This window comes from Sphingomonas sp. PP-F2F-A104-K0414 (genome assembly GCF_004340945.1).
Taxonomy (GTDB): domain Bacteria; phylum Pseudomonadota; class Alphaproteobacteria; order Sphingomonadales; family Sphingomonadaceae; genus Sphingomonas.
On record NZ_SLYD01000002.1, the window covers coordinates 575,147 to 632,039 of the forward strand.

A 56,893-nucleotide genomic window follows, 5' to 3' on the forward strand; every position below is an offset into this window, starting at 1 on the left:
CATGTCGTTCTTCGAGGTGCCCGAGGAAAAGGCGGTCGAAGTCGTCGCGGTCATCGGTGCCTCGCAGCAGGCGCTGGCGGCATGAGCGCGCTCCCGATGCGCGGCGCGTTCGACGATGCGCAGCCCTATACAGGCCAGCCGCTCACCTACCGTCCGCATCAACGCCCCGGCGGCGATGCGGACCAGCTCGTCAAACAACACCTCCCGCTGGTCCGCCGGATCGCGTGGCACGTCCATGGCAGCATGAGCAGCAGCGTCGAAGTCGAGGACCTGATCCAGGTCGGCCTAGTCGCACTGGTCGAGGCCGCCGCGAATTTCGACGAACGCGGCATGCCGTTCAAGACCTATCTGATCACCCGCCTACGCGGCAGCATGATCGACGAACTCCGCCGCCAGGCCACGAGCACGCGAGGCGCGATGCGCCGCCGCCGCCAGTACGCCGAGGCGATCTCGACGCTCACCGCCCGCACGGGCAAGGCTCCCGGAGAAGACATGATCGCAGAGCATATCGGCGTGACGATCGAGAAACTCCGCACCGACTACGTCACGGCCGACGCGATCCGCTTCGACTCGATCGACGAGATGTACGCCGACGACCTCCCGTGGTTCGCCGACGACACGCCGGACGCGTTCGAGCAGCTCGCCGACAGCGATATGCGAGAAGCCCTGATCAAGGCGATCACCGCGCTCCCCGAACGCGAAGCGCAAGTGATCCAGCTCTATTACGTCGAGGAACTCAACCTCGAAGAGATCGGTGAAGTGTTCGGCGTCGGCTCGGCGCGCGTCTGCCAGATCAAGGCATCGGCGCACGCAAAATTGAAGAAGGCCCTAGCTCGCGCGGTTTGAAGACCGGTGCGTTAGATTTCGGGCTGGGCGCGCATGTCATCGTCGCGGTGGGGATGGGAAACGCGCGTGCGCGGGATACCGTCGTGAAGCGTCGCGGTGGGAGCACCCAGAATCGTCAATCGCGCGCGTAGGCTCGCACGCAGGAAGATCGTCTCCGCCGCAAGAAAGCGCCGCGGCGTCGTGCCGAGGAATGTCCCAGAATCGCGCAGAAAGTGCGATGCATCGAAATAGCTGCTGTCGATCTTGGAATAATCGCCGAGCCCTTCGTCCCGGATCAAGCCGATGAACGATCGCAGGAACCGCGCACGGCGCAGCAACATCTTGGGTGGCATGCCAAAATACCGTGTCGCCACACGTCGCAGCTCGTGCGTCGGCACGCCTAAGCGATCGGCGACATCCTTCATCTCGATCACGCCATCGGTGATCGTCAGCGCGGTGAACGCGCGGATCAACGGCTCACGCGGATTCTGGACCGCGAACAGCGGCGCGAGCATGTCGTCGAGCAGCGGCTTGATCGACGCTTCGTCGTCAAGCACGTCGAGCCCCTCGCGCAGCCGCTCGACGAAGTCGGCCCCTAGTAGCGTGCTCGCCGGGACGATCCGATTGTGAAAATCGCTGGCATGCCGCTGCGTCATACGCGCCCAGCCGAGCGCACTGATACCAATCCCCACCGCGATTCCGCCATGCGTCACGGTGCGGAACGCACGACTGGTCGGTCCATAGAGACTGACGGGATCGAGCGGACCGAACCGATGATTGCCAAGCGATACGGTGATCGGGCCGGCATCGAGCACGATCGAGAGCATCGGCGGCGACGGCAGATACCAGTTGACCATCGCGTCGCGACTTTCGGCCGCATAGATCGCGTAGCCGGTGATGCATTCGGCAAGCGTCCGGTCGGGCGCGGCATAGCGGACGTGAAGCCCGGCCGGCATGTCCAACGCCGATGCGGACAGGCCCCGCGCCTGCGTTCCGCCGCCAAATTGTTCTGCCTTCATTCATCAGGCCTTAACATAGATTGTGGTGCCTTATCGTGCGCGGTTCGCACAGTGCAACGCGACTGGCAATTAAAACACGCGGATCAGGCACTTGCCGGTAAGATTTTGGATAAATCCGGCACTTCCCCACCTTCCATGAGATCATCAATGAAGGAGGATCACCATGACTTCAGCGCGGTAGATCCCCTCTATGCGGCAGGTGCGAAAGATTAGATACGCTATCGTTTCGATACTACCGCTTGCCCCTTCGCGATATCCCCGCCCCCACTGCTTGCATGTGCCGCCCTGACCTCGCCGTGCTGCCGCGGAAAAGGCTTTCCCGATGTAAAGCGCCGCGCTGCGCGACCAACCGGTTTAGAAGCCTGCGGCAGTGAGTTGCGATCGCAGGTTGAGCCGCTCGCGTTCGGAAATCGGCGGGAGTGCACGCGCGGACTTTCCCTTGCGCAGGCGTTCGCGGTCGGCCTCGCTCGGTTCGACGCGACGCACGCGCACGGCGGCGGGACCGGCGGACCGCACGCCCAGACCGGCCGCGGCACCGCGCGAAAGGTCGATGATCCGCGCACGGCCGACAAACGGACCGCGATCGTTGATCCGCACGATGATGCGTCGCCCGGTATCAAGCGCGGTCACCTCAACATAGGTCGGCAGCGGCAGCGTCGTATGCGCCGCCGTTATCCAATCCGCGCGAAAGCGTTCACCGCTTGCGGTCCGGTTGCCCGACTCCGTTCCGTACCAACTGGCATAGCCGAGCACGTCGTAGTGCGGGTCGACGACCGGCACATAGGTGGTGCCCTTGACGCGGTAAGCCGCGCCCAGCCGGACGGGGCTGTCGCTGACCGGTCGGAACGTACCGCCAGCGCATCCCGTCATCGCGAACGACAAGCCTGCAACGAACAGCGTGGATCTTGAAAGCTTCGGCATGTCGGATCCCGTCGGGTCGGCGCGTGTGGAACGGGGCGTGTGAACAGTACCGCGGCGGCGATGCGGTGCCCCGGCCATCAACGCCGCTGATAGAAGATATGCGAATCGACTGTCGCGACCTTGACGAGCGACGCGCGCCAATAGGGCACCATCCAGTCGGTATGATAGTGCGTTGCCCGACCGACGGGCGCGTAGACATACCCGCTCAGGGCGCGACGCGCAGCGCGTCTGGCCTGGTCCCAGCCGTCATGTTCGGGCCTGCGCACTTGCGAGCCATCGCAGGAGAACGAGAACTGGCACCCGGTCTTGCGGTTCGCGCCCTGGTACACGACGCCGCAGACGGTCTTGGGGAAGCCCGCCGCCCCGACGCGGTTGAGCACGACCTGGATCACGGCGCGCTGTCCGTCACGATCGTCACCGGCTTCGTACAGCGCCACGGTCGCGAGACATTCGGTCGCCTGTTCGCGTGCCGCAGGGCCACCTTTGAAACGAAACCGCGTCGCAGAACGACGCTTTTCCAGCGCAATCGGGACCAGCGCGTTGGACGCGCGGGCTTGCGCCATCGTCAAGCGCTGGGGGCGCCGCAGATCGATCGTCGCCGCGGGCCAGGGCAGGTCGGTCAACGTGCCGAAGATCGCCGCGGCCACCACCGCGACCCCGAGCAACAGCAGCCATTGTTCCGACGACGCGCCTTGCCGCAATCCCCGAGCCCGCAAGTGCGAGGATTGCGCGCGTCGCTTCGTCATCCCGTCCCTGTACCGGGGAAGAGAGTTCAGGCCAACGGGGAAGCCATGGAACGCCTGTCACCGCGCGAGACTCGGACGGGCTGCGCCCTTGCCGAGATTGTGTCCGATGATCTCGCGCGCAGCCGGCTAGGTCATCGGCGATGTCGCCATCCCACGCCGAGCCTAGCGTCTCGTCACCAGCATCGGTGTCACCGTTGCCGTTTGACGAGAATGGGCCGTTCACCGGCAATCGTCGCCCTGAAGCCGCCGAACCCCGACTGTTTGACGACGATCGCGGTGCCGGGCCGAGGCTGAAGCGTCAGGGGCTCGATCGTTTCCCAGACCGTGTTGTTAGCCAACTGCAACGAGTAGCGCGCATAACTTGAAGGCTTCACGCTTGCGATGGTCGTACGCACCTCGGTGACTTTCGTAAGCCGGTCCGCCTCACCGCCGCCCAGGGGGCTCTGCGCTGCATCGGCGAGCCCGAACCGCTGGCGTTTGCGCTCGATCACCTTGCCGCGGTCCAACGCCAAAAGGTTGCCGGATTTGCGCGCGCTGGCAATTTGTCCGGCCGCGCTATCGAAGCAGGCCAACCGCGCAGCGTCGGCGGCGATCACCTGGCAGTTTGCCAGCGTATCCAACGTCTTGGACGAATCCGACCCCGACTGCGCCCCAGATTGCGCCAGAGCCGGCCCTCCCGCGACGAGACCCATCGCCGCCAGTGCTGGAATAGAGAAGCGAATGACTTCAAAACGACGCATGTGACAACCCCTGCAAACGTGCATCGAGGGTTTATGTCCTCTCGATAGCCCTGGCGATATTATGTTGCGGTAATGTCACGCTAGCGACGCAAACGAAATTTCGAAAGGACCGAATCGATTATATCCGTTGCAGTGCGACACAATCGGCCGATAATTCACGTCATGACCGGAAATTCTCCGGAGCTAATGCACGGCCAAACGCCGGCACATTAAGGGGTTAATATGAAATCTGCTGCGCGCACTCACCTGCTTGCGACCACGCTGCTCATGGGAGCGGCCTCGCTCGCCACGCCGGCATTCGCGCAGGTCCAGGGTGACAATTCGGGCATCCGCGCCGGCGGCGCGACTGCAACCCAAGAGACGACCCCGGGCGCCAACGCGCAGGGCGAAGTCGGCATGACGACGTCGGAAGCTGCGCCGACCACCGAGAACAGCTCGGGCGACATCGTCGTCACCGGCTCGCTCATCAAGAACCCGGCGCTGATCGCTTCGTCGCCGGTCCAGGTGATCGGCCAGGAGGAAATCAAGCTCCGCCAGTCGAACACCGCGGAAGACATTCTGCGTACCCTGCCAGGCGCGGTTCCGAGCATCGGTTCGGCCGTGAACAACGGCAACGGGGGCGCATCGTTCGTCGATCTTCGCGGCCTCGGTTCGTTCCGTAACGTCGTCCTGATCGACGGCAACCGGATCGCGCCAGCGGGTCTTGTTGGCCGGGTCGATCTCAACAACATTCCGCTCGCGCTCGTCGAGCGCGTCGACACGCTGACCGGCGGTGCTGCCACCACCTACGGCGCCGACGCCGTGTCCGGTGTCGTTAACTTCATCACCCGGTCGGATTTCTCGGGTCTCGACGCATCGGTGTCGAACCAGATCACCGAGCGTGGCGATGGCGCGTATTTCCGCGGCGACATCACGATCGGCGCGAACTTCGACGACGGTCGCGGCAACGCGGTGTTCTCGGTCGGTTATCAGCAGTCCGACCCTGTTTATCAGGGTGATCGCAGCTATTCGATCAACAACATCGACTCGTTCAGCGGCGGGCTCAGCGGCTCGGGCACGACCGTTCCCTCGGTCTTCACGCTTGGTGGCCGTCGCCAGATCAACCCGACGACGGGTTCGCTGACGTCCACGGTGACCCCGTTCAACTTCAACCCGTACAACATCTTCCAGACGCCGTTCGAGCGTTTCAATATGTACGGCGCGGGTCATTACGACGTCTCGGACAACATCGAGGTTTACACCCGCGGCCTGTTCTCGAAGAACACCGTGCAGACGATCATCGCGCCGTCGGGCGTGTTCTCGTCGTCGGTCGTGATCCCGGTGTCCAATCCGTATCTGCCGGTCGGTGCACGTAACCAGTTCTGCGCCGCCACCGCAGCGTCGACGGCCGACTTCAATCCGTATCAGGCCGGCATCCAGTCGCTCAACGCAGCAAACTGCGCCGCAGCCGCTGGCGCAACGACGACGAGCGATCCCAACTATCGCGAATTCACGACGAACCTGTCGCGTCGTACGACCGAAGTCGGTCCGCGTATCTCGAACTTCCAGACGACCATCTTCGATTACCGCGCCGGCGTGAAGCTCGGCATCACCGACGGTATCAAGCTGGACGTTTCGGGCGGCTACGGCGAATCCGAGAACACGCAGACGCTCCAGGGCTACGTCCTGACGTCGCGCGTCCGGTCGGCGGTTTACGCTACCAACACCACGACCTGTCTGACGGGTGCGCCGAATGGCGCGGCGCTGGCAGCAGGCACGGGTTGCGTCCCGCTCAACGTATTCGGTGCCGACGGTTCGATCGCAGCGAACCAGATCCCGTACATCACGGGTGAGAGCACCACGACGGTTCGTACCTCGCTGGCACAGGCCCGTGCGGTTCTGAACGGCGACTTCGGCTTTGCATCGCCGTTCGCTACCGACTCGGTCGGGTTCGCTGCCGGTTCGGAGTATCGCAAGTATCGCGCTTCGCAGCGGTCGGACACGCTCGCCCAGACGGCGGGTGAGCTCGGTGGTGCCGGTGGCGCCGCACCGAACATCGACGGCGGCTACGAGGTGATCGAAGGCTTTGGCGAGCTTATCGCACCGCTGGTCCAGGATCGTCCGTTCTTCCAGAGCCTGACGCTCGAAGCCGGTGTGCGCTACTCGCACTACAAGGTGTTCTCGCCGCTCTCGCCGACCTTCAACACCACCACCTACAAGGGCGGCGGCAGCTGGGAGCCTTTCACCGGCCTGAAGATGCGCGGCACGTACCAGCGTGCGGTTCGTGCACCTAACATCAGCGAGCTGTTCTCGCCGGTGACAACGAACCTGACCAACCTCGCGACCGATCCTTGCGCTGGCGCCGCGCCGACGAGCAACGCTGACCTTCGCGCCGTCTGCCTTGCGCAGGGTGCACCGGCGAGCACCATCGGGCTCATCACCAACCCGACCGGTGGTCAGGCAAACGTGACGTCGGGCGGAAATCTCAACCTGCGCCCGGAAAAGTCGGACAGCTACACGGCAGGTCTCGTGATCCAGCCGACGCAGCTGATCCCCGGCTTCTCCGTCACGGTCGATTACTACAACATCAAGGTGAAGGGCGCAGTGTCGTCGTTCACCCCTGGCGACATCATCTCGTCGTGCTTCGCGGCCGTGTCGGCATCGAGCCCGACCAACCCTGCATGTCTCGCGATCGTTCGTAACCCGGTTACCGGCGGTCTCGACGGCGACGTTGCAACGACGCCAGGCCTGTTGTCGTCGATCTCGAACCTCGGCACGATCAAGACGGACGGTATTGATCTCGGGATCAATTATCGTCGCGACATCGGTTTTGCGAAGCTGGCGCTGTCGTTCCAGGGCAACTGGACGCATGACTCGAAGTTCCAGGCTGCTCCTGGTCTGATCAATCGCGAGTGCACCGGGTATTACTCGATCAACTGCGCATCGATCCAGCCAGAGTTCTACTGGAACACCCGTGCAACGCTGACCTTCGCTGACAATGTCGACGTTTCGGTTCTGTGGCGTCACATCGATGCCACGAAGCAGGAGCCCGATGACGTCGCAAACGGTAGCGGCCCGGCATATTCGGGTGCGTTCAACGGCGACACCGTCGATTTCGGTCGTATCGATGCGTATAACTACCTCGATCTCGCAACCCGGATCGGTGTGGCCGAGAACTTCGACTTCACCGTCACCGTCACGAACCTTCTCGACAAGCAGCCGCCGCTCGTCGGCTCGACCGTCGGGTCGACCAGCTACAACAGCGGCAACACCTATCCGTCGACGTACGACTCGCTGGGTCGTCGCTTCTCGATCGGTGCACGCCTGCACTTCTAGGATCCGCAAAGATCCGGTTTGGAGGGCGGCTCTTCGGAGCCGCCCTTTTTTTTGGGCGGACGCAAATTGGAGACAGGTTACTAAACATGGTCCGTGCGGGCACGGCCGTGCGACCACATTTGCCTACAGGAATATTGCCAAAGCACAGGCCGACGTTACCCCGGTGTCTCCCAGAGGCGACCGACGTCGTTTAGCAACCCGGCATGGCCAGCCGATCACACGCAGCCAAGCATGGCAGCGTCTAACGTGCGGTCTTGCGACCGCGCAAAAACCCAACGCGCGTTAGTTCGATGCTCCGCAGCGATACGCCGTGGAAGCGCCAATGCGGTCGATGCAGTCACGGCGAAGGGGTCTCGCGGCTCCGGCGCATTTACGGCGAGCCCATCTTCAGCGACCCGGTGTACTCCGCGCGATCATCCCAATAACGGCGCCGGCGGATCCAGCGCGACGCCGGCATTGCTGGCGACGGCCTGTGCCCAGGCCAGGACCTTGTCGATCTCGTCTGCATGGAGGGCCGCACCATCGCTGCGATCGCGATCGCGATCCGCGGCTTGATATGCCGTGCCGTCCTTGGCGTTGCGGCCGAAAGCCTTGCTGCGCGCCAACGAGTCGATCGTAGCGGCATCGGCCGACGCTCGGAACATCTCGCAGATCGACGCCAAGCACTCTCGTGGTGCAGCAAGGAGCGTTTCGCTCTGCAGCGATCGGACCCGCCCGGGAAATCGCACCGTCAGCCCTGCAAACAGATCGGCCTGCGCAATCCAGCCCACCGCAGCCACCTGAAGATCGGTCAGACGAAAATAGTCTTCCGCCGTAAAACCCAGATTGACGATCCCGTCGGCGCGTTGCTTGGCGAGCAGCTCACGAACCCATAGCCGTCCCCACATGCCTTTTCGCGCGATCGACGTGAGATAGCCGTGCAACGGCGCATAAAGCAGAATGGCGCGCGCATTGGGGCGCATCGCGAGCATGGCGGGAGCCAGCGCATTGACGACGTTGGATGGCTTTATCACCACCGCCTCACCTGGCACGAACGCGCGCGACAACAGCGTCAACGCAGTATCCAGCACGTCGCCGATACGCGCAGGATCGCCGCCGCGGTGCCGCCAGCCGACCAAGTCGTTCAGGATGACGGGCTCCTTCAGCGTCGAGGCGACCCCGACATGATCGAGCGCCTGCGCCAACAACGTCGAACAACAATAGGCGGAATGAAAGACGAAGTGGACCGGGTCGGCCCGCGCCACGGCGTCGCGCGCGATCCGTCGCGAGACGATCCAGGGCTGCGTTGCCGATGGCAGGTGCTCGTCGGTCAGGAACGTCGCCGCCGCCCGCACCGCCCGGTCCGCATCGATCAGGTGGACGGCGTCGTGACCCGGATCATATCGGTGTGCCAACCAGCGGGGATCGGCGATTTCGGCCGCGTCCGGCGCAGCGTTTCGGGCGGCAAGCAGGGGAAAATAGGGCGGGATGCTCATCGCAAGGGTGATCGCATATCGCAGGCGTCATCGCCACGGCGAAGACCGCCGCCAACCGGTCAATTTCCGATTGTATGCCGCTACAAAACGATCATGATGCGTGTTCGGAACTAGCCTGGGGGTAGGGCAATGATGAGGCGAACGATCATCGGTTTGGCGCTTTTGGGAATGACCGGCGCGGTTGCCGCACAACAGCCTGCGCCGACACAGGGTGCCAATGTCCCGCCCAAGGCCGAACGCAAAGTCTGCAAGCGCTCGGCGCCCGCGGGATCGTTGATCGAGACACGGCGCGAATGCCACACGCGCGAGGAATGGGGTCGGATCGCACAGGCTGCGCGCGCCAGCGGTCAGGATATCGTTGATCGCGCCGCCACCGGCGGTCAGCGTCAATAATACGCGCCGGCGATGACGACCAATAGCGCCGAACGGGCGCTGGAATCATTGCTGCGCGAGGCGGATCACGCGCAACGCGCTGGAGATCGCGCGCGCGCAAACACTGCGTTTCGCCAAATCTTGTCGGTTGCACCCGATCATCCTGTTGCCTTGAACGCGCTGGGGATGGCAGCGCTCGGCCACGACGATCGCGCCGCCGCGGCGTATTTCGTGCGCGCGGCGGATGCCGACCCGACTGCAGCGCCCCTCTGGATGAACCTGGCGAGCGCGCATCGCGGACTTGGCGATGCCGATGCGGAACGCGCCGCTTTGGAACGGGCGCTGGCGACGGATCAGCGCAACCTGATGGCCAACGTCCGGATCGCCGAGTTGTTCGAGCGGATCGGCGATACGTCGGCGGCGGCGTTTCGCTGGGGCGGGGTGGCGACAATCGCCAGATCGATACCTGATCGTGCACCAGCGCTCGACCAGTTGCTAACCCGCGCGATGGAGCGGATTGCGGTCCTGACCCAGGCCCTATCCGATGATGTCGACGTCGCGATGCAACCGCTGCGCAACACCGTTGATGCAGAACAGCGACGTCGGTTCGATGCATGCGTCGATGCCATGCTGGGCCGTCGCAGGATTTATGCCCCCGCCCCGCATGGGTTGCATTTCCCGTTCCTGCCGGCCGACGAGTTCTTCGCCCGCGAACATTTCGCCTGGCTCACCGATCTCGAAGCTGCAACGCCTGCGATCCTGGCGGAACTGGAAGCGCTGCTGTCGGCGCCGACGCCGGCATTCACGCCCTATGTCACCATCACGCCGGGTACACCCGCCAATCTATGGAGCGCGCTCGATCGTTCGGAGAAGTGGAGCGTCCAGTACCTCTGGCGCTACGGCGTACGCAACGATGCGGTCTGTGCACGCTGCCCACAGACCGCGGCAATTCTGGACACGCTCCCATTGTCGGATATCGCAGGACGCGCACCGACCGCTTTCTTCTCGATCCTGAAACCGGGAACACATTTGCCGCCGCATACCGGGGTCAGCAACATCCGCTCAATCGTCCATTTGCCCCTGATCGTACCCGACAAGTGCGGTTTTCGCGTTGGTGGCGAGACCCGCGAATGGCGCGTGGGCGAGGCGTTCGTCTTCGACGATACGATCGAGCACGAGGCGTGGAACGACAGCGATGAGATCCGCGCGGTCCTGATCGTCGACGTTTGGAACCCTTATCTTACCGACGATGAGCGGACGATGGTGCGTCATCTTTTCGAAGCGCTCGGATCCCGGTTGGGGGACAACAGCCAAATTTCCGATTGAGCGAGCGGGGATGGCGAATGTCTCCGCTCGCCATCCGGGCGTCCACCTAATCCGCTTGGCAAACTATCAATCAGCTGCTTCCTTTGCTCGGATGTTCGCCCAGATCGCTTGATGTTCCGCCTTAGCGTACATGTACCGCGCACGCGCGGGTGAATGGCCCGCCATTTCGTCCTGCAATTGAGGAAACATCGCATAGACCTGCCGCGCGCGCTCCTCGCGTTGCCGCTTCATGGTCGGCGTAGCGCCGTCGGACGCCAGCCCATAGTCCGGCGCCGATGGCACGACGCCCTGATACGCCGCAAACAGGCTGGAAGTCGATCCCGCCGCACCGTTGGGGCCCGTCACGATGAACTGAGCGGAAGACGCGCTTCCGCAAAATAACAGCCCAAGAATCATGATCGTCTTCATCACTGGTCTCCTCAGGCGATCAACGGACAAATCGATATTCGGTTTCGGTGCGTCCGTCGATGAAGACTGCACAATATAAGATCCGGTCTACACCAACGCATGCTCGAAATTATCCGGTTGTGAGAGACCTATGCCGGGGAATTGGTCCCTTATCCCGTACATCAGCCAGTATCGACAGCCGCGCCTTGATACGTATCGATCGCCTCGAAGATGTCGGTCAATGCCGCGCGCTCGTCGAGCGTCAACTCGGGACGCCAGACTTCGAACAACAACACGACGCGCGCCCCCTGGCCGCGATTCCAGGCCTCATGTTCGAATGAATCATCGAAGATCAGCATCTCGCCCTTGCGCCAGTGCCGAGTTTCGGCACCGACCCGCAGTCCGCACCCCTCGGGCGCGATCAGCGGGAGGTGACAGATAAGGCGCGTGTTGAGCATGCCATGATGCGGGCGAATATGCGTACCGGGCTTGAGCTGCGAGAAGATCGCCATTGGCGAACGTCCTGCGATCACCGGGATCGGCGCGTGCGCCAATGCTGCCATTGTCTGCGGGCACGCGGACGCGTTGGGTTCGACCGGCACGCCATTTTGCCACAGCTGGAATGCGCTCCAACTCGGATCGTCGAGCAACGGGTTCGCTGGCGCAGGACGGTCGGGCGTGGACTGCACATAGGGAACAAAGCCGCGGTCGGTTGCAAGTGCCCGGTCAAGCTCGCCACATATTGCGGCGGTCGCAGCCTCGATCCTCGCAACCCAGCCGAACTCCTCACGCTCGAAGAACGCGCGCTGCGCCAGCCCGGGAAAATAGAACATCGATGGCTGTTGCAGATAGAGTTCGGTCCGTCCCGCTAGAAGGTCGAGCGCCTGCTGCGTTCGCGGGCTGTGCCCCCCTCCCCCGCGACGCGTTCCGGCGAGGATCTGATCGAGATGCGCGGTGAACCGTTTTGCGACTTCTGCCAGGAAGCTTTCGCCGGTCCGCAACATCGGGACCAGCATCGGCGGGATCGCCGTCCCTGGTTGCGCCGCAACGTTGAGCGCGGTGCGGTAGAACGATTGCGCGGCGCGATCGTCGCCGCGCCGAACCTTGAGCGCGGCCATCGTCAACAGCGCGGCCAGATGACGAGGTTCGGTACCGAGAAACTTCACGAGCGCGTCATCCGCCTCGACGTCCCGTCCGAGCGCCTGCGCGGCTTGCGCAATCAGGAACCACGGTGCCGGAACCCCGGGCGCGCCATCCTTCAAGAGCAGCAAAGTGTCATACGCCCTTGCCGCATTACCGTTGCGGAGCGCCGCCATGCCCTCGCGAGCGAGGGTTTCGGCTTGGATCTTGGTCAGGGGCATGGCGGCTCGTTTTATGGTTGGCAGCACCGTAGCGGTTCGGTCGCGTGAGGACTATCGCGATCCGAACCGCGATCGATGCGACTCGAGGGCGACTTGGCAAGGCCGGACCGCGAACCGACCGCTTGGGCGGTGACCCCGGTTCGACGAACGCCGCTGCCCACGGTCGCCGTCCGCACCTCGACAGCGCCGCCACGGCACACCACATCCTGGTCAACGGAGTGCCGCCATGACCAGCTATCGCAAGACAGAAGACGCCGTCGCCGCGCTGACGCCGGAACAATACCGGGTCACGCAGGAGAATGCGACCGAGCGCCCCGGTTCCGGCGCGCTCCTGCACATGAAGGACGCGGGGATCTATGTCGACGTCGTGTCGGGCGAGCCGTTGTTCGCCAGCACCGACAAATATGAATCCGGTTGCGGCTGGCCCAGCTTCACCCGACCGATCGAGCCCGCCAACGTCACGGCCAAACGCGACTGGTCGATGCTGATCCCCCGTACCGAGGTGCGCTCGGCGCATGGCGACAGTCATCTCGGCCATGTCTTCAAGGACGGCCCGCGCAGTCGCGGTGGCTTGCGCTACTGCATCAATTCGGCGGCACTGCAGTTCGTCCCGCGGGGCGAGATGGCCGCCAAAGGCTATGCCGCGTATCTCGATCAGGTCGACGATGTGCCGGCCAAAACCGAGCGTGCGGTTCTTGCCGGCGGATGCTTCTGGGGCATGCAGGATCTGATCCGTGCGTTGCCCGGTGTCGTCTCGACGCGTGTCGGCTTTTCCGGCGGGGAGGTCGCCAATGCGACGTATCGCCATCACGGCAACCATGCCGAGGCGATCGAGATCGTCTTCGATGCGGCGCGCACCGACTTCCGGACGCTGCTCGAATTCTTCTTCCAGATCCACGATCCGACCACGGTCAACCGGCAGGGCAATGATCGCGGTGCCAGCTACCGGTCCGCGATCTTCTATACCGACGACGCCCAGAAGGCGGTGGCGCAGGATACGATCGCCGATGTCGAGGCGTCGGGGCTATGGCCCGGCAAGGTCGTGACCGAACTCTCGCCGGTGGGCGATTTCTGGGAGGCCGAGCCCGAGCATCAGGACTATCTCGAGCGCAAGCCGAATGGCTATACCTGCCATTTCGTCCGCCCGAACTGGAAGCTGCCGCGGCGCGCCGAAGCGGCGTAAGTCACGTCAGTTTACGTCGCGACGCCATGCCGACAGCGTCATGATTGCCAGGGATGGCGGTGTCCATGTCGCAATGAGCGCTCGTCGCGGGTTCGCCAAGGCTACCGGGTTGATATCCTCAAAACGTATAGGCGAGCCCTAGCGTCCCTAGCCACTGGTCGCACGATCCGGCGATGGCGACGAGCGGGCTGCGGGCTATCGAGCCTTCCATGCGACCATAGGTGCCGCCGGCGACCAGCTTGACGCCGTGCAGCAGGTCGCCGGTGAGCGAATAGCTGCCGACCGAGCCGAGCGTCCAGTTCTTGAGCCCACCCCGGGCCGTGTAGACGGGGAGTCCACTTGTCGCGCTCTGCGCTGCGGACACGCCGTAATTGGTATGCGCATAGCCGCGTTCGACGATGTCGGCGGAGGCGAACAGGCCGATCGCGGCCTTGCGCGACAGCGGCGTGACATAGGTGATGCCGGGGCTCCAGATGCCGCTGTCGTGAACGCCGCTGACGTCGTGGCGATAGCCGAGCGTGACCGACAGCGTGTCGTACGGGCTGGTCAGCACGCCGGTCTTGCCGAGACCGACATAGCCGCCGAGTTCGACCGCGACGCCAAGCTTGCCGAGTGCGCGGACGCGGCGGTCGTCGATGCTGCCGAGCGTGCTGCGGTTGAAGTTGAGCTGCGCGATCGGTCCGGCTTGCACGTCCCAGACCGGGCCCGGCGCGTTCTTGATCAGATCGACGCTCAACTGGTTGCCGGCCAGGACGAAGCCATAGCCCTTGATCGCCCCGATCGCGGCGGGTGCGGGGGTGATCCGATAGTCGTTCGAGCCTTCGTAATCGGGGAGTGCTGCGACCCCGACACCGACGGTCACGGTATCGCGGTACGGATCGGCGGGTGCGTCCTGCGCATGGGCGGGTAGCGTGGTGAACGCCGCCAATGTGCTGCCGAGGATGAGCGACAGAGTTCGGATATAGGGCATGAGAAGGTCCTTGGTTGAAATGTAATCGGCGCGGCGAGCGGTCAGCCGCCGAGCGCGCGGTGGAGCTGGATGTGCGCGAGCGCGGTGGCGACGCGCTGGCGAACGATGGCCAACTCCGCGGACAAAGCCGCTTGGCGGGCGTCGAGCAGCGGCGAGGCCGCTATGTCGCCGCGGGCGTAGCGGGCCTCGACCATCGCCACCGTCCGGCGACGCGACGCGAGGTCGCGGTCGAACAGGCTGGTGCGGTCAGCGGCGGCGCGGCTCGCCGACAGCGCGTCGTCGACTTCACGCCAGGCGTTGAGAACGGTCTGGCGGTACGCGAGCGCGGCGCTGCGTTCCTCCGAGCGGCGCAGGTCGAGTTGCCGCTGCAATCGGCCGCCGGAGAAGATCGGGAGAGACAGGCTCGGCCCGATGCTCGTGCTGCGCGCGTTCCAGCCGAAATCGGCGAGGTTCAGCACGTCGATATCGAACAGGCCAGTCAGGCTGATCTTGGGATAGAAATCGGCGTGCGCGACTCCGATCTGCGCGGTTGCTGCGTGAAGCCTTGCTTCGGCTTCGACGATGTCGGGACGTGTGCGGGCAACCTCGGAGGGCACGCGCACCGCCGCCGCCGGAAGCGGGCTTTGCGGCCGCAGCGTCGTGCGATCGAACGGGGCGGTATCGGGCGTGCCACCGACCAGTATCGCCAGCGCGCGCTGTGTCGTGGCCGCCTGGTGGTCGAGCTCGACGATATCGCCGTGCAGCGCCCGTAACTTCTCCTCGGTCGCCGCGACATCGATCGGGGTGGCGAGACCGCGGGTCAGCAGCGCGCGCGTGATCGTGGCGTTGCGCTCGGCGAGTGCGACCCCGTCCTGTGCGATGCGGCGCTCGTCCGACAGGCCGCGCAGTTGAAAATAGGTGCGCGCGACCTCGGCCTCGACCGACAGGCGCACGCCGCGTGCGGCGGCTTCGATGGCCTCGACCGAGGCCTGCGCCGCTTCGGCGTGGCGACGATGGCTGCCCCAGAGATCGAGTTCCCAACTCGCGCCGACGCCCGCGCTGTAGAGATCGAAGTCGACGCCCTTGGGCGGGGTCGTCGTCGGGGTGACGCCGAGCAGCGTCTGCGTCACCGAGGCGATACCCGCGGTGCCGATGCGCTCGCGGCTGTACCCGGCCTGACCCTCGACCTGCGGCGCACCGGCAGCACGAGCCTGGCCGCGCTCGATCCGCACGGCGGTGATTCGTTCGATCACTGCGGCGATATCGAGGTTGGCCGAACCTGCGCGTGCCTCCAGCGCGTCGAGCACCGGATCGTCGAAGCTGCGCCACCAGCGCGCATCGGTGCTAGCCGAGACCGGGGCCGCACTCTGCCAGACCGGCGGCAGGATCGCTGCGGGCGGCGCAAAGTTCGGGCCAACCGTACAGCTCGCCAGCGCGACGGCGAGCAGCAGCGGCGCCCACGAGCGTTTCTGATCATGCATTGTCGTGGTCCTTCTTCGGAAGGCCGGATGTGCGATCGAAGGCGAGCGCGTAGAGCGCGGGGAGGGCGACCAGCGTGAGGATCGTCGCGCCGATCAGCCCGCCGATCATCACGATCGCCATCGGGCCCCAGAAGATGTTGAAGCAGAGCGGAATGAACGCGAGCACTGCCGCCAGCGCGGTCAGCACGACCGGCCGCGAGCGACCGATCGTCGCGGCGACGATCGCCGCATGCAGATCCATGCCCTCGGCTTGGTTATGCGTCACCTGATCGACCAGGATGATCGAATTGCGCATGATCATTCCGGCGAGCGCGATCAGCCCGAGCAGCGCGACGAACCCGAACGGCGCGCCGGTCAGCACCAGCGCCACCACCGCGCCGATCACCCCAAGTGGTGCGGTCGCCAGCACCAGAAGCGTCCGGCCGATGCTCTGCAACTGGATCATCAGCAGCAGAAGCATCACCGCGAAGGTGATCGGCACCAGCGCATAGATCGCATCGTTCGCCTTGACGGAGAGCTCGCCGTCGCCGCCGTCCTCGATCCGGTAGCCGGCGGGCAGCGATGTCGCGATCGCGGCGACGCGCGCGGCGGCGGCGTCGACGACTTCGCCGGCCTGAACGTCGCCGATCATGTCCGCCTGCACGGTAATGCAAAGCGCGCCGTTGCGCGTCCAGACGATCGGCTGCTCCGTAATCGCGCCGATCCGCGCGACCTGATCGAGCGGGACCGGACCGCCGGGCGTGCTCACCGCCATGTCGGCGAGCCGCCCCGGATCGCTGCGATCCGCTGCCATGCCGCGCACGACGATGCCGATCCGTTTGGTCCCGCGGAGCACGTCACCGGCCGGCTGGCCCGACAGCATCGTCGCGACCTCGCCCGCCAGCCGCGCCCGATCGAGCCCGAGCCGCGCGACCCGATCGGGGTCGAGGTCGAGCCGCACCGCGACCGACGGCGTCCCCCAATCCGCCTGGACCGCGGTCGTGCCGGGCGTCGTGCGTAGCACCGCTTCCAACCGCGCGGCGATGGTCCGCAAAATCTCCGGATCGGGTCCGATCACGCGGTATTGCACCGGGAAACCGGCGCTCGGCCCGAGCGACAGGCGACGGACGTGGAGCTTCGCCTCGGGCGACGCGTGGTTTGCGAGCAGCCGCGCGATGACACGTTCACGTGCGCGCAGGTCGGGCGCGACCAGTACCATCGTCGCGGTCGCCGGGTCGGGCAGCGAGGGGCCGTAGGGGAGATAGAAACGCGGCGCGCCCTGGCCGATATAGCTGTCTACCTGTGCAATATCGCGGTCCTTCGCGATGCTCGCCTCGATCCGCTTCACCGCCGCCGAGGTGGCGGACAGCGACGCGCCGGGCCGCAGGCTGACGTCGACGATGATTTCGGGGCGGTCGGAGATCGGGAAGAATTGCTGGCGGACCAGCATTGCGCCCGCCAGGCTTGCCGCCAGCAGCGCCGCCGTGAGCGCGACCACGGTCTTGCGCCGCGCCATGCACGCATCGACCAGCTTGCGCAGCCGCCGGTACACCGGCGTATCGTACATCGCGTCCGCATCGTGGTGTGTGCGAGCCTCAGGCAGCAGCCGCACGCCCAGATACGGCGTGAACACGACCGCGACGACCCAGCTCACGAGCAGCGCCGAGCCGGTCACCCAGAAGATGCCGCCGGCATATTCGCTCGTCGTCGATTGCGCGAACCCGACGGGCAGGAAGCCGACGATCGTCAGCAGCGTCCCCGTCAGCATGGGAAACGCGGTGTGCGTCCAGGCATAGGCGGCGGCATCGGCCCGGCTCGCGCCCTTTTCGAGCTGGACCACCATCGCCTCGACGCTGATGATTGCATCGTCGACCAGCAGCCCGAGCGACAGGATCAGCGCGCCGAGCGAGATCCGCTCGAGCCCGATCCCGCTCGTCCCCATGAACAATGCGACGATCGCGAGCGTCAGCGGCACCGATAGCGCGACGACCACGCCGGTCCGCCAGCCCAGCGTGACAAACGCGACCAGCAGAACGACCGTCAGCGCGCAGAAGAACTTGATCAGGAACGCGTCGACCGCCTCGCGGATATTCTGGCTCTGGTCCTGAACCTGCGTCATCGTCACGCCCGCGGGCAGAGTCCGGCCGAACGCGGCGGCAGCTTCCGACAATTGCTTGCCGAAACCGAGCCCGTCGGCCCCCGGCGCCATCGCGATCGCCAGCACCACCGCGGGCTTGGCCGCGTGGCGGACCAGACCGTCCGGGGGATCGGCATAGCCGTTGCTGACCGTGCCGATGTCGCCGACCCTGATCGTCCCGTCCGCGCCGGCGACGGTGGTATTCTCCACCGTATCGACGCCGTCGACCGCACCACCGATCCGCATTGGGACGCGCATCGACCGCTCGACCACGCCCGCCGGCGCGACGCTGCTGCGCTTCGCCAGCGCCTGCACGACTGCGTCGGGCGACAGTCCCATGGCGGCAAGCCGGCGAGAGTCGACATCGACGAACAGCCGGCGCGGCACCTCGCCAGTGATCTGCACCTTGCCCGCGCCGGGCACGCGCAGCACCGCGTCGCGCGCCTGCTCGGCCAACGCCACCAGCCGTGCATTGTCCGCACCGGTCAGCGTGAAAACATAGCCGTAGACGTCGGCATAGTCGTCATCGGCGGCAACCGTCGCCCCCGCGGGAAGCCCCGGCTCGAGATCCGTCAGCTGCTTGCGGACCTGTTGCCAGATCACCGGCACGCGGTCCTTCGGCGCGCCATCCTTCAGCGATACGCGGATCGCGCAGCGCCCATCGACGCAATAGGTCTGGAGGAAATCGAGATCCTCGGTCGCGCGCAGCCGGCGTTCGATCGGATCGGCGACCTGCGCGCGCATCTGCGAGGGCGTCGCGCCGGGCCAGGACGCAGCGACGATCATTTCCTTCAGCGTGAAGGTCGGATCCTCGTCGCGGCCGAGCGCGAAGAACTGCGCGGTACCGGCGGCGAACAGCAACGCGATCAGGAAGCCGACGAGCGCGGGGTGACGGATCGCCCAGCGTGACAAGTTGAAGCGGTCCATTGCTCAATTGCCGCCCGAGACGAGGCCGGCCATCACGACGCGCTGCCCTTCCGACAGCGTGTCGCCGCCGCTCGCGACGATCCGCTGGCCATCGGGTAGGCCGGAGACGATCGCGTCGTCGCCGCGTAGTTCGACGAGGTGCACCGGCTGGCGGTGGACGCGGTCGCCAACCGTCGACAAAGACCAGACATGCGGCTGTCTGCCCTGCGCGCCGAGCGCGGTCAGCGGCACGCGGATCATCGCCTTGGGATCGGGGATCCGCAGCGTGACCGTCGCCGAACTGTTGAACGGGATATGCGAAACGTCGCCGAGCACGCTGAAACGCGCGGTCCGCAACCGGAGCGTGCCGTCCGCCGCCGGCCCGACCAGCCGCAGCCGTGCCTCCACGATCGTGTCGGGCGCGGACCAGAAGCTCGCATCCGCCATCGCGCCGTTGGTCAACCGGATGCGTTCGGGCAGGCGCACCTCGATTTCGGGAGCGCCTGCGGCCAGCCGGACGACGACGCTGCCCGCGTCGACCACGGTGCCGGAGTCGACGGCGCGCTCCGTGACGACGCCGTCCTCGGGCGCGACCAGCACCGCGTCGGCGAGCGTGGCGCGGCTGTGCTCGAACGCCGCGCGCGCTGCGTCGCGCTTGGCCGTCGCAGCGCTGGCAGTCAGTGCACGGTCGCGGACCTCGGCGGCCGAAAGCGCACCGATCCCGTCGAGCCCAGTCGCGCGTCGTGCCGCGTCATCGGCTCGCGTCGCTTCGGCGGTCGCGGCGGCGAGTTCGGCGCGGGCCTGCCTGGTATCGGCGATCGCTTCGGCGCGTGACAGGCGGGCGAAGACCTGCCCGGCGCGGACGTGATCGCCGATCTGCACGCTCAGCGCGAGCAGGCGTCCGCCGGTCTTGAGCCCAAGCGCGATATCGCGGCGCGGGCGCAGCACGCCGTCGAACGTCGCGGTCTGGCCGCCGGCGTGATGAATCGTGACAACATCGACCAGCGTGGCGTCGGATTTGGGCGATACGACCGGTTCGGAGGAACAGCCAGCGCACGCTAGCAGGGTTAGACCGGCCGCAATGAGCTCGGTCGTCGAGTGGAAAGTCTTCGGCATCGTCGCGTCCCGTTGGTGAACGCGGTCGCCCTGAAGGTCCGGGCCGATCCTAGCCTGCCGATCCTCGAAACCGACCAGTCGTTTTTAAAAACGACCGGTCTGCACGCCTGTAAAACGGCTTGGCTAGCCTTCGAGATGCCGCCGTCGAAACGCGCTCGGGGTTTCGCCGAGGCGGTCCTTGAACACGCGGTTGAACATCACGAGGCTGCCGAACCCCGCATCCATCGCGATCGTTAGGATCGGCACGTCCGCCTGTGTCGGGTCGGCGAGCGCGCTGCGGACTTCGGCAATGCGGTGTTCGTTGAGATAGTCGCTGACGTTGCGATAGCCGAGCCCGCCGTTGATGTGCCGCCGCACGCGATATTCTGGTGTGTCGACGCGCGCGGCGATTCCGCCGATCGTCAGATCGGGGTCGCGATAGGCCCGGTCTTCGGTCATCATCCGGGCGAGCGCGTGCTCAAGCGTCGCATCGAGCGGTTCGGGAACCGGGGCGGTCACCGGCACCTCGCCACCAACGGGGCCTGCAACCGCAATCGGAAAAATCTCCGGGTGGCGCAACCCGAACAGCAGCGCGGTGATCACGAACGCCCCCATGAACAGCCCGGCAGCGGAAGCCATTCCCGACACCGCGAGCTCGCCCGTCGCACGGCCAACGATCTCGCTCCCAAGCAGCCACAGGATGATCAGCCCGATCGACACGACGAAGATCGACCGGGCCTGCCGCCGTGCCTCGACCAGATCGCCCTGCCGGTTGCGCCACGCCAGCCACTGCGCATGGATCGCAAACGCCATGCCCGCCGCGTAAATCAGGACGTCCAGCCCCTCGATTGGCGCGGCCAGTCCACGGCCCTGCAGGCTGGCGTACGTCGTGCAACATAGGAACGCCGCCGCCAGCACCAGATCGATCGGTTTGGCGCGAAACGCATCGTCGAACCACGCGCGCGCGAACAGCCAGAACAGCGGGATCGCCGCGCTCGAACTCAGATCGAGCAGCGGATCGAACGCGGTCGGCGTGTGCGGCAACCCCGCCAGCGTACCGACCACCGTGCACAGAGTCAGCGCCAGCCCGAACCGGCTCGGCAACGATGCCGGGGCGCGAGCAAATACCACCACCGCCAGCAGCAACAGCCCGATCGCTCCGCCGCGGAACAGCGTGTCCAGCTGAGCGATCGCGTCTGACGCGGGAGAGAGAAGGTCGATCATTACCGGCGGAAACCATGATGCTGCCGGCATGTCTAGCAGGACCGTTGGTAAGGCCGGTACCTGCGGAAACGGTGCATCGAACGGGAGCCACCGGCACCGCCGGTCGACAACGGTATCGGTACCGGTAAAAGAGGGTCCAAAGACCAGCACCCAAAGGGTCGGCGTTCAAGAAGGAGCACAGGATGCCCATCGAGCAGGCAGGACGAACCGTATCGCGCCGGCAACGACCGATCGGCCCAAGTCGATGACCCCTGGCAAGGCGTATCTCGGCGAGTTGATCTCGGAGGCGATCGCGATCTTCATCGTGATGACGTTCGGTCTGTCGGTCGCCGCGATGTACACGCTCTACGATCCCAGTCCGTACAAGACCGCCTATTGGGGAGTCTGCATGACCTGGGGGATGGCGGTGTCGATCTCGATCTACGTCACCGGCGCGGTCTCGGGGACGCATGCCAATCCGGGCGTGACGCTGGCACTCGCGCTTTACCGCGGTTTTCCCTGGAGGAAGGTCCTGCCCTATTGGTGCGCGCAGCTCGTCGGCGCGTTCCTCGGCGCGGCGCTGGTCTATGCGCTCTATTACAACGTCATCGATCACTTCAACGCGACGCAGCACATGACCCGCGCCGGTGGCGGTGCAGCCGGCGTATTCTTCACCGCGCCGGGTGTCGCGGTGACGACGATGAAGGGCTTTATCGACGAGATCATCCTCACGGCGATCCTCGTCTTCGGCATCTTCGCGATCACCGACGAGTTCAACACGATGGCACCACAAGCGAACTTCGGCGCCATCGTGATCGGCCTGCTCGTCGCGGTGATCGGCGCATCGATGGGGTATCTGGAAGCCTGGGCGATCAACCCCGCGCGCGATCTCGGACCGCGTACCTTTGCCTGGTTGATGGGATGGGACGCATCCGCGTTTCCGGGCGTGGGCAACTATTGGTGGGCGCCGATTGCCGGGCCGTTGATTGGCGCAACAATCGGCGGCGGCGCGCAACATCTGTTGATCCGGCCGTTCCTGCCACGCGACACGCCCATCGCAGGGCCCCAATGACGAGCGCGCCGTTTCGACGCCCGCCGACACGACCGAAGGAGAGTGAAGCGTGACCGACACCATCATCCTGGCCATCGATCAGGGTACGACTTCGACCCGCAGCATGACGTTCGGCAGCGACGGCGTGCCGCGCCAGACGGTACGCCGGGAATTCGCCCAGCATTATCCGCAGTCCGGCTGGGTCGAGCACGACCCCGAGGACATCTGGCGCGATACCGTCGCGACGCTCAAGCAGGCGGCCGAGGCAGACGGCGGCAAGGTCGCCGCGATCGGTATCACCAACCAGCGCGAGACGGTGGTCGTCTGGGACCGCAAGACCGGCGAGCCCGTCCACAACGCGATCGTCTGGCAGGACCGCCGCACCGCCAAGCTCTGCGCGCACCTGAAGGCCGACGGTAACGAACCGCTCGTGTGCGCGCGGACCGGGCTGATCCTCGACCCGTATTTCTCGGGCACGAAGCTCAAATGGATCCTCGACACGGTCGACGGCGTCCACGACCGCGCCAACCGCGGCGAACTCGCCTTCGGGACGATCGACAGCTTCCTGCTGTGGCGGCTGACCGGCGGCAAGGTCCACGCGACCGATGCGTCCAACGCCTCGCGCACCTTGCTGTTCGACATCCATAAGGGCGCTTGGGACCCGGACATGCTGCGGATGCTCGACATTCCCGAAAGCCTGCTGCCCGAGGTCAAGAACAACAGCACGATCTTCGGCGAAACCACGCCGGACCTGCTCGGGACGTCCGTCCCGATTGGCGGGATGGCGGGCGACCAGCAAGCGGCCGTCGTCGGCCAGGCTTGCTTCCAGCGTGGCGATGCAAAGTCGACCTACGGCACCGGCTGCTTCGTGCTGCTCAATACCGGCAAGGAGGCTGTCACGAGCAAAAACGGCATGCTCACCACCATCGCCTATCAGCTCGACGGCGAGATCACCTATGCGCTGGAGGGCTCGATCTTCGTCGCAGGGGCGGCGGTGAAGTGGTTGCGCGACGGACTGGGCCTGATCAATCAGGCAGCCGATACCAACGACATGGCGACCAAGCTCGACGGCAATGGCGGCGTCTACATGGTGCCCGCGTTCGTCGGTCTGGGCGCACCGCACTGGGACCCCGACGCGCGCGCGAGCATCACCGGTCTCACCTTCGCCGCGACCGGGTCGCACATCGCCCGCGCCGCGCTGGAATCGGTCGCCTACCAGACCGCCGACCTGATGAACGCGATGGTCGCGGATGGCGCGCGCGATGCCCGCCAGATCCGCGTCGATGGCGGGATGGCGGCAAACGATTGGTTCTGCCAGTTCCTCGCCGACATGCTTGCCACCGACGTGGTCCGGCCCGCAAACATCGAGACGACGGCGGCCGGGGCAGCGTTTCTCGCCGGCATGGCGGTGGGAATCTGGAACGGCCCCGACGATATCGCCGCCGCCTGGCAGGAAGACCGCGTGTTCAACCCAACAATGACCGGCGAGGCGCGGACAACGCTGATGCACGGGTGGCAGGACGCGGTCGACCGGACCAGTTCCAGGGCAAAGTCCTGACCGGTCACACCGCGAGGCTTGGTCGACTGCGCTGTAAAATCCCCGCTCGACCGCTAAAGGCGATAGCGGGATCAGGCATTTGGTGAACACATGGCGCGCAAGCATTCAAGACACGGCCCCTATGACGATGGGGAGCGCGGCGAGGAGGCTCCGGCCGCCCCGATCCCCTGCTGGCTGTGTGGCAGGCCTACCGGCAAGATCATCGTCTGGCATCATCCCGTTCCCAAGAGCCGGGGCGGTCGCGATGTCGTTCCGATGCATCCGATCTGCCAACAGACGCTGACTGCCAATTTCACCAATTCCGAACTGCAGCGCCACGCGATGGATGTCGAAAGCCTCCTCGCGAACGGCGCGGTGCGCAAGTTCGTCGATTGGGTAGCGAACAAGGATCCAGACTTCACCGCGACCACGACAAAGAAACAGCGCTGACGGTCGTTTCGACGCCGTAGCGTACGCGCGAGGCGTCGCGCCGATAGACCCCGCCTGATAAGACGAGGTTGTTACGACGACCGAAGGGAAACATACTGCCATTGGAGTTCCGGCCCAGCGCGTTGATCGAGGTGAATGCGGACAGCCTGCGTCAGACGGTTCGGGTGATCGTCGCGACCGCGGCGGCGTTCGCGGCGTACAAGACGCTCGGCCTGCACGAAGGCTATTGGGCGGTCTTCACCGTATTGATCGTGATGCAGGCGTCGATCGGGGGAACGCTCGGCGCAGCGACCGATCGGTTGCTGGGGACCTTGCTGGGCGCGGTGCTGGGCGGCATCGGCGCGGCGCTCGGGCGAACCGATACGCTCGAACTCGGGCTGGTACTCGTCACCGTTACTGGCATCGCGGCGCTCGTTGCGTCGGTCCGGCCGCGGTTGCGGATCGCGCCGGTCACCGCCGCGATCATGTTGCTCAGCGCGCCGCCGGGCTCTTCGGTGGAGATCTTCGTCCGGGATCGCATCATCGAGATCGGCCTGGGCGGCATGATCGGCGTGCTGGCGGCGATGCTGATCCTGCCGGCACGCTCGCACGGCGTGGTGATCGCACGCACGCTGGCCGTGCTCAGCCATATCGAACGGATGCTGCGCGCGCAGGCCGACGCGCTGACCACCGGGCTGGCGCTGCCCTCGTCCCCCGAACACGCCGCGCTGCGTCATGCGCTGGCCGCGGTCGAGCTGGCGATGAAGGATGCCGACCGCGAGCGGGCCTCGCGTCTCGCCGATCACGGTATCCCCGCCGCCGTCCCGCGCACGCTCTGGCGGATCCGCAACGACCTCGTGCTGAGCGGTCGCGCGCTCGACGAGCCGCTGCCGCCGGTGGCGATGGCAGCGCTCGCCAAGTCGTCGGCGGCGATGCTGACCGCGCATGCCGCGCTGGCAGCCCGGTGTTCGGAGGCGCTACGCATGCGCGGCAAGGTCGATCGGGGCGACGTCGAAGCCTGTTATCGGATGTTCGGTACCGCGCTCGATCTATTCCGTCGGAGCGACGCCGCGGCGACCCTGGATTTCGACGCATCGGGCCGCGTATTCGGGCTCGCCTTCGCCGCGGGTCGGCTCCACCGCGACCTGCTCGACCTCGCCGGTCGCGTCGACGAGATCGCGCCGACAAAGGTGCTCGCTGCCGACCCAAGCTGACCGCGCGGCTTTGACGCTGGCCGCGCGCGCGGTACGGGCGGCGATGACCGACACCCTATCGACGCCCGACCTCGCCGCCGAACTGGTCGCGCTGCTCGACCTCGAACCGCTCGATACCGACCTGTTCCGCGGACCGCAGCGACCCGGCGCAACCGCGCGCGTCTTCGGCGGGCAGGTCGTGGCACAGGCGCTGATGGCGGCGCAGCGTTCGGTCGACGCACCCGCCGTGGCGCACAGCATGCACGCCTATTTCCTGCGCGCCGGCACCGAGACGCAACCGATCATCTTCCGGGTCGAGCGCGACTTCGACGGCAAGTCGTTCGCCAACCGCCGCGTCACTGCAAGCCAGAACGGCGCGACGATCCTAACGCTGGCTGCGTCGTTCCAGCGGCCGGAAGCCGGGCTGGAGCATGCGGTCGCGATGCCCGATCTGCCGCCGCCGGAGGAACTGCGCTCGCTCGACGTCCTCGCTGGCGACTATGCGGGTATCTCGGCGGAAGCCGTCGCGTTCCTCGGCCAGCCGTCCGCCTTCGATATCCGGCCCTGCGGCGTGCCCGCGTTCCTGCAGACCGAGCCCGGCACGCCCGTATCCCATGTCTGGATCCGGTTCCGGGGCAGCGCACCGACCGATTCCGCGATGCGCCGGGGCGTGCTCGCCTATCTATCGGACTACGCGCTGCTCAGTGCGTCGCTGATCCCGCACGGCGTAACCATGTTCGAGCACAGCATGCAGACCGCGAGTCTCGATCACGCGATGTGGTTCCACGAGGACGTGCCGCTCGACGACTGGCTCCTGTACAGCAGCGAGAGCCCGTGGTCCGGGCATGGTCGCGGCATCGCGCGCGGCGTGTTCCATAGCCGCGACGGGCGGGCAGCCGCGCATGTCACGCAGGAAGGGTTGATCCGGATGCGACCCGACGTCGCGCCGCGCACCACGATCCCGCATATGCCCTGACCAACTCGGCCCCGATCGATCCGCGCTGAATCATCTCAACGCGGAAATCCATGTTGACAGCGCGTTTGTACGGACATTAATACTATCTCGCGCCAGTGAAGCTGGTCCCAGGATGTCGCGCCGCGGAAGACGGACGATCCCGATCTCGAGAGGATGTCTGTATGCGTCATTCGTACGCCGTATCGCTGTGCGCGTTGCTCGCGGTACTGCCATCGGTAGCCCGGGCGCAGACCGCGTCTCCGCTCGATACCGATCCGTCGTACCAGACGATGCTGGCGCTGATCGACGAGATGGTCGAGAACAAGCTGGTCAGCCGCGAGCGTGCCGATACGCTGATCGCCAATGCCAAGGCGAAAGCAGGCCGTGCGCTTGCTGCGAATGCCCCGTCACCAGCGGCCCCGCCACTGACAGCCCCGCCAACGGCAGCCCCGGTACTGCCGCCGACGCGCGTGCAGGTCGCCAACCAGACGGCCGATCCCGGCGCGAAGATAGCTCCCGTGCCGGTCGGCAACGCACAGGTCGTGAACGCCGGCGGGGTCGCGCTACCCGCCGATCTGGCGGTCGACTGGAGCCGGGGTGCGCCGGTGTTCAGCAGTCGCGACGGGAAGTTCACCTTCAAGATGCGCGGGCGGTTGTTGGCGGATATCTCCTCGACCGGCGGGTCGGATTTCGACCGTCGCAACATCACCGTTTCGACGCTGCGCCAGTTCCGCGTCGGCGCGATCGGCACGATCGGCGATCACCTGTTCTACCAGTTCGAGACCGATTTCCGCCGCAACGCGACCGAGGTCGTGCAGGCGTTCGTCGGTTATCGCCAGAAGTTCGGCAAGACCGACGCCGACGTCCGGTTCGGCAATCTCATCACCGATCGCGGCATCGACATCGGCACCGCGTCGACCGCCAATCCGTTCATCACGACCAACATCAACACCACCGCGCTCGCGACACAGGGCGGCAAGGTCTTCCTGATGGGCGCGGTCGGCCGCGCGGGCGGCAAGAACTGGCATGCGAGCTTCGGCGTGCACGGCGATGCGATCGACAGCGATTTCACGCGCAGCGACAACCGCATGTTCCTAGGCCGTGCGCACTGGAACCCGATCCTCACCAAGCATGGCCTGATCCACATCGGCGGCTGGGCGTATAGCGAGAACATCCCCGACACCACGCTGGCGACCACGTTCGCGCAGGGCATGGCGGGGGCGCTCAACAACAGCGTCCGTGTCGAGTCCGCGGCGCTGACCGGCGCTGACGGATCGAAGGCGTTCGGGCTCGAACTCGGCGGCACGCTCGGGCGGTTCTACGCGTTCGGCGAATATGGTCAGCGGACCGTGCACGGCGGCCCGACCTCGACCTTCCGCAGCGGCAAGATCAAGGCCCTGTCGGTCAATGGTGGCTTCTGGATCACCGGCGAGACGCCGACCTATGCCTCGCGCAGCGGCACCTATGTCGCGCCGAACGTGCTGAACTCGGTGCTCGATGGCGGCTGGGGCGCGCTGGAGGCGGTGGTGCGCTACGAGGATCTCGACAGTTCGAGCCTCCCGCTCGGCGGCACCGGTACCGCGGGCACACTCGGGCTGAACTGGTCGCTGACCAACAATTTCCGGTTCATGGCGGACTATACCCATTTCCGTACCGACAACCGGACGGGGAGTTTCGTCGGGCGCGATAGCGGCGACACGTTCGCGGCAAGGGCCGAAGTGGCGTTCTGACGCCAAGCGCCGCTCGCATCGACTTGCCAGCGTACCATAAGTTCGATAATGTCCGTACAAAGCGATAAGGAGGATGTATGAGCCTTTCGGCTATCAAGGTTGGCGAACAGCGTTACCGCGCGAGCTATGGCCGCTATCTCGAGGATTTCGTCGTCGGCGACATTTACGAGCATCGCCCCGGGCGGACGATCACCGACGCGGACAATATCCAGTTCTCGTTGATGACGATGAACGCACACCCGATGCACTGCGATGCGCAATATGCTGCCAAGAGCGAATTCGGGCGGCTGCTGGTCAATAGCGGGCTGACGCTGGCGATCGTGCTCGGCATGACCGTCAACGACGTGAGCGGCAAGTCGCCCGCCAATCTCGGCTGGACCGAGATCAAGCTGACCCATCCGGTATTCGGCGGCGACACGCTGACCGCGGAAACCGAAGTGCTCGAGATCCGCGACTCCAAGTCGCGGCCGACGCAGGGGATCGTCACGACTCGCACCCGCGCGTTCAACCAGGACGCCAAGCAGATCATGGAGTTCACGCGCAACTCGCTGGTCTACAAGCGCGGCGAATCTCCCGACGACAAATAGCCCGACCGAACGACTTAATCGGTTGCCCTTGATGGTGACCGGACGTCCCCCGCGCGGCCTGCGAGAGCTTCGACCAACGAAGACCCGGCCCGTCGTCATTCCGAAGAGAGGTAGCCCCATGGCCGATACCATCGCCGTCAACGCAGGAGCCAGGCTAGACCGTCTGCCCATCTCCCGATTCCACTGGCGTATCCTGGGGCTGATCAGCGCGGGCGCGTTCCTCGACGCGTTCGACGTCTATCTTGCGGGTGGCGTCATCGCCGCGCTGAAGGCGGAGGGCTTCTCGACGCTGGCGCAGGCCGCGGTGTTCATGTCGATGACGTTCCTCGGCATGATGATCGGCGCAGGCATGGCCGGCTATGTCGGGGATCGGTTCGGGCGTCGCGCGTCGTACCAGTTCAACCTCGCGCTGTTCGGGCTCGCGTCGATCGCGGCGATCTTCTCGCCCAACATGACGTTCCTCATCATCTGCCGCTTCATCATGGGTATCGGTCTCGGTGCCGAGCTGGTGGTCGCGGCGGGGACGCTCGGCGAGTTCATCCCGCCCGCCTATCGCGGTCGCTGGGTGTCGATCATGGGCATGGTCGTTAATTCGGGCCTGCTGGTCGCGACCTCGGTCGGCTATATCGTCATCCCGACGCTCGGCTGGCGCTACATGTTCGCGATCGGCGGCATCCTTGCGCTGATCGTCTGGGTGATGCGCAAGAAGATGCCGGAATCGCCGCGCTGGCTAGAGTCGGTCGGTCGCAACGAAGAGGCCGAGGCGACGCTGCGCGAGATCGAAGCCGAGGTCATCGCGCACAAGGGCCCCCTCGCCGCCGTCCCCGAAGTCCGCGTCGTGCCAAAGGTCCACGCACCGCTCAGCGCGCTGTTTGGCTCCAAACTGCGCCGCCGCCTGATCGCCGCGACACTCGCCGCGATCGCGGTCAACGTCTCGGTCTATGGCTTCGTCGCGTGGTTGCCGACCTTCCTGGTCAGCCACGGTACCGGGATCGTCACGTCGCTCTGGTACACGACGCTGATGTCGTTCGGCAGCGTGTTCGGTGCGATCGTCGCGATCGGCATCGCCGACCGCATTTCGCGTCGCGCCTCGCTGATCGCCGCGGCCGTCGCAATCATGATCTTCGGCTTCCTGTACCCGAATGCACACGGCGACCTGATGGTGCCACTGACGGGCTTCCTGCTCGTATCGAGCATCTACACGCTCGTGACGCTGGCGCTGTTCGCCTACATCCCCGAGCTGTTCCCGACCGCCTATCGGCTGCGCGGCACTGGTTTTGCGGGCATGTGCGGGCGCGCCGCGTCGATGGTCACGCCCTATGCCACCGTCGCGCTGTTCGAGCGCTTCGGGCTGGAGGGCGTGCTCGGCATGGTCGGCGTGGTGCTGGCCTGCATGATCGCCGCGGTCGGTCTGTTGAACATCGAGACCACCGGCCAGTCGCTCGACGACGTCGCCGACGACTCGCTGGTCACCGGGGGAGCCACCAAGTGACGCTCTCGCAAACCTTCGCCGATTTCGCGACTGGCCTGACGATCGAAGCCATTCCCGAGCGGGTCCGGGAGCGCGCGCGGCACCTGATCCTGGATTCGGTAGGAACCGGGCTCGCAGCGGTCGGTGCGCCTTGGGCCGAAGCGAGCTTTGCCGCCGCGGGCGATCTCGGCAGCGGCACGGCGCCGGTACTCGGCTATGGCCGTACGCTGGCGATGCGCGACGCGGCGCTGATGAACGGGCTCGTCACGCACGGCCTCGACTATGACGATACGCATTCGCGCGGCATCATCCATGCGACCGTCAGCGCCTTCCCGACAGCACTCGTTGCAGCGGACAAGGCGGGCGTCTCGGGCGCCGACCTGCTTGTCGCGTATATCGCAGCGATGGAGGTCTCGACGCGGGTCGCCGCCGTCGGCGCGGGCGGGTTCCACTCCTTCGGCTTCCACCCGACCGGGTTGATCGGTGCATTCGGATCGACGCTCGCCGCCGGCAGGTTGCTCGGGCTGGACGCGCAGCAGATCGCAATGGCGCAGGGGATCGTGCTGTCGATGGCCGGCGGCAGCCTCGAATTCCTTGCCGACGGTGCGTGGACCAAGCGCCTGCATCCCGGCTGGGCGGCGAGCTCGGCACTGACCGCGGCCGCGCTTGCCAAGCGCGGCTTCGTCGGACCGCCAGCTGCGTATGAAGGCCGCTTCGGTCTGTATGCGCTGTATCTGCGAGACGCCGCCCCTGCCCTGCTCGCGCAGGCGACCGAAGCGCTCGGCGAGACCTGGGAGATCGAGGCGGTGTCGGTGAAGCCGCTTCCCGCGTGCCACATGACGCATGCCGCGATCGATGCGGCGATCGCGTTGCGCACGGAATACGACCTGACCGCCGCCGACATCGCCAAGGTCATCGTGCTGGTGCCCGAGGCGGTCATCCCGATCGTCTGCGAGCCCGCCCCCCCCAAGCGGACGCCGCGCACCGGCTACGACGCGCAATTCTCGATCCCCTACACGGTCGCGACTGCGCTGCTGACGGGCAAGTTCACGCTCGATGCGCTCGATCCATCGGCGCTGAACGACCCGGCGGTGCTCGATCTGGCGACGCGCGTCGAGTACGCGATCGACCCGGACAGCGATTATCCCAAGCACTTCACCGGCGAAGTCATCGTCGAGACCAACGACGGCCGGATGCTGCGCCACCGCGAGGCGATCAACCGTGGTGCGTCCGACCGGCCGCTCAGCAACGCCGACATCGACGCCAAATATTTCGAGAACGCCGCGCGCACGGTCGACGCGACGCGCGCCGCGCACATCCGCGCCGCCGTGCTCGACATGGACCGGCACCCCGCTTCCGCGCTCGGCGACATCCTCGCCGGCGCCACTGCCCCTCAAGGAGTATCCGTATGACCCTGGCAAACTCGATCGCCGCCGATGGCGCGATGACCGACGAAGAGATCATGATCCTCGATTCGATCGACAAGTTCCTCGAAACCGATGTTAGGCCGTTCGTCCATCAGCTCGAGCATGACGACGAATACCCGCAGAAGATCGTCGACACGATGAAGGAGATGGGCCTGTTCGGCCTGATGATCGCGCCCGAATTCGGCGGGTTCGGAATCTCGACGCTGACCTATGCGCGGATCATCGAGAAGATCTCGACCGTGTGGATGTCGGTCGCTGGCATCATCAACAGCCACATGATCATGGCGATGACGGTCCAGCGCTGCGGCACCGAGGCGCAGAAGGATCATTATCTGCCGAAGTTCGCAACCGGCGAACTGCGCGGCGGCATCGGCCTGACCGAGCCCGACGCGGGCACCGACCTGCAGGCGATCCGCACCACCGCGGTACGCGACGGCGACGACTATGTCGTCAACGGCAGCAAGATGTGGATCACCAATTCGGGCTCGGGCAACACCATCCTGCTGCTGGTCAAGACCGATACGGCCGCCGAGCCACGCCACAAGGGCATGAGCCTGTTGATCGCCGAGAAGGGCGATGGCTTCATCGTGTCTAAGAAGCTCGAAAAGCTCGGCTACAAGGGCATCGACAGCAACGCGCTGACCTTCGACGGGTACCGCGTGCCGGTCGACCGGCTGATCGGTGGGATCGAAGGCGTCGGCCTGAAGCAGGTGCTGGGCGGGCTCGAGCTTGGCCGCATCAACGTGGCAGCGCGCGGCGTCGGCATCGCGCAGGCGGCGCTAAACGAAGCGGTCGCCTATTCGCAGACGCGCAAGACGTTCGGCAAGCCGATCTGCGAGCATCAGGCGATCCAGCTGAAACTCGGCGAAATGACGACGCGCACCTATGCCGCCCGGCTGCTCACCGAAGCGGCGGCCAAGGCGTATGACCGCGGCGAGCGCTGCGACATGGAAGCCGGCATGGCGAAGTATTTCGCGACCGAAGCGGGGCTGGAAAATGCGATCGAGGCGATGCGGATCTTCGGCGGCTACGGCTATTCGAAGGAATATAACGTCGAGCGGCTCTACCGCGACGCACCTTTGCTGACGATCGGCGAAGGCACCAACGAACTGCAACGCATCATCATTGCCAAGCAGATCATCGCGCGGAATCCGGCATGAGCCAGCCGCTCGCAGGCCTCCGCATTGTAGCAGTCGAACAATATGGCGCCGGGCCGTTCGGCACGCAGCAGCTTGCCGATCTCGGCGCCGAGGTCATCAAGATCGAGAACCATAAGGACGGCGGCGATATCGGGCGTCACGTCGGCCCGTATTTCTTCGGCCCAGGTGACAGCCATTTCTACGAATCGCTCAACCGCAACAAGCGCAGCATCGGCCTCGACCTGAAGAGCGCGGACGGGCGCGCCGTGCTGGAAAAGCTCGTCGCGGAATCGGACGTGGTGTTCAACAATTTGCGCGGCGACCTGCCGGCAAAGCTCGGACTCGACTACGCCGCGCTGTCGCCGTTCAACCCGGCGATCGCCTGCGTCCACCTCTCCGCCTATGGCCGCACCGGCAGCCGCGCAGCGTGGCCCGGCTATGATTACCTGATGCAGGCCGAGGCGGGCTACCTGTCGCTGACCGGTGAGCCCGGCACGCCCCCGGCGCGCTTTGGACTGTCGATCGTCGACTTCATGACCGGCACCACGGCCGCGCTCGCGATCCTCGCTGGCGTCGTCTCGGCGCGCGCGAGCGGGATCGGCCGCGATCTCGACGTCAGCCTGTTCGACGTCGCGCTCGGCAACCTGAACTATGTCGCCGAATGGTATCTGAACGGCGGCGTGACCGTCGAACGCACGTCGCGATCGAGCCATCCCTCGCTCACCCCCAGCCAGCTCTACACGACCAGCGACGGCTGGATCTTCGTGATGTGCAACAAGGAGAAGTTCTTCGAAGTCCTGTGCGGGCTGATCGAGCGTCCCGAATGGGCGACCGATCCGCGCTATGCGACCTTTGCCGCCCGGCTGGAGAACAGGCCCGCGTTCAACGCCGATCTCGATGCGGTGTTGTCGACCCGGACCACGGCGGACTGGATGCAGTTGTTCGAAGGGCGCGTGCCGGCCGCGCCGGTGCTCGACGTCCAGCAGGCGCTCGACAATCCGTTTCTCGCGGAATCGAAGCGGATCATCGACTTCCAGCATCCCGAGCGTGGCCCCCTGCCCGGCATCGCCTCGTCGATCCGCGCGGGCGGCGTCGAACATCCGGACAAGGCTGCCCCAGCACTCGGTGCGGATACCGACGCCATCCTCGCGACACTCGGCTATACCGACGACGATGTGGCAGCCTTGCGGACCCGCGGCGCGGTACGGTGACACCAGCGCTTGCATCGAACGCCAAGGCATTGAACGGTGAGCTATTGTCCGGATCACCCGACAAAGCGACCGATGGATATTCGATGCCCCAGCTTCGTCAGCAACCGCGTTACCTGCAACTCGCGCAGACATTGATCAACGAGATCGAGGATGGGCGCTATCCGATCGGCACGCTGCTGCCGACCGAATTCGAGCTCTGCGACCAGTTCGGCGCGAGCCGCTTCACCGTGCGCGAGGCGATCAAGCGGCTCGTGCAATCGGGCATGGTCTCGCGTCAGGCCGGAGTCGGCACGCGCGTCCTCGGGCTGTCGCGCCCGGCCGCGTACCGACAGGTGATGGAGGGGCTTTCCGACCTCCAGCAATACACCAACGAAACCAGCCTCACGATCATCGCGCGGGAGACGATCGCGCTGGACGGACCGCTCGCCGAACAAGTCGGCGCGACGTCGGGCCAGACCTGGCTGCATCTCATGGCGCTGCGCCGCGCCGCCGGGACCAGTCCGATCTCCTATTCGGACATCTATCTCCACCCCGCGTTCCGCAGCCTGAAGCTTGACGACGATGTCGGCGATGTGCCGATCTTTAGTCGGATCGAGGAACAGTTCGGCGAGCGCGTCGCCGAGGTTCGCCAGCATATCGAAGCGGTGGCGATCCCCGCGCCGATCGCCGAGTTGCTTGAAACCAAGACCGGCGCGCCGGGCCTCCGCCTGACGCGGCACTATCTCAACGCGCGCGGCGAGGTCGTCGAGATGGCGATCAATACCCATCCCGCGGACCGCTATTCCTATTCCCAGACCTTCCGCCGCGATCCCGTATCCGGCCTGTAGAGGATTTTTCATGACCATTGCCGCCCGCAGTATCCTGTTCGTCCCCGGCGATCGTGCCGAGCGTTTCGAAAAGGCGCGCGCGAGCGGCGCGGACATGGTGGTGATCGATCTCGAAGACGCGGTCCTCCCCGACCGCAAAGTCGCCGCGCGCGATACGATCCACGATGCGCTCGCGGCCCTGACAGAACCGCGCTTCTTCGTGCGCGTCAACAGTCTGGATACCGAGTGGCATGCAGACGACGTGCGTGCACTCGCGGCGTTGCCAGGCGTCGCGGGGCTGATGCTGCCCAAAGCCGAGCGTGCATCGGACTTTATCGCGATGCACGAGGTCGCCAGTGGCAAGCCGCTCCATGCGCTGGTCGAGACCGTTGCGGCGATCCTCAACCTTGCTGACCTCGTCACCGCGCCTGGACTCGCCCGCCTATCGTTCGGCACGGTGGATTTTCAGGCCGACGCCGGGATCGACGGCGATGGCGCGGAGATCGACCATGTCCGCACCCAGATCGTCCTTCACTCGCGCAGCGCAAGCCTTGCCGCACCGGTGGACGGCGTCTCGACCAACCTCACCGACGACGCTGCGCTGGCCCGCGACACCGACCACGCCCGGCGCTTCGGGTTCGGCGGAAAACTCTGTGTCCATCCACGACAGGTCGGTATCGTCAACATGGCCTTCCTTCCCTCGGAAGCGGATGTGGCATGGGCGGGTCGCGTACTTGCGGCGATCGATGGCGCGTTCGGTGCGGTTGCGGTCGACGGCAAACTGATCGACAAACCCGTCATCGACCGCGCCCGCCGCCTTCTCGAAACCCATGCAGCTCATACCGAGCATGATGCGGGAACGGCGGTGAGCGTACCGGTCCATTAAGTCTGACCGGGCGAGCAACACTGGCATCGTACCGCGTTGACCTGCAGGATGGGCGATATCGCGATCAACGAAGCGCAGAATGGCAAGGCCATCGATCGGCGTACCCAGGCCATTGCCGTCGCCGCCAACGCCATAACGCCGATCGATAGCGCAGGCGGATATAATAGCCCGTGGTGCGTGGTACGGCGGGCATCTCGTACTACTTGGTCGTAAGACCCTGTATTACAAGCATTGTGCGCAACAGACGGCTGCGGTAAAAGGCACATATGTCGCTTCGAGTTCGGTCATTCCTCGACGGTGTTCGCGTTGCTGCGTGCGTCATGCTCGCGATGATGCTGCTAGTGCGGCTAGGACCATGGTGCGAAACAATCGCGATGGCTGCGACGCCCGCCGCGTCGACGACGATGGATTGTGCCAGCACCCCGATCAACGGTCCGGCAAAAAAGACCGCGCTGTCGGCCTGCGCCACGCCATGCGCGGCTGTCCCCGGCGAGATGGTTGCTCATGTCGAGCCGATCGCGTTCGCGCCGCTCTCACCATGGGCAGTCGCGCATACCGGCCTGTTCGGCCTTACCAGCGCACCCGCGACGCCCCCTCCGCAAACCGTGTGAAACCAATCTCACACGCGCATATTTTCGGAGACTATTATGACCAAGTTCAAGCTCATCAGCACCGCTCTCGCCCTTACGCTGTCAACCGGCGCATTTGCCGCGGTCGCAAATTGCTGCGCCGACATGGCCTGCTGCAAGGACGGCGCAGACTGCTGCAAGGATGGCGCAAAAGCCCAGGCTGCGGATTGCTGCGATCCTGCCAAGGGCGGCATGCACCACGACTGAAGCGGTGGTAGGGGCGGGCAACCGCCCCTATTCACGCATTACCCGTCCGTCTCGGAGCAGATATTAGGCCATCGATGACGACGGTCGCCAGCGACGGTGCCCCGCTGTCGATCGCAATCGCCACCTCGATCGACCGCGGTTGATAGCTGCACTCCTGCGCCGATCGCGAGACCCGCGTTAGGTAGTTCCCGATTCTGGTGCCGCTCCACCCCGATCGTACGGTTTGGCAACGCTCCCCAACCGAGGACCTTGCCATGAAGTTCAGCCATTCGATCGTCGCCGTGTTCGACGACCATGCCCAGGCCGATGCCGCGGTGAAGGCGCTCGCCGCGTCTGGGTTCGGGCTGCGGCGGTTGAGTATCGTCGGCAAGGGCTTTCATAGCGATCAGGTCGCGACGGGCTTCTACAACAGCGGCGACCGGATCCGCTTCTGGGGCTCGCGCGGCGCGCTATGGGGTGGCCTGTGGGGGCTGTTCATGGGTGGGCTCTACGCGACCGTCCCCGTCGTCGGCGGGGTCGTGCTGCTCGGGCATCTCGCCGCCACGGTGATCACCGCGATCGAGGGCGCGGTCATGCTCGGCGGCACCGGCGCGCTGGTTGCCGCGCTTGCCAGTCTCGGCATTCCCGAGGATTCGATCGTCACCTACGAGACCGATATCGCGGCCGACGGTTTCCTCGTCATGGCGCATGGCAGCGAAGCGGAGATGGAGCGCGCCAAGCTGGTACTCGAACCGCTCGGGCCTCGTCGGATCACCGTCCACCACGACGATAGTAACGCTTCCCCGCATGCACAGCTGACCGGCGAACTCCCGGTCGCCGAGCCGGTCGCCTGACTCAGGACGCACCGCCGTTCTGGACCCGGTCGGCCGACGCGCTGCTCGCCGATCTCGGAACGTCGCGTGACGGGCTAAGCGCGGCAGAGGCGACGGAGCGCCTCGCCCGCTATGGTCCGAACAGCGACAGCGCGGAAACGCACCCCGGCCCCGCACGGGCGATCGCGCGACGTCTGCTAGAGCCGTTGTCGCTGATCCTGCTCGCCGCCGGGCTGGTGTCAGCGGCGACGGGCGATGCGGTTGGCGGGTCGATCATTGTCGTGATCCTCGGCTTCTCGGTCCTGCTCGACACCTATCAGGAGGGGCAAGCGGTCCACGCCGCAGCGATCCTGCGCCAGTCGGTCGCAGTCTCCGCGCGCGTTCGCCGCGACGGCGCGTTCGTCGCAGTCGCGATCGAGGCGGTGGTGCCCGGCGACATCGTCGAGGTCCGCGCAGGCGACATCATCCCCGCCGACGCGCTGATCCTCGACAGCACTGCGTTCACCGCCAACGAAGCCGCGCTGACCGGCGAGCCTTATCCAGTCGACAAACGCGCCGGCCTCGTCACCGCGACGACCCCCGCGGAAGCGTCGAACGCGCTGTTCCGCGGGGCGATCGCGCAGACGGGGACGGCGACCGCTCTGGTCGTAGGCACCGGCCGCGCCACGCTGTTCGGCTCGGCGGCCGCCGCGCTGGCGACCGCCGCCGCCCCCTCCCCATTCGAGCGCGATCTCCATGCGTACGGCCTGCTGACGACGCGGCTGACGCTGGCGCTGGTGGTGGTCGTGCTGACGGCGAGCATCTTCCTAGGGCGGCCGCTGCTCCAATCGCTGCTGTTCGCGGTCGCGCTTGCGGTGGGACTCACGCCCGAGCTGCTGCCGATGATCACCACCGTCACGCTGTCGCGCGGCGCGATGCGGATGGCGAAGCGCAAGGTGATCGTGAAGCGGCTCGCGTCGATCCACGATCTAGGCGCGATGACCATTTTGTGCACCGACAAGACCGGCACGCTCACCTCGGCGCAGATCAGCCTGGCGCGGAGCATCGGTGCCACGGGTATCGACGATCCCGAAGCCGCGCGGTTGGGGGCAATGGCCGCAGCGTTCGGCGGCGATCGTGGCGCGCTCGATACGGCGTTGGTGACCGCATCGCCGGACGCCGCGAAGGACTGGACGCTCGCCGCGCAGAGCGTCTTCGATTTCGACCGGCGGCTCGGGACTGTGCTGGCGACGGGTGCAGGCGGCACGATCCTGATCACCAAGGGCGCGCCCGAGGCCGTGCTCGCCGGCTGCAATTTGAGCGAGGTCGACCAAGCCGCGATCCTAGCGCAGGTCCGCGCGCTCGCCGAACAAGGCCTGCGCGCCATTGCGATCGCCTCCCGCCCCTGGACCGGCCCGACACATGCGCCGACCCGGGACGACGAAACCAACCTCGTCTATGCCGGGCTCTGCGCATTCGCCGACCCGCCCAAGGCAACCGCCCCCGCTGCCGTCGCACGCCTGCAAGCGGCGGGCATCCGGCTCAAGATCCTGTCGGGCGACGACCCCGTGGTGGTCGGCCGCCTCGCCGGACTGGTCGGCCTCGCCACCTCGCGCGTGCTGTCCGGCACCGACATCGCCAAGCTCAGCGACGACGCACTCGCCGTGCAGGTCCGCAACGTCGACGCCTATGGCCGCCTCGCCCCCGACCAGAAGGCACGGCTGGTACGCGCGCTCCAGGCGAGCGGCGCGATCGTCGGCTATCTCGGCGACGGGATCAACGACGCGCCCGCGCTGAAACTCGCCGATATCGGCCTGTCTGTCGCCGGCGCGGCCAGCGTCGCGCAGGCGTCGGCCGACATGATCATGCTCGACAGCGATCTCGGCGTGGTCGCGGACGGTGTCGAGGAAGGGCGGCGGACGTTCGCCAATATCCTGAAGTACGTCCGGATGGGGGCGAGCTCGAACTTCGGCAACATGCTGTCGATGGCCGCCGCATCGCTGTTCCTGCCCTTCCTGCCGATGCTGCCGACGCAGATCCTGCTCAACAACCTGCTCTACGACGTGTCGGAGATCGGCATTCCGTTCGACGGCGTCCGCGCCGAGGCGGTGGCGCGGCCACAGGTGTGGAGCATGCCCGCGCTGATCCGCTTCGCCGCGGTGATGGGTCCGCTGTCGTCAGCGTTCGACCTGTTGACCTTCGCGGGGCTCTCGCTCGTCTTTCACGTCGCCGCGCCTGAGTTCCGCACCGCCTGGTTCCTCGAATCGATGGCGACGCAGATCCTGGTGATCTTCGTGATCCGCACCAACGGGCGGCCATGGGCAGACCTGCCGCGGCTCGCGCTCGCGCTGTCGTCGCTGGGGGCACTGTTGGTTGCGATGGTGTTGCCGTTCACCTCGGTCGGCGACTGGTTCGGCTTCGTCGCGCCGCCGCTCGTCGTAGTGGCGAGCATCGGCGGCATCACGCTCGCCTATCTGGTACTGGCCGAACTGCTCAAGACGTTTCTGTTCGATCACCGCCCCACCAAACGCGCGCGCCGCTGAATGAGCCTGGCGGCACTCTGGCGCGGGGCGTTGCACCATATCGGCTGTGTGCTGGGCCTCGCGGTGATCGCGATCGTCGTCGGCGCGGTGCTGCGGATCGGCGATCTCCACGCGTTCGCGACGATGCTCGAGAACGCGCGCCCCGGCTGGCTGCTGGTCGCGCTGGGCTTGCAGGCGACCACCTATGCGAGCGTCGCGGCGGGCTGGGGGATCGTGCTGCACCAGACCGACACGCCGCAACCTCTGCGCCGGCTCTATCCGATCGCGGTCGGCAAGCTGTTCGCCGACCAGGTCATCCCGGTCGCTGGCATGGGCGGCAACATGTTCCTGGTCGACCGCCTCACCGCGCTCGGCGTCAGGCGCGGCAACGCAGTCGCCACGCTGCTGATGGCGATGATCGGCTTCTACGCGGCGTACGGGGTTTGCGCGCTCGCGATGCTGACGGTGCTGTGGATCGAGGGGCTGGCGTCGATCTGGATCGCCGGCTTCGTGCTGGTGTTCCTCGCCGTCGCGACCGCGATTCCCGGGCTGGCGCTGTGGACCCGGCGGCGCGGGCGGCGCCCCGTCTCCCCGACGCTCGCCCGTTTCGCGAGCATCCGCGCACTCATCGGTATCGTCGGCGAGGCACCCAGGCGGTTGCTGGTCGACCGCCGGCTGATCCTTCGCGTCGCGAGCGTGAACGGCCTGGTCTTCCTCGCCGATGCCGTCAGCCTGATGGTGTGCTTCCTCGCGCTTGGTCAGCCGGTCGGCTTCCCGGTCGCGTTCGTCGCGGTGATGACCGCATCGATGATCGCGACGCTCGGCCCGATCCCGCTCGGACTCGGCACGTTCGAGGCGGGTGCGACGGGGATGCTGGCGTTGATGGGGGTGCCGGTCGAGGCGTCGCTGGCGGCGACGTTGCTGCTGCGCGTCTTTACGCTGTGGCTGCCGCTAGTGCCCGGTTTCGTGCTGATCCGGCGCGCGCTACGCACCAAGGCTGCGGGCCTGACAGCCTAGGAAGCAGAAGCATCAGGCGCCGGCCGTATGGAACGGATCGAACCGTCCGCGGAACGGCGCGCATAACGAACGCGCAATACTCTACGTTCGGCGCAATCCGCTAACCCAGGCTCACTGCATTCGCATGAACAGCGAGAGCGCGTTGCGGACGCTATCTGCAAAGCGGTCATAGATTACGCGTGCGACCTCGGCGATGACAGGCTGGCGATCACGTCCACCGCGCGCGAACACCGCGACCGCCACGCGGCGACCATCGGGCATGGTAATGAACCCGACATCGTTGGTGATACCGTCAAGCGTGCCGGTCTTGTCCTCGACCCGCGTACCAGCGGGAAGGAGAGCGCGGATACGCCGTGTGCCCGTCGCGCATCGGCTCATCAGCTCGAAGAGAAAATTGCGGCTTTGCGCCGTCAGTACCGAGCCGTTGTCGAGCTTGTTCAACAGCGTGACCATGGCGACCGGCGTGGCGACATCCTTGCTGTCGGCAAGGTGGCCGCGCTCGCGAAGCAGCTGGGCTATGGTCCGGTCCATCCGGATGCCCGGTATCTGCAGCGACAACAGCCACTGCTGGATCGCGGCGGGGCCGCCGAGAGCGGCAAGCAGCTGATCGGTCGCCTGGTTGTCGCTGCGGATGATCATCAGATCCATGACCTTGGCGGCAGGACGGCCCATGATCATGTCACCGAGAGAGCGTCGACCTTGATCGACCTCGGCGAGATAGGCGGCGGCGATCGCGATCTTGACCGTGCTCGCCATCGGAAAAGGGGTATTCCCGTTGATTGAAACGGTCGAGCCATCGCGCAGGTCGAGCGCGGCGATGCCATAGTCACCGGAGCGTTGCGCGACCAGCTGGGTCAACGCGTGCTCGAGCCCGACGAGTTCGGGCGAGCTTGCGGCGACCGGTGCCGGGACGAGGATGCTGGCGGCGATACTGGATAGAAACAGGCGGGAAACCCGGAGTGCGCGCATCAATCGTCCTCGAATATTGTCCTGCATCGACGTGGTCACACTAAACCGACGAACCTGAACATGTCGTTATGCATACCGGTAAAGTTCGGACGGGCGGCATGCTAGCATCTCGGGTAAACGGCGCGAGGCCGGTCATGTCAACGATCAAGTCACGTTGCTGCAGGCTGGAAGCGGCCTCGATCTGCAAACGCATCCAGTTGACTACAATATGGATGAGCTGGATCGCTCCCGACAGCTACCGACCTGCCGGCGATAGCGCTGCTTGCCATCTCCTTTCGCCAGACGATCGGGCGCACTAACGGTAATACGCTGTTTTTCGGCATCGTCCGCCCGTTCGAGGAGTCGATAGCAGTCGCCAAGCTCCGCGTACGACCACGCAGCTAGCGCGGAAGCGGCACCACCAAATTCTGCGGTACCACCGCACCGTTATCGATGCGATCACCGATCACGACGGGCCGGCATTGCCGCGATGAACACGCATTTCGATTCGGTGACCTTCTATTGCGGGACGCCACGCCTCCAGACGTTGGCTTCGGCGGCCAACCCGGTCAGCGAAACAACATGCCTGGCGTGTCGAACGACGTCGCGCGCTTGGCGATCATCTGCTTCATGATCGCCTCCAACTCGCGGCCGAAGCCCTTCATCGCGCTCTCGCCGCCGAAATCCGCGGTCATGGCATCCAGACGAGTTCCCGAACCGCCCGTCTGTGGCGACACGAACACCGGCCGGCCGACATAGCGGTTGAATTCCGCCGCCAGCCAAGGCGCGACGATGCCGATTTCCTTCTGCTGGATATAATCGTTGGCGAGGTCAATCGCCTGCTTCGTCCGGCCGGACCATTTGGGCGACGGCGGGTACAGGCCCTCGACCGCGGGGCTGCCGACCGCCCCCATCTTGGTGATCGTCTTGGCCTTCTCCTTGGGATTCCCTTTCGACTGCGCAGTAACCCAGTTCAGTGGCGCTTGGTCGAGAGCCGTGTTGGAATCTGCCAGCCAACCGCCGGTCAGCCGCTTTGGATTGGCAAAGGCGCGTTGCAGCGTCAGGTGGCGGGCATTCTGCGTGGCTGTGGCCGCCATATATTCGGTGCCGATTAAGTCGAGCATCATCAGCCCGATCACCCATGCCCGCGTGTTGCGAGAGGGCTCGGCCAGAAACATCGCTGCCGACAACATCGGCAGTGCGGAATTGATGTCGGCTTTTTCCACGCCGCGCGCCGCTGTCTTGCTCAGCGTTTGGGGGGTGCCATTGGGACTGGTAGGATCGACGGGAGACCACCGCGCGCCCTTGCCCATCGTCGTGGGCGCCTGCACGCGCGCGGGGCCGTGCGCCCCTGTCTTGCCCTTCAGGATGGTGCGCAGGGTGGACGTCAGGCGCTGCGACCAGACCACGCCCTCCATCGCGGAAATGGTGTTGCCCTGATCGATAAACTTGCCGAACTCGCGGTAACTCGCGCCGTCCGTGCGGTTCCAGATATTCCCCTCGGTCGGATCGGTCCCGGAAAAGCCCGTGTCGCGCACGTAGAAGCCATCGGCGAACCCTCCCGGCTTGATGCCGCCCCTCGCGATTTTTTGAATTTTTCGGCCGGCAATCGTATAATAGATATGGCGGGCCTGCGCGGTCCGGCTGATTTTCCACGCCCCGATCCAACTCGCGATGCCGCCAAGTTGATAAGGATCACTATCCGTTCCGGCGCCGGCGATACCAGCAGCAGTCGAAAGCGCGTCCTCGGCAGCGGTCTTCACCCAGCCTAGCAGAGTCGTTCCGGAGATGTAGAGGGCATGCTGCTTGCGCGCGCCGGTTTCCCAATTAGCCAGATAGTCGATGTCGACTGCCAGATAGTCGTACATGTCCGCCCCCTCACCATCCCGATGCCAGTGTTCAGACTCGGAACTTAGCCTTGCTACACCATCGCAAAAACTCATGTAAGACCGACCTTACCAGTACCTTTTTACATATTCTCGCTTTTTGATATGTTTAACTGTAATACTGCATCTGCCGAATACTATTAGTTTTACTGATATCAAGGTGAATGAACTCCGCGACTCCCACACCGGCTGGCAGCATGGTCGAGCCGCTCACCGGGGGCATGATTTCCGAACGAAGACACGTTCTTGCCTAAGATGAACGGGCGTCTGGTTCCAGGGCTACGCCGAACAGAGCTTAACGGCCGATATTTGGCAAAACTGCCCGGTGACTAGCAATGACGGGCGAGAATGACTTCGCCAGCCGGCAGCGATCGTCAGAGTTCGCGCAAAGCCTGTTCGCTGCTGTCGATGTAGCGCTTGTGCTGCAGGACGCCGAAGCGGCCATGGGGATTACTCGCTCCGCGTCGGCGCGGGCGCTGCCCACAGGGTCGTAGCCCCTGCATTCAGAACGATGTCCGCAGAACCGACGTTGTCGCGAGGCCGCTCCATCGTGCGCCCGCCGCCGCCGCACTGGCGATATCGTGGCAGTAGAACGACATGAGCGGCGTGCGGTAGAGCCCTGACGGTCCAGGCTGCAAATCGACGCCAGCTTGTGCAAACTCAACAATGCCTTCCTCGGCAAGAAGAGCAATCGATCGCAGCGCCATCGCAACGGAACCGACATTCGCGAACAATCTATTGCGGCAAGTTATTACGATCCATGGATTTTAGTCATTCGATCGCGCTTTCGTTCAAACCGATCAATACTGATGCCAATCAGCACAAAATATAAAAAGGCAGATATTGGTGCTCGCTAGGAACGATGATGGCGTCAGGTTCGCTATACTCCCCAGGATACGCTGACGCTGACTGTCGCGACGTAGAGGCGTGGCAGTCGAAGGTTCACGCGACATTGCACAAGGTTGGTGATGGTCTGGCGGCATCTGCGCCATTGCCGACTCATCCCTGTCGAGATGCCGTGCCAAGCGTGAGTACTATACTATAATTCTATGACGGAGACATTCTGATGCGCGCACTGGTTTGGCATGGAAAAGGCGATGTTCGGGTCGATACTGTTGCGGATCCCGAGATCAAGCATCCCCGCGATGCAATCATCAAGGTTACGGCCTGCGCGATCTGCGGGTCCGACCTTCATCTGCTCGATGGATATCAGCCGACGATGCAGGCGGGCGATATTCTCGGCCACGAGAACATGGGCGTCGTCGTCGCACTGGGGCTCCGAAGTTACCAATCTGAAGATTGGCGACCGCGTCGTCGTGCCGTTCACGATCAGTTGCGGTGATTGCTTCTTCTGTCGCAAGGGGCTGTTCTCGGCCTGCGAGCGGACCAATCCGAACTCGGAGATGGCGATCAAGGCGATGGGCCATTCGCCCGCCGGCCTGTTCGGGTTCAGCCACATGCTGGGCGGCTATTGCGGCGGCCAGGCCGAGTATCTGCGCGTGCCGATGGCCGATATCGGCCCGATCAAGGTGCCCGACAGCGTCACCGACGAGCAGGCGCTGTTCCTCTCCGACATCTTCCCGACCGGCTACATGGCCGCCGAGAATGCGCAGATCGAGCCTGGCGATACCGTGGCGATCTGGGGCTGTGGTCCGGTCGGCCAGTTTGCGATTCGCTCGGCGCTGATGTTGGGCGCGGGCCGCGTGATCGCGATCGATGAGGTGTCCGAGCGTCTCGCCATGGCCGAGGCCGGCGGTGCGGAGACGATCAACTTCGCCGAAGTCGACAGCGTCTATGACGAACTCCAGTTCCGCACCAAGGGTCGCGGTCCGGACAGCTGCATCGATGCAGTCGGTGCCGAGGCGTCGGGTCATGGCGCGATGGACGCGGTGATCGACAAGGTGAAGGCGGCGACCTTCCTCGCGACCGACCGCGTGCACGTCCTGCGCGAGGCCATCATGAGCTGCCGGATGGGTGGCACGATCTCTATCCCCGGCGTCTATGTCGGGATGGGTGACAAGATCCCGATCGGCGCGATGATGAACAAGGGCCTGACGATCAAGACCGGCCAGACGCACGTCCAGGCCTATACCAAGCCGCTGCTCGCGCGGATCGAGGCAGGCGATATCGACCCGAGCTTCGTCGTGACGCACCCAGCCAGCCTCGAGGATGCGCCCGAGATGTACCAGAAGTTCCGCGACAAGCAGGACGGCGTCATCAAGGTCGTGCTGCGGCCGTGACCTCTTCCCGACCCGGTCCGCTCCTGTCGAGCGGATCGGGTCGGTCTGTTTCGATCCGCTCCCTTCAGAAGGACGTACCGATGAGTGACAAGGTTCAGACCCCCGTTCCCGGCAATTCGGCAAGCAAGGGCGCACCGGACGGCGTCTCGGACGCTCCCCGCGGCAAGGATGGCGCAGACGTCCATGGCCGCAGCGAAGGCGGCGAAAGCGGCGGCGGGTCCTACCCCAACCCGCACGCCGGCAAGACCGAGACGAACACCGGTTTCATGGCGCATGGCGGCCAGACCGACATCGCCTATCACGGCGGCGGCCACGCTGGAGAAGACGGCGGCAGCGCGCCGAACGGCGTTGCAGGCTCGGGCGGCGGTGATGGTACGACGATCGCTGCCGACCCGGATGCCGACCGCGAACCCCATCCGATCGCTACCGAAGGTCGCATGGTCGAGGTGGTCGAGACGTCGGGCATCGCCGAAGCCGAGGCCAGCGGCAAGATCGGCACCGATGCCCGGTACGAGGACGAGCAGAAGCAGCCCGGCGCCGGCTGAGGCCACCGCGCTTCGATGAGCATTTCCCGCAATTCAAAACCAGCCGCCGCGCATGCCGCCCGGCGGCAGTCCAAGGACGATTCCATGTCTGCACCCGAAGATCTCCAGGAAATCTACACCGACGAACTGAAGGACCTGTGGTCCGCCAACGACCAGATGAAGAAGGTCCTGAAGAAGATCACGTCGAAGGCGAGCGACGCTTCGCTGAAGGACATGCTGACCAAGTCGCAAGCGGATATCGAGAAGCATACCGATCTGCTGAAGGACCTGATCGCGTCGAACGACAAGAAGGTCTCGAAGGAGCATTGTAAGGGCATGGAAGGCCTTGTCGCTGAAGCCACCAAGCATATGCTTGAGGAAGGTCCGGAGAAGGGTCCGCTGCTCGATGTGATGATCATCGCGCAGTATCAGCGGATGACGCATTACGGGATAGCCGGGTTCGGCACGGCTACGGCTTACGCCAAGGCACTGGGCCTCAAGGACGACCACAAGAAACTCAGTGCTGCCACCAAGGACATCTATGGTGGCGACGAATATATGACCAAGCTCGCCGAGACGACCGTCAACATCGACGCCGAAGACGAATAAGATCCTCCGCCCGCCGGCATGATCCCGGCGGGCGATGACCGATCCACATAGACGATGGAAGCGACGAGGATGACGACCTACCCATTGAGCGAACCAGCTACGATCCATGATGCGGAACCGTCCGATGACACGACATCAAAGGCGGTCGGACAGGGTACGCTGGAAGAGTGCATTGCTATCGTTGCCGACTATTCGACAGATAGGCAAAGATCGGTTTTTATCCAAATGGATGATATCGACTTAAGATTTGATCCGAAATAAATAATAGACCTATTGCAGTTTATGAGGGATGAAACACCAGGTCTTTCAAACATTGAAATTGCTGAGGTTAGAGACTCATGCCTTTCGCCGCAGCAGAGTGGCGCATACTAGGCGTGGTTAGAGTACCGACAAGCGGCATGGGAGGCGGATAGATCGACGATGGAAAGCCACGGCATCTAGCGTTTCGTGAACAGTGCTTTGGGCAGAACGACGTGGACGCCCTTGTTGCGGTCGACGAGTTCGGTGATCTCGACATCGCCCGCGACGCTGATCAGCATGTACGCATCGTCGCGCGTCATGCCTTTTTCCGCGACGAGGAAATCGATCATGTTGCGCAGTGCCTTGCGGGTCGCATGGCTGAGATCGTCGTCGAAGCCCATCGCGATATAGGCCTTGGGCGTCTCGGCGCGCGGATAGGTGATTGCCGCCTTCTTGTGCAGCACGAACTCGAACGTACCGGTCAACGAGGTTTCCAGTGCAGTGATATCGACCTCGCCATTGCCCTGTGCGGCATGGCCGTCGCCGACCTGGAACAGCGCACCGGGGGCGTAGACGGGGAGGAACAAGGTCGTTCCGGCGACGAGCGCCTTGTCATCCATGTTGCCACCGTTGATCGTCGGCGGCGCGCTGTCGTAGCGGCCGAACGCCGGCGGTGGCGCGACCCCCATGCTGCCGAAGAACGGCGCCAGCGGCACTTCGACGCCGGGCGCGAACAGGCCGACCATGCGCTTGGTGTCGAGCGGGACGATCTTCATGCGCGCATAGGGAAAATCATCGGTCAGGAACCCCGCCCCGTACCGGAACGCATTATAGGCATAGGGTATCGCCAGATCGACTTTCCGGATGCGCACTTCCAGCATGTCGCCGGGTTCCGCGCCCGCGATCGCGATCGGTCCGGTCAGGATATGGCCGCCGGGGCCGCGTGCGCTGGCCGGGACGCCGTCATAGACGGCACGCAGCGCCGGTTCGATCTGCGCGGGCGCGACGCCGGCCTTTTCCAGACCTGCCGGACTGTTGGTCAGCAACGTATGGATCACCACCGTGTCGCCCGACCGGATCGTCAGCACAGGCTTGTCGGTCGCATCGTAATGCCCCCAGGCGACCGTCTGCGGAGTCGCCTTCAGTTCGTAGGTCGCAGCGCCCGCCGGCGCCGCCGTAGCGACTAAAGCAACCAAGGCAGTATGGATCAGGTGGCGCATCGTCATCCTTTCAATAAGCCAAAGCGCAGTTGCGGGCGCGCATCTCGCCCGCCAACGTCATTGACGCGGGCTGCACCGCCGATGCGATGCTCGACGCAATTCCAGCCGCAGCAATCCGCGCAGGCCCTAAGCCCATGCCCCTAGCTAGTAGCAATGCGTCCTCTGGTGAGGCTGCAACGCAAGATCGACGACGCATGATGGACGCTCCCAGTGCTAGTGGGCGATCTTCGCTAGCACCGCGAGCAAGGACAAGAGGCTAATGCGTGCAGCGTCCACGCGGGCCATTTTCACCGAAGGTGACCCGTCGCGATAGATCGGAAAATACTCTTTCAGTCGCGCGGAGCACGGGCGATCACGCCCTGAGCGACACGAAGACGGGCCTTCCATATCTTAACCGACGGATGCCCGGACGCCAGGCCGGCAAGCCGCCCTTCAATCTGAGCGACCTCTCGCTTGGCTGCATCAAGTTCGGTGGCTGTTGGTGCAGGCTGGATATTAGCCCGCGCATGCGCACCGGTGCGCCCCTTGCTCTTAGTCATGGACGAGGCGATGGTCTGAGATGCTGGCCGTCGTCAATGAGGGAATAGTATCGGCGCGGCCGCGGCTGGCGACACGAGGCGCCGCTTTCCGACATTCACCCTCGCTTCCCCGCCTTTCACTTCAGCCGTTCATGCAACGCTGTCCAACGCACCCAAGGGGCTTAAGCCTGCGTTGGCAGCCGGCCTGTCAACGGCATACTTCTCAGACGTTTCCCGGTCGCTGAAGCGAGAGCGTTCGCCAGTGCGGCCGCGGTCGGCCCCTGGGCGCACTCACCGGTACCGAGGAACGGCGTGCCCGGCCGATCGACAACCTCGACGGTCACGCTGCGTGGTACATCGGCAAACCGGAGTATCGGATAGGTGCTCCAGTCATAGTCGGTCCGGCGCGTACCGTCATGCCCCGCCGCTTCGAACGCGGTCCAACTCAGCGACTGGACGATCCCGCCCTCGACCTGATTGCGGATACCGTCCGGGTTGACGGCCTCGCCGCTGTCCACGGCAGCGACGGCGCGGTGGACGATAAGCCGACCCTCGTCGGGGATATGCTCGACGTCCAGCGCGACTGCGCAATAGGCCCCGTGGTTCTTGTAGCGCGCAAAGGCAAAGCCTCGTCCGCGATTGGGTGTAGCGCGGTATCGCGCCCAGCCAAACCGCGCTGCGGCTCGTCGGATCACGGCGGTCGCCCGCGGATCGTCCAGATGGGCCAGCCGGAACGCAACCGGATCGCGTCCCGCCGCCGTCGCGAGCTCGTCCATGAAGCTTTCGAGTGCGAAAATGTTCAGGTGTGCGCCAAGACCCCGCAGCGCCGAGACTCGCACCGGCATGTCGGGCAGGAAATGACTGACGATGGTCTGGTTGGGAAAGCGATAAAGTGGAATGGCGTTGCGGTCGCCGCCGCCATTGGGCTGCGGGATGGGTTTCGGCGGTGTCGGTTTGAACGGCGGTATGATTTCGGCGCCGGCGAGAAGGTCGCCCGCTGCGACCGGGCGCGTGCTGTGCGTATTGCTCCACACCTGATGTCGCCAATCGACGATCCGTCCCGACGCATCGAGCGTTGCGTCGACCTGCGCGAGCATCGCCGGCCCAAGCGGTTCCCAACCATGCTCCTGCTCGCGGCTCCACTGCAGCCGGACGGGCACGCCGGGCATAGCGCGAGCGATCAGTGCTGCGTCCCCGGCGACATCATCCGCACCGTTATGCCCGTAGCACCCTGCCCCCTCGCGGTGGACGCACCGGACGCGGTCGGCGGGGATCGCGAGCAGTTCGGCGATCGCCTGCCGCAGCGGCTCGACGCCTTGGCTGTGCGTCCACACCGTCAGTCGATCCTCGGCAAACAGCGCTACCGCACAGGACGGCCCGATCGCGCCATGCATCAGATAGGGCCTGTCATAGCGCGCAGACAGTCGCTGGACGCCGCGCGCGCCGGGATCGTCGCGGCGGTTGTCGATCACCTGGCTTTCCCGCCGCATCGTCAGCAACCCGGCTGGCATAGGCGGCAGCGTCGGTACTGCCGGGTCGCGTACCCAGCGGGCGCGACTGGCGATCCGCAGCGCCTGTTCTAGGGGCCATTCGCGCGGTCCGACGATCGCGGCGAAACGCCCGGCCTGCACGACCCTGGCGACACCCGGCTGCCGGCGCAGCGCGGCGATGTCGGGCGTCAGTTGCGTGCCCGATGATGGTCCCCGCAGGACACGCGCATGCATCATGCCGGGCAGCCGCATGTCGTGCACATAGCTCGGCAAACCGGTCAGCTTCGCAGGCAGGTCGACGCGCGGTATCGCCCGTCCGATCAACCGCCGCGCCGCCCGGCGCTTGCGCGGTACGTCTGCGCGTGCGCGGACCGCCAGCGAGGTCGATGCAGCCAACTCCGCATAGGTTGCGCGCTTGCCCTGTCCGTCGAGCACGGCACCGTCGCGCGTGAAAAGCGATGTCACGGGCACGCTCCACTGCGTCGCGGCCGCTTCCGCCAGCAGCAGCCGGACATTGGCGGCGGCGTTGGCGATCGCGGTGCCGCTCTGTTCGAGCGTCTGACTGCCCGCGGTCACGCCCTCGTTCGGGGTCAGGCCGGTGTCCGCGGTGATGAGGTCGATCCGCTCGATCGCGACGTCGAGTTCGTCGGCGGCAAGCTGCGCCATCGCTGTCTTTACGCCGGTGCCGAGTTCGACCTTGCCCGTGAACACCGTCACGCGACCGTCCGGTGCGATCCGGATCCAGGCGTCGAGATCGGGGAACTTCGCCAATGTCCCCGGCAGGTCGGGCGCGATTGTCGGCGGTCCGCCGCTACCCTCGCCACCGCCGGTCTGCGCCAGCGCGGCAGCCGGCGCGAGCGAGAATGCCACCAGCAAGCCACCCAGCACGTCGCGACGTGACGCCTCCCCACTCACGTCACGGGTTCCGCGGCATCGACCACGCCGCCGCCGCGCATCACCGCTGCTCGTCGGACCGCGCGCAGGATCCGCATGTGCGTCCCACACCGACACAGCGAGGGTGCCATCGCCGTCCGCAGCTCATCCTCGGTCGGCGTCACCGTCGTGCGCAGCAGCGCTTCTGCACGCGCCATCATGCCGGGGATGCAATAGCCGCATTGCGCCGCCTGTTCGTGAAGAAAGGCGCACTGAACGTCACCTGGTTTTGCGGCCGTGCCCAGTCCCTCGACCGTTGTGACTTTTCGCGTCCCGATCGCGCCGACGGGAAGCAGGCATGAGAATACCGGCTTGTCATCGACCAGCACGGTGCACGCCCCACATTGCCCCAGCCCGCACCCGAACTTCGCGGCATGCAGCCCCAGATCGTCGCGCAGCACGTAGAGCAGCGGGGTCGCGGGATCGATATCGATGCGCGTCGTCGCGCCGTTGACGGTCAAGTCGATCATTCGCCCTCCTTGCGCGCCTTGGCGACGTCTCTTTCCAAATCCGTCCACGCCGGTCCGGTGCCGTGGCGCATTTGCAGATACGCAACGATCTCGGACACTTGCCGGTCGTCGAGAGCGTCGGCGAATGCCGGCATGTATGGCCCCCGCGGCGAGACTGGCGGAAGGAGACCCTTCAGGATTATCTGGATCGTGTCGCGCGGGTTGTCCTCGTGCAGCGGTGTGCCGAGCGGCAAGGCTGGACGCCCCGCAACCATCATCGCTGCGCCCGGCTCGTGGCATACCGCGCAGGCCCCTTCGTAGAGCCGCGCGCCGTCCGGATGACGCTGCGACGCCAAGGCGCGACGATCGGGCAGCGGCCGCGCGAACCGTGCAGCAGGCGCATCGCGCATCCGCCACGCATAATAGGTCGCGAGCGCGCGGACATCGGCCGGCGCTGCACGGGCCAGATTATAGGTTACCGATCCCATCGGCCCCGCCGCAGCGGCATGCGCAGTACTTAGCCCGGTACGGAGATAGGCCTCGAGCCGCTCGACCGTCCATGCCCGTACCGCAGGCGAGTGCGCGTTGATCGGGGGCGCATACCAGCCACCCGACCACCCGCCGTCATACGCCTGCGCGCCGCGCTTCTCCTGCTGCAACAGGCCACGCGGACTGTGGCAGGCGGTGCAATGCGCCAGCGTTTCACCGATATAGCGCCCCCGGTTCCAGGCGGTCGATTGGCGGGGATAGGTCGTAATCGGCTCTTGTCGGAAGAACAGCAGCTTCCACCCGGCAAGCAATGGCCGAAATCCAAGCGGCGGAATCATCGTGTTGGCGGGTGGAACCGACCGCACGGCCGGTCGGGTCATCAGGAATGCGTACAGGGCGCTAAGGTCGCCGTCCGTCACATTCGCATAATGGGTGTAGGGAAAGGCCGGGTACAGATGGCTGCCGTCACGCCCGACGCCCTCACGCATCGCGCGTCGGAACGCTGCCGATGACCAGGCGCCAATCCCGGTCGCGGGATCGGGTGTGATGTTACTGCCGTAGATCGTTCCGAACGGCGTCTTGACCGGATACCCGCCTGCATAGGGACGCCCGCCCGCCGACTGGTGGCAACTGACGCAATTGCCCAATCGCGCAACATTGGCGCCCTGCGCAACGAGCGCCGGCTCAAATACACGAGGATCGGGCCGCATCACGGTCGCGATCGCTGGCCGGTACGCGATGATCGCGAAGACCACGACGCAGACACACAACGCCGCGACGGCCGAGATGACTCTGCGCGTGATCCCGGACCGGGTCATCCTGGTGTATGTCCGGCGATCAGCGTTCGCCCTCGCCTTCGCCGCTCTCGTTTTCGCCGCCCTCAGATTCGCCTTCGCCGCGCTGACCGGCATGGTGTTGTGCGGCACGCGCGCGACGGGGATTGCGGACGACATGGCGCGATTTGGTCGAGCGCACGACGTGGCGACCCTCGCCTTCGCCCTCTCCCTCGCCGCGCTCGTTCTCGCCGCCTTCACCGACCTGATCGACCGACGGCGCCAGGGGTTTGGCTGCTGCTTCGGACAGGATCGCCTGGCCCGACTGCGCGACGACAAAGGCACCGACGCCCATCCACAATTTCGTACGGATACCTAATTCCTTACTTGCCAACGCGTTGGCCGCATGGGCTTGGACTGATAGGGGACCCGCCCGACGTCATGCCGATGCCACGAGAACCCTAATGTTGATCATGATTGCCAACGTTCTGGACGCCGACAATCTCCGGTCGTTGCGAGATAATCTCGGCAAGACGCGCTATGTCGATGGGCGCCGGACTGCCGGTCGCGAAGCCCGCCCGGTCAAGCGCAACGAGCAAGTCGACCGTGCCGACCCGTTGCTGGCCGACATGCAGGACTTGGTGGTTGATCGGTTGCTCGCGAACCCGTTGTTCCGGATGGCGACACGACCGCACGTGGTTCGCCCTCCCTTATTCAGCCGCTACGAACCCGGCATGGCGTATGGCAGCCATGTCGATGACGCGATCATGGGTGGCATGCGGACCGACGTTTCAGTCACGATCTTCCTGTCCGACCCCGATACGTACGAAGGCGGCGAACTGGTGATCGAGTCTGCGGCGGGCGAACAGGATGTGAAACTGGCGGCGGGCGATGCGGTCGTCTATCCAACGAACGCGCTTCACCGCGTCGCCCCGGTGATATCCGGCGAAAGACTGGCCGCCGTCACCTGGGTACGCAGCCTGATCCGCGATGCGGATGCGCGCGAACTGTTGTTCGATCTGGAAACGGCGCGGCACGCGTTGTTTGATCGCCTCGGTAAAACGCCCGAGCTGGATCTGTTGGCGAAAACCCAGTCCAACCTGCTCAGGCGTTGGGCCGAAGATTGAGACTGACTTTTCTCGGTCTCGAGGATCAAACCGGGCCGTCACCCATGCGCTCGCCGAGCCGCACAGGCCGCGCCGGCACCCAGCTTTCATCAAAGGCGATCTTGCCCTGCTGAAATAGCATCACGATGGTCGAGCCAAGCAGGAAGCGCCCCATTTCCTCGCCCTGTTCGAGGGCAATCTCCTGATCGGCATAGCGCCATTCCGTCGGCGTGCCGGTACGCCTGGCATTGACGATGCCGTGCCATACGGTCGCCATGCTGCCGACGATGGTGGCGCCGACCAGCACCATGACGAATGTGCCATGCTCCGGACTCTCGAATACGCACACGAGGCGCTCATTTCGCGCGAACAGGTTGGGCACACCTTGCGCCGTGACGGGGTTCACCGAAAACAGACTGCCTGGAATGTAGCGCATACGGGTCAATCGGCCGGCGCACGGCATGTGGAGACGGTGATAGTCACGCGGCGACAGATAAAGGTTCGCGAAGCTGCCATGACGGAACGCCGCTGCTAACACGGCGTCGCCGCCGATCAGTTCGGTCGTGGTGAACCGATGTCCCTTGGCCTGCACGATGTGATGATCGTCGATCGCACCGACCTGGCTGATCGCGCCGTCTACCGGGCAGACGAAGTCAGCATGGGCCAGCGGCCGAATGCCCTTCCTCAAAGGCCGCGAGAAGAAGTCGTTGAAGCTTGCGTAGCTGGCAATGTCGGGGTTTTCGGCCTCGCTCATATCGACCCCGTATCTGTCGACGAACCAGCGGATCAGCCGGGTCGTCATAGCACCGCCCCGCGCGCGGGCGATCCTACCGGCCAGAAGGGTCAGGCGCTGCTTTGGCAGGGCATATTGCAGCAGGACGGTAAAGCGATCGGACATCTTGAACCCTCGAGTATCGGCCGGCGGAGGTAACGGTCGATGTCCGCTAAGTGAGCGTCTCATCAAGCATATTCTCGAAAGCCCCCAGCCAGCGCGCCCTCGAATATGAACGGGAAATCCTCATATGGCGAGCATGGGTGGTCGCGTGAAAAGGATAGCCGGGCTCGCGGAGGCTGCCGCGATAGCCGCAGCAGAGCAAGAAGATGAGGACTGTGCGTTATGCGGGCGGCCGCTCGGGCAACGCGTGGAGCGACATCATGTTGTTCCCAAGAGCGAGGGTGGCACACAGACCGTGCCGGTACATCCCATCTGCCACCGTACCATCCATGCCTTTGTGACGAATCGCGAGCTGGCCTCAGCCTATGCGACGATGGATAAGTTGCGCGAGCGCAATGATATACGGCAATATCTTCGATGGATCGCTGGCAAGCCGCCTGACTTCCGCGCACCTACACGGCGACGCAATGCGTAACGGCGCCCCGTGACGGACGTTCGCGTCCGTCATGGGGCCTTCGAACTTAGGCCTTTTGATCGGGCATTACTTAGTGATTGGGGGGCGCCTGTGCCCCCCAGAACGCTGGCAATTACGCCGCGGCCACCTTGGTACGCGTAGAGGTATGACCGCCGGCGCGATGCAGGATCTCGGCTGCATCCTCGGGGGTCACCGCGGCAGCGCTAGTATCGACGGACACGAACACGCCACCCTCGTTAATCCGCCCTTCGTAATAGCTGGCATCGACGCGGCTGACACCGTGATCGGTCATCACTTTCTCAAGCCCCCCGATGGCACCACCGAGGGCTGCTCCGGTTATCGCAGCACCAGGGATCGCCGCCGATGCGATCGCGCCAGCGGCAACCAGGGGACCAACCCCAGGGATGGCAAGCGCCGCAATGCCGAGCAGCGTCCCGATGCCAGCGCCGGCCGCAACCTTACCAGCGAACTCCTGCGTGTCGCCGTTGCCGTCGGTAGTCGCGGTCTTGCCATCGTGCTGAGCGACGATGGAAATGGCGCGATCGTCGACGCCGGCATTGCGAAGCTCCAATACCGCGCGCTCTGCCTCGGCGTGAGTATCGAAAACGGCGGATATGAGGGTCGTGCTCATTATGATTCCTATCGATGGCTCAGAGTGCAGATGCTCATAGAAGCGGTGTCGACAGACGATCGTTCCAGATATTGAAGGTTACCGCCGCGGTAACCGAGAATAGACTCTCGCGATCAGGCTTCGTCGGTCGAGATCGGCTTGCGCGCGGCCATCTGCACGGGCTTGCCGATGACTGGGCGACCGGGTGGCCACCGCCGCGCGATGCACCGATCCTTTGCGACCCTCGCGACAGTGACTGCATCGCCCTGATTACCGCCAAGGATATGATACGCATCGGCGTCCTCGCCGACATAGAAGCCGACGTGACCACCGCCCGGACGCGCGAACACCAGCACCGCGCCCGGTGCCAGCCGTTCCGGACGAAGCGCCTGCCCCCATGCCGACCACGACGTTGCGCGAACCGCGATTGCTACCGGCTCGATACCGTCTTCCTGGAGGCAATAGGCGACGAATACGCCG

General features: G+C 65.1%; 54 protein-coding genes and 1 pseudogene (2 of these 55 cut by a window edge). 32 read left to right on the plus strand and 23 right to left on the minus strand.

Translation table 11 applies throughout. The features are described from left to right. On the plus strand, positions 1 to 85 hold the 3' end of the coding sequence (gene flhA / locus C8J46_RS06785; RefSeq protein WP_132736556.1) for a flagellar biosynthesis protein FlhA. It extends 1,976 nt beyond the left edge of the window; 85 of the gene's 2,061 nt are visible here — the last part of the coding sequence; the start codon falls outside the window, past its left edge; its stop codon occupies positions 83 to 85. Continuing rightward, positions 82 to 846, plus strand: coding sequence for a FliA/WhiG family RNA polymerase sigma factor (locus C8J46_RS06790; protein ID WP_132736558.1), 765 nt, complete (start codon positions 82 to 84; stop codon positions 844 to 846). The genes flhA and C8J46_RS06790 overlap by 4 nt, the downstream gene beginning before the upstream one ends. 11 nt (positions 847 to 857) lie before the next feature. Here C8J46_RS06790 and C8J46_RS06795 read toward each other — a convergent pair whose 3' ends face one another. The 4 genes from C8J46_RS06795 to C8J46_RS06810 all read right to left on the minus strand — a co-directional run bounded on the left by C8J46_RS06795 (position 858) and on the right by C8J46_RS06810 (position 4,107). Next, positions 858 to 1,844 (minus strand): helix-turn-helix domain-containing protein, encoded by a 987-nt coding sequence (locus C8J46_RS06795; RefSeq protein ID WP_132736561.1) that lies wholly within the window; start codon positions 1,842 to 1,844, stop codon positions 858 to 860. Positions 1,845 to 2,198: 354 nt separating this feature from the next. Beyond that, entirely contained in the window at positions 2,199 to 2,765 is a 567-nt protein-coding gene (locus tag C8J46_RS06800; protein ID WP_132736564.1) for a septal ring lytic transglycosylase RlpA family protein, read from the minus strand. 77 nt (positions 2,766 to 2,842) lie between these two features. Further along, entirely contained in the window at positions 2,843 to 3,511 is a 669-nt protein-coding gene (locus C8J46_RS06805) for a cell wall hydrolase (protein WP_132736566.1), read from the minus strand. Between the two features lie 188 nt (positions 3,512 to 3,699). Beyond that, positions 3,700 to 4,107, minus strand: coding sequence for a hypothetical protein (locus tag C8J46_RS06810; RefSeq protein ID WP_165886472.1), 408 nt, complete (start codon positions 4,105 to 4,107; stop codon positions 3,700 to 3,702). Between the two features lie 366 nt (positions 4,108 to 4,473). Between C8J46_RS06810 and C8J46_RS06815 the strand changes: the two genes are divergently transcribed. Beyond that, the gene (locus C8J46_RS06815) at positions 4,474 to 7,566 is read left to right on the plus strand and encodes a TonB-dependent receptor (RefSeq protein ID WP_132736572.1); all 3,093 of its coding nucleotides are present in this window, start codon (positions 4,474 to 4,476) and stop codon (positions 7,564 to 7,566) included. 413 nt (positions 7,567 to 7,979) lie between these two features. Here C8J46_RS06815 and C8J46_RS06820 read toward each other — a convergent pair whose 3' ends face one another. Next, positions 7,980 to 9,041, minus strand: coding sequence for a hypothetical protein (locus C8J46_RS06820; protein ID WP_243643247.1), 1,062 nt, complete (start codon positions 9,039 to 9,041; stop codon positions 7,980 to 7,982). Between the two features lie 132 nt (positions 9,042 to 9,173). On the opposite strand from C8J46_RS06820, the gene C8J46_RS06825 reads away from it, so the two are divergent. Next, positions 9,174 to 9,434: a hypothetical protein gene (locus C8J46_RS06825; protein WP_132736574.1), complete on the plus strand. Its 261-nt coding sequence runs from the start codon at positions 9,174 to 9,176 to the stop codon at positions 9,432 to 9,434. A 12-nt stretch (positions 9,435 to 9,446) separates the two neighbouring features. Beyond that, on the plus strand, positions 9,447 to 10,739 hold the full coding sequence (locus C8J46_RS06830; protein ID WP_132736577.1) for an aspartyl/asparaginyl beta-hydroxylase domain-containing protein: 1,293 nt from the start codon (positions 9,447 to 9,449) through the stop codon (positions 10,737 to 10,739). 66 nt (positions 10,740 to 10,805) lie between these two features. Here C8J46_RS06830 and C8J46_RS06835 read toward each other — a convergent pair whose 3' ends face one another. After that, positions 10,806 to 11,150: a hypothetical protein gene (locus C8J46_RS06835; protein ID WP_132736580.1), complete on the minus strand. Its 345-nt coding sequence runs from the start codon at positions 11,148 to 11,150 to the stop codon at positions 10,806 to 10,808. Between the two features lie 158 nt (positions 11,151 to 11,308). Next, positions 11,309 to 12,487, minus strand: a complete 1,179-nt coding sequence (locus tag C8J46_RS06840) for an aspartyl/asparaginyl beta-hydroxylase domain-containing protein (protein ID WP_132736583.1) — start codon at positions 12,485 to 12,487, stop codon at positions 11,309 to 11,311. Between the two features lie 226 nt (positions 12,488 to 12,713). Between C8J46_RS06840 and C8J46_RS06845 the strand changes: the two genes are divergently transcribed. Further along, a complete protein-coding gene (locus C8J46_RS06845; protein WP_132736586.1) occupies positions 12,714 to 13,670 on the plus strand; it encodes a bifunctional methionine sulfoxide reductase B/A protein in 957 nt (318 codons plus the stop codon). Between the two features lie 118 nt (positions 13,671 to 13,788). Here C8J46_RS06845 and C8J46_RS06850 read toward each other — a convergent pair whose 3' ends face one another. The 5 genes from C8J46_RS06850 to C8J46_RS06870 all read right to left on the minus strand — a co-directional run bounded on the left by C8J46_RS06850 (position 13,789) and on the right by C8J46_RS06870 (position 21,441). Beyond that, a complete protein-coding gene (locus tag C8J46_RS06850; protein ID WP_132736606.1) occupies positions 13,789 to 14,640 on the minus strand; it encodes a MipA/OmpV family protein in 852 nt (283 codons plus the stop codon). Positions 14,641 to 14,681: 41 nt separating this feature from the next. Then, a complete protein-coding gene (locus tag C8J46_RS06855; RefSeq protein WP_132736609.1) occupies positions 14,682 to 16,100 on the minus strand; it encodes an efflux transporter outer membrane subunit in 1,419 nt (472 codons plus the stop codon). Then, entirely contained in the window at positions 16,093 to 19,143 is a 3,051-nt protein-coding gene (locus tag C8J46_RS06860; protein WP_132736612.1) for an efflux RND transporter permease subunit, read from the minus strand. The genes C8J46_RS06855 and C8J46_RS06860 overlap by 8 nt, the downstream gene beginning before the upstream one ends. Positions 19,144 to 19,146: 3 nt before the next feature. Further along, on the minus strand, positions 19,147 to 20,238 hold the full coding sequence (locus C8J46_RS06865; RefSeq protein ID WP_132736615.1) for an efflux RND transporter periplasmic adaptor subunit: 1,092 nt from the start codon (positions 20,236 to 20,238) through the stop codon (positions 19,147 to 19,149). A gap of 123 nt (positions 20,239 to 20,361) precedes the next feature. Next, positions 20,362 to 21,441 carry a helix-turn-helix domain-containing protein gene (locus tag C8J46_RS06870; protein WP_165886473.1) on the minus strand — a complete coding sequence of 360 codons (1,080 nt, stop codon included), beginning with the start codon at positions 21,439 to 21,441 and terminating at the stop codon, positions 20,362 to 20,364. A 244-nt stretch (positions 21,442 to 21,685) separates the two neighbouring features. On the opposite strand from C8J46_RS06870, the gene C8J46_RS06875 reads away from it, so the two are divergent. From C8J46_RS06875 to C8J46_RS06960, 19 genes are all read left to right on the plus strand, one after another. Further along, positions 21,686 to 22,492, plus strand: a complete 807-nt coding sequence (locus C8J46_RS06875) for an MIP/aquaporin family protein (protein WP_132736620.1) — start codon at positions 21,686 to 21,688, stop codon at positions 22,490 to 22,492. A 49-nt stretch (positions 22,493 to 22,541) separates the two neighbouring features. Further along, a complete protein-coding gene (gene glpK / locus C8J46_RS06880; RefSeq protein ID WP_132736623.1) occupies positions 22,542 to 24,029 on the plus strand; it encodes a glycerol kinase GlpK in 1,488 nt (495 codons plus the stop codon). Between the two features lie 90 nt (positions 24,030 to 24,119). Further along, positions 24,120 to 24,458: a hypothetical protein gene (locus C8J46_RS06885; protein ID WP_132736626.1), complete on the plus strand. Its 339-nt coding sequence runs from the start codon at positions 24,120 to 24,122 to the stop codon at positions 24,456 to 24,458. 101 nt (positions 24,459 to 24,559) lie between these two features. Then, the gene (locus C8J46_RS06890) at positions 24,560 to 25,651 is read left to right on the plus strand and encodes an FUSC family protein (RefSeq protein WP_132736629.1); all 1,092 of its coding nucleotides are present in this window, start codon (positions 24,560 to 24,562) and stop codon (positions 25,649 to 25,651) included. 43 nt (positions 25,652 to 25,694) lie between these two features. Continuing rightward, positions 25,695 to 26,606, plus strand: a complete 912-nt coding sequence (locus C8J46_RS06895; protein ID WP_132736632.1) for an acyl-CoA thioesterase II — start codon at positions 25,695 to 25,697, stop codon at positions 26,604 to 26,606. Positions 26,607 to 26,767: 161 nt separating this feature from the next. Continuing rightward, the gene (locus C8J46_RS06900; RefSeq protein ID WP_132736635.1) at positions 26,768 to 28,315 is read left to right on the plus strand and encodes a porin; all 1,548 of its coding nucleotides are present in this window, start codon (positions 26,768 to 26,770) and stop codon (positions 28,313 to 28,315) included. A gap of 77 nt (positions 28,316 to 28,392) precedes the next feature. After that, the gene (locus tag C8J46_RS06905; protein WP_132736639.1) at positions 28,393 to 28,902 is read left to right on the plus strand and encodes a MaoC family dehydratase; all 510 of its coding nucleotides are present in this window, start codon (positions 28,393 to 28,395) and stop codon (positions 28,900 to 28,902) included. A 118-nt stretch (positions 28,903 to 29,020) separates the two neighbouring features. Beyond that, positions 29,021 to 30,394: an MFS transporter gene (locus C8J46_RS06910; protein WP_132736642.1), complete on the plus strand. Its 1,374-nt coding sequence runs from the start codon at positions 29,021 to 29,023 to the stop codon at positions 30,392 to 30,394. Next, a complete protein-coding gene (locus tag C8J46_RS06915; protein ID WP_132736645.1) occupies positions 30,391 to 31,785 on the plus strand; it encodes an MmgE/PrpD family protein in 1,395 nt (464 codons plus the stop codon). Before C8J46_RS06910 ends, C8J46_RS06915 begins: the two co-directional genes overlap by 4 nt. After that, positions 31,782 to 32,960, plus strand: coding sequence for an acyl-CoA dehydrogenase family protein (locus C8J46_RS06920; RefSeq protein ID WP_132736648.1), 1,179 nt, complete (start codon positions 31,782 to 31,784; stop codon positions 32,958 to 32,960). Before C8J46_RS06915 ends, C8J46_RS06920 begins: the two co-directional genes overlap by 4 nt. Next, complete coding sequence (locus C8J46_RS06925; RefSeq protein ID WP_132736651.1) at positions 32,957 to 34,150, plus strand: CoA transferase; 1,194 nt, start codon at positions 32,957 to 32,959, stop codon at positions 34,148 to 34,150. Before C8J46_RS06920 ends, C8J46_RS06925 begins: the two co-directional genes overlap by 4 nt. A gap of 83 nt (positions 34,151 to 34,233) precedes the next feature. Further along, a complete protein-coding gene (locus C8J46_RS06930; RefSeq protein WP_132736654.1) occupies positions 34,234 to 34,977 on the plus strand; it encodes a GntR family transcriptional regulator in 744 nt (247 codons plus the stop codon). A gap of 10 nt (positions 34,978 to 34,987) precedes the next feature. After that, entirely contained in the window at positions 34,988 to 35,842 is an 855-nt protein-coding gene (locus C8J46_RS06935) for a CoA ester lyase (protein ID WP_132736657.1), read from the plus strand. Positions 35,843 to 35,890: 48 nt separating this feature from the next. Further along, positions 35,891 to 36,055 carry a hypothetical protein gene (locus C8J46_RS20745; protein ID WP_165886474.1) on the plus strand — a complete coding sequence of 55 codons (165 nt, stop codon included), beginning with the start codon at positions 35,891 to 35,893 and terminating at the stop codon, positions 36,053 to 36,055. 107 nt (positions 36,056 to 36,162) lie between these two features. Continuing rightward, a complete protein-coding gene (locus tag C8J46_RS06940; protein ID WP_165886475.1) occupies positions 36,163 to 36,453 on the plus strand; it encodes a hypothetical protein in 291 nt (96 codons plus the stop codon). Between the two features lie 36 nt (positions 36,454 to 36,489). Then, on the plus strand, positions 36,490 to 36,678 hold the full coding sequence (locus C8J46_RS06945; protein WP_132736663.1) for a hypothetical protein: 189 nt from the start codon (positions 36,490 to 36,492) through the stop codon (positions 36,676 to 36,678). 254 nt (positions 36,679 to 36,932) lie between these two features. Further along, positions 36,933 to 37,511: a quinol:electron acceptor oxidoreductase subunit ActD gene (locus C8J46_RS06950; RefSeq protein ID WP_132736666.1), complete on the plus strand. Its 579-nt coding sequence runs from the start codon at positions 36,933 to 36,935 to the stop codon at positions 37,509 to 37,511. After that, positions 37,508 to 40,012, plus strand: a complete 2,505-nt coding sequence (gene mgtA, locus C8J46_RS06955) for a magnesium-translocating P-type ATPase (protein WP_132736669.1) — start codon at positions 37,508 to 37,510, stop codon at positions 40,010 to 40,012. Before C8J46_RS06950 ends, mgtA begins: the two co-directional genes overlap by 4 nt. Further along, positions 40,013 to 41,008, plus strand: a complete 996-nt coding sequence (locus C8J46_RS06960; protein ID WP_132736673.1) for a lysylphosphatidylglycerol synthase transmembrane domain-containing protein — start codon at positions 40,013 to 40,015, stop codon at positions 41,006 to 41,008. Positions 41,009 to 41,119: 111 nt separating this feature from the next. Here the strand turns inward: C8J46_RS06960 and C8J46_RS06965 are convergent, their stop codons facing one another. From C8J46_RS06965 to C8J46_RS06975, 3 genes are all read right to left on the minus strand, one after another. Then, entirely contained in the window at positions 41,120 to 41,977 is an 858-nt protein-coding gene (locus tag C8J46_RS06965) for a serine hydrolase (protein WP_132736676.1), read from the minus strand. A gap of 548 nt (positions 41,978 to 42,525) precedes the next feature. After that, positions 42,526 to 43,824, minus strand: a complete 1,299-nt coding sequence (locus C8J46_RS06970; RefSeq protein WP_132736679.1) for a hypothetical protein — start codon at positions 43,822 to 43,824, stop codon at positions 42,526 to 42,528. 521 nt (positions 43,825 to 44,345) lie between these two features. Beyond that, positions 44,346 to 44,576 carry a hypothetical protein gene (locus tag C8J46_RS06975; protein ID WP_132736682.1) on the minus strand — a complete coding sequence of 77 codons (231 nt, stop codon included), beginning with the start codon at positions 44,574 to 44,576 and terminating at the stop codon, positions 44,346 to 44,348. A gap of 332 nt (positions 44,577 to 44,908) precedes the next feature. On the opposite strand from C8J46_RS06975, the pseudogene C8J46_RS06980 reads away from it, so the two are divergent. From C8J46_RS06980 to C8J46_RS06995, 4 genes and pseudogenes are all read left to right on the plus strand, one after another. Continuing rightward, positions 44,909 to 46,082: pseudogene (locus tag C8J46_RS06980) on the plus strand (zinc-dependent alcohol dehydrogenase). Between the two features lie 80 nt (positions 46,083 to 46,162). Next, the gene (locus C8J46_RS21085; RefSeq protein WP_207894119.1) at positions 46,163 to 46,627 is read left to right on the plus strand and encodes a hypothetical protein; all 465 of its coding nucleotides are present in this window, start codon (positions 46,163 to 46,165) and stop codon (positions 46,625 to 46,627) included. Between the two features lie 84 nt (positions 46,628 to 46,711). Then, positions 46,712 to 47,215, plus strand: coding sequence for a ferritin-like domain-containing protein (locus tag C8J46_RS06990; RefSeq protein WP_132736685.1), 504 nt, complete (start codon positions 46,712 to 46,714; stop codon positions 47,213 to 47,215). Positions 47,216 to 47,284: 69 nt separating this feature from the next. Then, positions 47,285 to 47,476 (plus strand): hypothetical protein, encoded by a 192-nt coding sequence (locus tag C8J46_RS06995; protein ID WP_132736688.1) that lies wholly within the window; start codon positions 47,285 to 47,287, stop codon positions 47,474 to 47,476. A 176-nt stretch (positions 47,477 to 47,652) separates the two neighbouring features. Here the strand turns inward: C8J46_RS06995 and C8J46_RS07000 are convergent, their stop codons facing one another. The 5 genes from C8J46_RS07000 to C8J46_RS07015 form a co-directional block, all read right to left on the minus strand. Continuing rightward, positions 47,653 to 48,675: an acetamidase/formamidase family protein gene (locus C8J46_RS07000; protein WP_132736691.1), complete on the minus strand. Its 1,023-nt coding sequence runs from the start codon at positions 48,673 to 48,675 to the stop codon at positions 47,653 to 47,655. A gap of 329 nt (positions 48,676 to 49,004) precedes the next feature. Then, on the minus strand, positions 49,005 to 49,214 hold the full coding sequence (locus C8J46_RS20750; RefSeq protein WP_165886476.1) for a hypothetical protein: 210 nt from the start codon (positions 49,212 to 49,214) through the stop codon (positions 49,005 to 49,007). Positions 49,215 to 49,375: 161 nt separating this feature from the next. After that, the gene (locus C8J46_RS07005) at positions 49,376 to 51,553 is read right to left on the minus strand and encodes a molybdopterin cofactor-binding domain-containing protein (protein ID WP_243643248.1); all 2,178 of its coding nucleotides are present in this window, start codon (positions 51,551 to 51,553) and stop codon (positions 49,376 to 49,378) included. Positions 51,554 to 51,594: 41 nt separating this feature from the next. Then, positions 51,595 to 52,086: a (2Fe-2S)-binding protein gene (locus C8J46_RS07010; protein WP_132736696.1), complete on the minus strand. Its 492-nt coding sequence runs from the start codon at positions 52,084 to 52,086 to the stop codon at positions 51,595 to 51,597. Continuing rightward, positions 52,083 to 53,309, minus strand: coding sequence for a cytochrome c (locus C8J46_RS07015; protein ID WP_165886477.1), 1,227 nt, complete (start codon positions 53,307 to 53,309; stop codon positions 52,083 to 52,085). The genes C8J46_RS07010 and C8J46_RS07015 overlap by 4 nt, the downstream gene beginning before the upstream one ends. On the opposite strand from C8J46_RS07015, the gene C8J46_RS20755 reads away from it, so the two are divergent. Together C8J46_RS20755 and C8J46_RS07020 are read left to right on the plus strand one after the other, a co-directional pair. Then, complete coding sequence (locus C8J46_RS20755) at positions 53,293 to 53,706, plus strand: hypothetical protein (RefSeq protein WP_165886478.1); 414 nt, start codon at positions 53,293 to 53,295, stop codon at positions 53,704 to 53,706. The genes C8J46_RS07015 and C8J46_RS20755 overlap by 17 nt on opposite strands. A gap of 85 nt (positions 53,707 to 53,791) precedes the next feature. Beyond that, positions 53,792 to 54,454 (plus strand): Fe2+-dependent dioxygenase, encoded by a 663-nt coding sequence (locus C8J46_RS07020; RefSeq protein WP_132736702.1) that lies wholly within the window; start codon positions 53,792 to 53,794, stop codon positions 54,452 to 54,454. 25 nt (positions 54,455 to 54,479) lie between these two features. Here the strand turns inward: C8J46_RS07020 and asd are convergent, their stop codons facing one another. Further along, entirely contained in the window at positions 54,480 to 55,331 is an 852-nt protein-coding gene (asd, locus tag C8J46_RS07025) for an archaetidylserine decarboxylase (RefSeq protein ID WP_132736705.1), read from the minus strand. Positions 55,332 to 55,464: 133 nt separating this feature from the next. On the opposite strand from asd, the gene C8J46_RS07030 reads away from it, so the two are divergent. Then, positions 55,465 to 55,803: an HNH endonuclease gene (locus C8J46_RS07030; protein WP_132736948.1), complete on the plus strand. Its 339-nt coding sequence runs from the start codon at positions 55,465 to 55,467 to the stop codon at positions 55,801 to 55,803. Between the two features lie 112 nt (positions 55,804 to 55,915). Here C8J46_RS07030 and C8J46_RS07035 read toward each other — a convergent pair whose 3' ends face one another. Both C8J46_RS07035 and C8J46_RS07040 read right to left on the minus strand, forming a co-directional pair. Next, on the minus strand, positions 55,916 to 56,434 hold the full coding sequence (locus C8J46_RS07035) for a general stress protein (RefSeq protein ID WP_132736708.1): 519 nt from the start codon (positions 56,432 to 56,434) through the stop codon (positions 55,916 to 55,918). Positions 56,435 to 56,547: 113 nt separating this feature from the next. Beyond that, on the minus strand, positions 56,548 to 56,893 hold the 3' portion of the coding sequence (locus C8J46_RS07040) for a TIGR02594 family protein (protein WP_132736711.1). Its footprint extends 158 nt past the window's final position; only the last 346 of its 504 coding nucleotides appear in the window; its start codon lies off the right edge, out of view; the stop codon is at positions 56,548 to 56,550.

What these genes read in the sequence shown, in the direction of transcription:
- C8J46_RS06790 (WP_132736558.1), top strand. Translation starts at nt 82, where the DNA reads ATGAGCGCGCTCCCGATGCGCGGCGCGTTCGACGATGCGCAGCCCTAT.
- C8J46_RS06795 (WP_132736561.1), bottom strand. Translation starts at nt 1,844, where the DNA reads ATGAAGGCAGAACAATTTGGCGGCGGAACGCAGGCGCGGGGCCTGTCC.
- C8J46_RS06800 (WP_132736564.1), bottom strand. Translation starts at nt 2,765, where the DNA reads ATGCCGAAGCTTTCAAGATCCACGCTGTTCGTTGCAGGCTTGTCGTTC.
- C8J46_RS06805 (WP_132736566.1), bottom strand. Translation starts at nt 3,511, where the DNA reads ATGACGAAGCGACGCGCGCAATCCTCGCACTTGCGGGCTCGGGGATTG.
- C8J46_RS06815 (WP_132736572.1), top strand. Translation starts at nt 4,474, where the DNA reads ATGAAATCTGCTGCGCGCACTCACCTGCTTGCGACCACGCTGCTCATG.
- C8J46_RS06820 (WP_243643247.1), bottom strand. Translation starts at nt 9,041, where the DNA reads ATGAGCATCCCGCCCTATTTTCCCCTGCTTGCCGCCCGAAACGCTGCG.
- C8J46_RS06825 (WP_132736574.1), top strand. Translation starts at nt 9,174, where the DNA reads ATGAGGCGAACGATCATCGGTTTGGCGCTTTTGGGAATGACCGGCGCG.
- C8J46_RS06830 (WP_132736577.1), top strand. Translation starts at nt 9,447, where the DNA reads ATGACGACCAATAGCGCCGAACGGGCGCTGGAATCATTGCTGCGCGAG.
- C8J46_RS06840 (WP_132736583.1), bottom strand. Translation starts at nt 12,487, where the DNA reads ATGCCCCTGACCAAGATCCAAGCCGAAACCCTCGCTCGCGAGGGCATG.
- C8J46_RS06845 (WP_132736586.1), top strand. Translation starts at nt 12,714, where the DNA reads ATGACCAGCTATCGCAAGACAGAAGACGCCGTCGCCGCGCTGACGCCG.
- C8J46_RS06850 (WP_132736606.1), bottom strand. Translation starts at nt 14,640, where the DNA reads ATGCCCTATATCCGAACTCTGTCGCTCATCCTCGGCAGCACATTGGCG.
- C8J46_RS06855 (WP_132736609.1), bottom strand. Translation starts at nt 16,100, where the DNA reads ATGCATGATCAGAAACGCTCGTGGGCGCCGCTGCTGCTCGCCGTCGCG.
- C8J46_RS06860 (WP_132736612.1), bottom strand. Translation starts at nt 19,143, where the DNA reads ATGGACCGCTTCAACTTGTCACGCTGGGCGATCCGTCACCCCGCGCTC.
- C8J46_RS06865 (WP_132736615.1), bottom strand. Translation starts at nt 20,238, where the DNA reads ATGCCGAAGACTTTCCACTCGACGACCGAGCTCATTGCGGCCGGTCTA.
- C8J46_RS06870 (WP_165886473.1), bottom strand. Translation starts at nt 21,441, where the DNA reads ATGATCGACCTTCTCTCTCCCGCGTCAGACGCGATCGCTCAGCTGGAC.
- C8J46_RS06875 (WP_132736620.1), top strand. Translation starts at nt 21,686, where the DNA reads ATGACCCCTGGCAAGGCGTATCTCGGCGAGTTGATCTCGGAGGCGATC.
- C8J46_RS06885 (WP_132736626.1), top strand. Translation starts at nt 24,120, where the DNA reads ATGGCGCGCAAGCATTCAAGACACGGCCCCTATGACGATGGGGAGCGC.
- C8J46_RS06895 (WP_132736632.1), top strand. Translation starts at nt 25,695, where the DNA reads ATGACCGACACCCTATCGACGCCCGACCTCGCCGCCGAACTGGTCGCG.
- C8J46_RS06900 (WP_132736635.1), top strand. Translation starts at nt 26,768, where the DNA reads ATGCGTCATTCGTACGCCGTATCGCTGTGCGCGTTGCTCGCGGTACTG.
- C8J46_RS06905 (WP_132736639.1), top strand. Translation starts at nt 28,393, where the DNA reads ATGAGCCTTTCGGCTATCAAGGTTGGCGAACAGCGTTACCGCGCGAGC.
- C8J46_RS06910 (WP_132736642.1), top strand. Translation starts at nt 29,021, where the DNA reads ATGGCCGATACCATCGCCGTCAACGCAGGAGCCAGGCTAGACCGTCTG.
- C8J46_RS06920 (WP_132736648.1), top strand. Translation starts at nt 31,782, where the DNA reads ATGACCCTGGCAAACTCGATCGCCGCCGATGGCGCGATGACCGACGAA.
- C8J46_RS06925 (WP_132736651.1), top strand. Translation starts at nt 32,957, where the DNA reads ATGAGCCAGCCGCTCGCAGGCCTCCGCATTGTAGCAGTCGAACAATAT.
- C8J46_RS06930 (WP_132736654.1), top strand. Translation starts at nt 34,234, where the DNA reads ATGCCCCAGCTTCGTCAGCAACCGCGTTACCTGCAACTCGCGCAGACA.
- C8J46_RS06935 (WP_132736657.1), top strand. Translation starts at nt 34,988, where the DNA reads ATGACCATTGCCGCCCGCAGTATCCTGTTCGTCCCCGGCGATCGTGCC.
- C8J46_RS20745 (WP_165886474.1), top strand. Translation starts at nt 35,891, where the DNA reads ATGGGCGATATCGCGATCAACGAAGCGCAGAATGGCAAGGCCATCGAT.
- C8J46_RS06940 (WP_165886475.1), top strand. Translation starts at nt 36,163, where the DNA reads ATGCTCGCGATGATGCTGCTAGTGCGGCTAGGACCATGGTGCGAAACA.
- C8J46_RS06945 (WP_132736663.1), top strand. Translation starts at nt 36,490, where the DNA reads ATGACCAAGTTCAAGCTCATCAGCACCGCTCTCGCCCTTACGCTGTCA.
- C8J46_RS06950 (WP_132736666.1), top strand. Translation starts at nt 36,933, where the DNA reads ATGAAGTTCAGCCATTCGATCGTCGCCGTGTTCGACGACCATGCCCAG.
- C8J46_RS06960 (WP_132736673.1), top strand. Translation starts at nt 40,013, where the DNA reads ATGAGCCTGGCGGCACTCTGGCGCGGGGCGTTGCACCATATCGGCTGT.
- C8J46_RS06965 (WP_132736676.1), bottom strand. Translation starts at nt 41,977, where the DNA reads ATGCGCGCACTCCGGGTTTCCCGCCTGTTTCTATCCAGTATCGCCGCC.
- C8J46_RS06970 (WP_132736679.1), bottom strand. Translation starts at nt 43,824, where the DNA reads ATGTACGACTATCTGGCAGTCGACATCGACTATCTGGCTAATTGGGAA.
- C8J46_RS21085 (WP_207894119.1), top strand. Translation starts at nt 46,163, where the DNA reads ATGAGTGACAAGGTTCAGACCCCCGTTCCCGGCAATTCGGCAAGCAAG.
- C8J46_RS06990 (WP_132736685.1), top strand. Translation starts at nt 46,712, where the DNA reads ATGTCTGCACCCGAAGATCTCCAGGAAATCTACACCGACGAACTGAAG.
- C8J46_RS06995 (WP_132736688.1), top strand. Translation starts at nt 47,285, where the DNA reads ATGACGACCTACCCATTGAGCGAACCAGCTACGATCCATGATGCGGAA.
- C8J46_RS07000 (WP_132736691.1), bottom strand. Translation starts at nt 48,675, where the DNA reads ATGCGCCACCTGATCCATACTGCCTTGGTTGCTTTAGTCGCTACGGCG.
- C8J46_RS20750 (WP_165886476.1), bottom strand. Translation starts at nt 49,214, where the DNA reads ATGACTAAGAGCAAGGGGCGCACCGGTGCGCATGCGCGGGCTAATATC.
- C8J46_RS07010 (WP_132736696.1), bottom strand. Translation starts at nt 52,086, where the DNA reads ATGATCGACTTGACCGTCAACGGCGCGACGACGCGCATCGATATCGAT.
- C8J46_RS20755 (WP_165886478.1), top strand. Translation starts at nt 53,293, where the DNA reads ATGATCGCGAAGACCACGACGCAGACACACAACGCCGCGACGGCCGAG.
- C8J46_RS07020 (WP_132736702.1), top strand. Translation starts at nt 53,792, where the DNA reads ATGTTGATCATGATTGCCAACGTTCTGGACGCCGACAATCTCCGGTCG.
- asd (WP_132736705.1), bottom strand. Translation starts at nt 55,331, where the DNA reads ATGTCCGATCGCTTTACCGTCCTGCTGCAATATGCCCTGCCAAAGCAG.
- C8J46_RS07030 (WP_132736948.1), top strand. Translation starts at nt 55,465, where the DNA reads ATGGGTGGTCGCGTGAAAAGGATAGCCGGGCTCGCGGAGGCTGCCGCG.
- C8J46_RS07035 (WP_132736708.1), bottom strand. Translation starts at nt 56,434, where the DNA reads ATGAGCACGACCCTCATATCCGCCGTTTTCGATACTCACGCCGAGGCA.